Annotated in this window: 60 protein-coding genes and 1 tRNA gene (1 of these 61 only partly in view); 19 read left to right on the top strand and 42 right to left on the bottom strand. The window is 63.3% G+C overall.

What is annotated here, in order from left to right:
• On the bottom strand, positions 1–530 hold the 5' portion of the coding sequence (locus ACE3TQ_RS14065; protein WP_374582888.1) for a PilZ domain-containing protein. 235 nt of this gene lie to the left of the window's left edge; the window shows 530 of its 765 coding nt (coding positions 1–530); its start codon is at positions 528–530; its stop codon lies off the left edge, out of view.
• A 270-nt stretch (positions 531–800) separates the two neighbouring features.
• Here ACE3TQ_RS14065 and ACE3TQ_RS14060 point away from each other — a divergent pair, with 270 nt between their 5' ends.
• From ACE3TQ_RS14060 to ACE3TQ_RS14045, 4 genes are all read left to right on the top strand, one after another.
• Positions 801–1,382: a hypothetical protein gene (locus ACE3TQ_RS14060; RefSeq protein ID WP_374582887.1), complete on the top strand. Its 582-nt coding sequence runs from the start codon at positions 801–803 to the stop codon at positions 1,380–1,382.
• Positions 1,383–1,459: 77 nt separating this feature from the next.
• Positions 1,460–2,071, top strand: coding sequence for a glutathione S-transferase family protein (locus ACE3TQ_RS14055; protein WP_374582886.1), 612 nt, complete (start codon positions 1,460–1,462; stop codon positions 2,069–2,071).
• Positions 2,068–2,946, top strand: a complete 879-nt coding sequence (locus ACE3TQ_RS14050) for a pyridoxamine 5'-phosphate oxidase family protein (protein WP_374582885.1) — start codon at positions 2,068–2,070, stop codon at positions 2,944–2,946. Before ACE3TQ_RS14055 ends, ACE3TQ_RS14050 begins: the two co-directional genes overlap by 4 nt.
• A gap of 19 nt (positions 2,947–2,965) precedes the next feature.
• On the top strand, positions 2,966–6,211 hold the full coding sequence (locus ACE3TQ_RS14045) for an EAL domain-containing protein (RefSeq protein ID WP_374582883.1): 3,246 nt from the start codon (positions 2,966–2,968) through the stop codon (positions 6,209–6,211).
• Here the strand turns inward: ACE3TQ_RS14045 and ACE3TQ_RS14040 are convergent.
• On the bottom strand, positions 6,189–6,572 hold the full coding sequence (locus tag ACE3TQ_RS14040; protein ID WP_374582881.1) for a response regulator: 384 nt from the start codon (positions 6,570–6,572) through the stop codon (positions 6,189–6,191). The genes ACE3TQ_RS14045 and ACE3TQ_RS14040 overlap by 23 nt on opposite strands.
• Positions 6,565–7,059 carry a GAF domain-containing protein gene (locus tag ACE3TQ_RS14035; protein WP_374582880.1) on the bottom strand — a complete coding sequence of 165 codons (495 nt, stop codon included), beginning with the start codon at positions 7,057–7,059 and terminating at the stop codon, positions 6,565–6,567. Before ACE3TQ_RS14035 ends, ACE3TQ_RS14040 begins: the two co-directional genes overlap by 8 nt.
• 95 nt (positions 7,060–7,154) lie before the next feature.
• Between ACE3TQ_RS14035 and ACE3TQ_RS14030 the strand changes: the two genes are divergently transcribed.
• Positions 7,155–9,542, top strand: a complete 2,388-nt coding sequence (locus ACE3TQ_RS14030) for a penicillin acylase family protein (RefSeq protein ID WP_374582879.1) — start codon at positions 7,155–7,157, stop codon at positions 9,540–9,542.
• A gap of 6 nt (positions 9,543–9,548) precedes the next feature.
• On the opposite strand, the gene ACE3TQ_RS14025 is transcribed toward ACE3TQ_RS14030, so the two are convergent.
• On the bottom strand, positions 9,549–10,409 hold the full coding sequence (locus tag ACE3TQ_RS14025) for a dienelactone hydrolase family protein (protein WP_374582878.1): 861 nt from the start codon (positions 10,407–10,409) through the stop codon (positions 9,549–9,551).
• A 120-nt stretch (positions 10,410–10,529) separates the two neighbouring features.
• Here ACE3TQ_RS14025 and ACE3TQ_RS14020 point away from each other — a divergent pair, with 120 nt between their 5' ends.
• Entirely contained in the window at positions 10,530–11,459 is a 930-nt protein-coding gene (locus tag ACE3TQ_RS14020; protein WP_374582877.1) for a sensor domain-containing diguanylate cyclase, read from the top strand.
• Here ACE3TQ_RS14020 and ACE3TQ_RS14015 read toward each other — a convergent pair.
• Entirely contained in the window at positions 11,439–12,611 is a 1,173-nt protein-coding gene (locus ACE3TQ_RS14015; RefSeq protein WP_374582876.1) for an acyltransferase family protein, read from the bottom strand. The two genes, ACE3TQ_RS14020 and ACE3TQ_RS14015, sit on opposite strands and share 21 nt — an antisense overlap.
• 195 nt (positions 12,612–12,806) lie before the next feature.
• On the opposite strand from ACE3TQ_RS14015, the gene ACE3TQ_RS14010 reads away from it, so the two are divergent.
• Positions 12,807–14,342: an RNA polymerase sigma factor gene (locus ACE3TQ_RS14010; RefSeq protein WP_374582874.1), complete on the top strand. Its 1,536-nt coding sequence runs from the start codon at positions 12,807–12,809 to the stop codon at positions 14,340–14,342.
• On the opposite strand, the gene ACE3TQ_RS14005 is transcribed toward ACE3TQ_RS14010, so the two are convergent.
• From ACE3TQ_RS14005 to ACE3TQ_RS13990, 4 genes are read right to left on the bottom strand one after another with little or no spacing between them, the layout of a single operon-like run.
• On the bottom strand, positions 14,337–15,359 hold the full coding sequence (locus ACE3TQ_RS14005; RefSeq protein WP_374582873.1) for a metallophosphoesterase: 1,023 nt from the start codon (positions 15,357–15,359) through the stop codon (positions 14,337–14,339). The genes ACE3TQ_RS14010 and ACE3TQ_RS14005 overlap by 6 nt on opposite strands.
• Positions 15,360–15,408: 49 nt before the next feature.
• A complete protein-coding gene (locus ACE3TQ_RS14000; RefSeq protein WP_374582871.1) occupies positions 15,409–16,134 on the bottom strand; it encodes a LytR/AlgR family response regulator transcription factor in 726 nt (241 codons plus the stop codon).
• A complete protein-coding gene (locus ACE3TQ_RS13995) occupies positions 16,122–17,180 on the bottom strand; it encodes a sensor histidine kinase (RefSeq protein ID WP_374582870.1) in 1,059 nt (352 codons plus the stop codon). Before ACE3TQ_RS13995 ends, ACE3TQ_RS14000 begins: the two co-directional genes overlap by 13 nt.
• Positions 17,177–18,829 (bottom strand): Na+/H+ antiporter, encoded by a 1,653-nt coding sequence (locus ACE3TQ_RS13990; protein ID WP_374582869.1) that lies wholly within the window; start codon positions 18,827–18,829, stop codon positions 17,177–17,179. Before ACE3TQ_RS13990 ends, ACE3TQ_RS13995 begins: the two co-directional genes overlap by 4 nt.
• A 78-nt stretch (positions 18,830–18,907) precedes the next feature.
• Here ACE3TQ_RS13990 and ACE3TQ_RS13985 point away from each other — a divergent pair.
• A tRNA-Gly gene (locus ACE3TQ_RS13985) sits at positions 18,908–18,983 on the top strand.
• Positions 18,984–19,126: 143 nt separating this feature from the next.
• Positions 19,127–20,080 (top strand): chemotaxis protein, encoded by a 954-nt coding sequence (locus tag ACE3TQ_RS13980; RefSeq protein ID WP_374582868.1) that lies wholly within the window; start codon positions 19,127–19,129, stop codon positions 20,078–20,080.
• Here ACE3TQ_RS13980 and fghA read toward each other — a convergent pair.
• Positions 20,073–20,921 (bottom strand): S-formylglutathione hydrolase, encoded by an 849-nt coding sequence (gene fghA, locus ACE3TQ_RS13975; protein ID WP_374582867.1) that lies wholly within the window; start codon positions 20,919–20,921, stop codon positions 20,073–20,075. The genes ACE3TQ_RS13980 and fghA overlap by 8 nt on opposite strands.
• A 73-nt stretch (positions 20,922–20,994) precedes the next feature.
• Here fghA and ACE3TQ_RS13970 point away from each other — a divergent pair, with 73 nt between their 5' ends.
• Positions 20,995–22,179, top strand: a complete 1,185-nt coding sequence (locus tag ACE3TQ_RS13970; RefSeq protein WP_374582865.1) for a cation:proton antiporter — start codon at positions 20,995–20,997, stop codon at positions 22,177–22,179.
• A gap of 1 nt (position 22,180) precedes the next feature.
• On the top strand, positions 22,181–23,299 hold the full coding sequence (locus ACE3TQ_RS13965) for a YbdK family carboxylate-amine ligase (RefSeq protein WP_374582863.1): 1,119 nt from the start codon (positions 22,181–22,183) through the stop codon (positions 23,297–23,299).
• Here ACE3TQ_RS13965 and ACE3TQ_RS13960 read toward each other — a convergent pair.
• The 24 genes from ACE3TQ_RS13960 to ACE3TQ_RS13845 all read right to left on the bottom strand — a co-directional run bounded on the left by ACE3TQ_RS13960 (position 23,296) and on the right by ACE3TQ_RS13845 (position 38,652).
• Positions 23,296–23,763 carry a nuclear transport factor 2 family protein gene (locus tag ACE3TQ_RS13960; protein WP_374582862.1) on the bottom strand — a complete coding sequence of 156 codons (468 nt, stop codon included), beginning with the start codon at positions 23,761–23,763 and terminating at the stop codon, positions 23,296–23,298. The two genes, ACE3TQ_RS13965 and ACE3TQ_RS13960, sit on opposite strands and share 4 nt — an antisense overlap.
• A 55-nt stretch (positions 23,764–23,818) precedes the next feature.
• A complete protein-coding gene (locus ACE3TQ_RS13955) occupies positions 23,819–24,007 on the bottom strand; it encodes a hypothetical protein (RefSeq protein WP_374582860.1) in 189 nt (62 codons plus the stop codon).
• A 134-nt stretch (positions 24,008–24,141) separates the two neighbouring features.
• The gene (locus tag ACE3TQ_RS13950) at positions 24,142–24,696 is read right to left on the bottom strand and encodes a GNAT family N-acetyltransferase (RefSeq protein ID WP_374582859.1); all 555 of its coding nucleotides are present in this window, start codon (positions 24,694–24,696) and stop codon (positions 24,142–24,144) included.
• Positions 24,697–24,800: 104 nt separating this feature from the next.
• Positions 24,801–25,376 carry an SMI1/KNR4 family protein gene (locus tag ACE3TQ_RS13945; RefSeq protein ID WP_374582858.1) on the bottom strand — a complete coding sequence of 192 codons (576 nt, stop codon included), beginning with the start codon at positions 25,374–25,376 and terminating at the stop codon, positions 24,801–24,803.
• Positions 25,377–25,390: 14 nt separating this feature from the next.
• Positions 25,391–26,107, bottom strand: a complete 717-nt coding sequence (locus tag ACE3TQ_RS13940) for a hypothetical protein (protein WP_374582857.1) — start codon at positions 26,105–26,107, stop codon at positions 25,391–25,393.
• Positions 26,108–26,398: 291 nt separating this feature from the next.
• Entirely contained in the window at positions 26,399–26,875 is a 477-nt protein-coding gene (locus ACE3TQ_RS13935; RefSeq protein ID WP_374582856.1) for a DUF4019 domain-containing protein, read from the bottom strand.
• Between the two features lie 240 nt (positions 26,876–27,115).
• The gene (locus tag ACE3TQ_RS13930; RefSeq protein WP_374582855.1) at positions 27,116–27,631 is read right to left on the bottom strand and encodes a hypothetical protein; all 516 of its coding nucleotides are present in this window, start codon (positions 27,629–27,631) and stop codon (positions 27,116–27,118) included.
• 8 nt (positions 27,632–27,639) lie between these two features.
• A complete protein-coding gene (locus tag ACE3TQ_RS13925) occupies positions 27,640–28,140 on the bottom strand; it encodes a GNAT family N-acetyltransferase (RefSeq protein ID WP_374582853.1) in 501 nt (166 codons plus the stop codon).
• Positions 28,137–28,469 carry a hypothetical protein gene (locus ACE3TQ_RS13920; protein ID WP_374582852.1) on the bottom strand — a complete coding sequence of 111 codons (333 nt, stop codon included), beginning with the start codon at positions 28,467–28,469 and terminating at the stop codon, positions 28,137–28,139. Before ACE3TQ_RS13920 ends, ACE3TQ_RS13925 begins: the two co-directional genes overlap by 4 nt.
• Positions 28,470–29,213: 744 nt before the next feature.
• A complete protein-coding gene (locus ACE3TQ_RS13915; RefSeq protein WP_374582851.1) occupies positions 29,214–29,687 on the bottom strand; it encodes a hypothetical protein in 474 nt (157 codons plus the stop codon).
• Positions 29,688–30,611: 924 nt separating this feature from the next.
• Positions 30,612–30,905, bottom strand: a complete 294-nt coding sequence (locus tag ACE3TQ_RS13910; protein ID WP_374582850.1) for a hypothetical protein — start codon at positions 30,903–30,905, stop codon at positions 30,612–30,614.
• Positions 30,906–30,987: 82 nt separating this feature from the next.
• Entirely contained in the window at positions 30,988–31,242 is a 255-nt protein-coding gene (locus ACE3TQ_RS13905) for a hypothetical protein (protein WP_374582849.1), read from the bottom strand.
• A gap of 91 nt (positions 31,243–31,333) precedes the next feature.
• On the bottom strand, positions 31,334–31,690 hold the full coding sequence (locus ACE3TQ_RS13900; RefSeq protein WP_374582848.1) for a hypothetical protein: 357 nt from the start codon (positions 31,688–31,690) through the stop codon (positions 31,334–31,336).
• Positions 31,691–32,826: 1,136 nt separating this feature from the next.
• Positions 32,827–33,339, bottom strand: a complete 513-nt coding sequence (locus tag ACE3TQ_RS13895; protein WP_374582847.1) for a hypothetical protein — start codon at positions 33,337–33,339, stop codon at positions 32,827–32,829.
• A gap of 258 nt (positions 33,340–33,597) precedes the next feature.
• On the bottom strand, positions 33,598–33,894 hold the full coding sequence (locus ACE3TQ_RS13890; protein ID WP_374582846.1) for a hypothetical protein: 297 nt from the start codon (positions 33,892–33,894) through the stop codon (positions 33,598–33,600).
• Positions 33,895–34,758: 864 nt separating this feature from the next.
• Positions 34,759–35,058 carry a hypothetical protein gene (locus ACE3TQ_RS13885; protein WP_374582845.1) on the bottom strand — a complete coding sequence of 100 codons (300 nt, stop codon included), beginning with the start codon at positions 35,056–35,058 and terminating at the stop codon, positions 34,759–34,761.
• 6 nt (positions 35,059–35,064) lie between these two features.
• On the bottom strand, positions 35,065–35,562 hold the full coding sequence (locus ACE3TQ_RS13880; RefSeq protein ID WP_374582844.1) for a hypothetical protein: 498 nt from the start codon (positions 35,560–35,562) through the stop codon (positions 35,065–35,067).
• Between the two features lie 89 nt (positions 35,563–35,651).
• Positions 35,652–35,891: a hypothetical protein gene (locus ACE3TQ_RS13875; RefSeq protein ID WP_374582843.1), complete on the bottom strand. Its 240-nt coding sequence runs from the start codon at positions 35,889–35,891 to the stop codon at positions 35,652–35,654.
• Positions 35,892–35,975: 84 nt separating this feature from the next.
• Positions 35,976–36,515, bottom strand: coding sequence for a hypothetical protein (locus tag ACE3TQ_RS13870; protein WP_374582841.1), 540 nt, complete (start codon positions 36,513–36,515; stop codon positions 35,976–35,978).
• Between the two features lie 92 nt (positions 36,516–36,607).
• Positions 36,608–36,889, bottom strand: a complete 282-nt coding sequence (locus tag ACE3TQ_RS13865; RefSeq protein WP_374582839.1) for a hypothetical protein — start codon at positions 36,887–36,889, stop codon at positions 36,608–36,610.
• A gap of 106 nt (positions 36,890–36,995) precedes the next feature.
• Positions 36,996–37,310: a hypothetical protein gene (locus tag ACE3TQ_RS13860; protein ID WP_374582838.1), complete on the bottom strand. Its 315-nt coding sequence runs from the start codon at positions 37,308–37,310 to the stop codon at positions 36,996–36,998.
• Positions 37,311–37,369: 59 nt separating this feature from the next.
• Positions 37,370–37,747, bottom strand: a complete 378-nt coding sequence (locus tag ACE3TQ_RS13855) for a DUF4304 domain-containing protein (RefSeq protein ID WP_374582907.1) — start codon at positions 37,745–37,747, stop codon at positions 37,370–37,372.
• A gap of 20 nt (positions 37,748–37,767) precedes the next feature.
• Complete coding sequence (locus ACE3TQ_RS13850) at positions 37,768–38,229, bottom strand: hypothetical protein (protein ID WP_374582837.1); 462 nt, start codon at positions 38,227–38,229, stop codon at positions 37,768–37,770.
• 84 nt (positions 38,230–38,313) lie between these two features.
• Complete coding sequence (locus ACE3TQ_RS13845) at positions 38,314–38,652, bottom strand: hypothetical protein (RefSeq protein WP_374582836.1); 339 nt, start codon at positions 38,650–38,652, stop codon at positions 38,314–38,316.
• Between the two features lie 301 nt (positions 38,653–38,953).
• On the opposite strand from ACE3TQ_RS13845, the gene ACE3TQ_RS13840 reads away from it, so the two are divergent.
• From ACE3TQ_RS13840 to ACE3TQ_RS13830, 3 genes are all read left to right on the top strand, one after another.
• Complete coding sequence (locus ACE3TQ_RS13840) at positions 38,954–40,033, top strand: MBL fold metallo-hydrolase (protein ID WP_374582835.1); 1,080 nt, start codon at positions 38,954–38,956, stop codon at positions 40,031–40,033.
• A gap of 55 nt (positions 40,034–40,088) precedes the next feature.
• Positions 40,089–40,403 carry a hypothetical protein gene (locus ACE3TQ_RS13835; RefSeq protein ID WP_374582834.1) on the top strand — a complete coding sequence of 105 codons (315 nt, stop codon included), beginning with the start codon at positions 40,089–40,091 and terminating at the stop codon, positions 40,401–40,403.
• A gap of 126 nt (positions 40,404–40,529) precedes the next feature.
• Positions 40,530–41,069: a phytanoyl-CoA dioxygenase family protein gene (locus tag ACE3TQ_RS13830; protein WP_374582833.1), complete on the top strand. Its 540-nt coding sequence runs from the start codon at positions 40,530–40,532 to the stop codon at positions 41,067–41,069.
• Positions 41,070–41,077: 8 nt separating this feature from the next.
• Here ACE3TQ_RS13830 and ACE3TQ_RS13825 read toward each other — a convergent pair whose 3' ends face one another.
• The 3 genes from ACE3TQ_RS13825 to ACE3TQ_RS13815 all read right to left on the bottom strand — a co-directional run bounded on the left by ACE3TQ_RS13825 (position 41,078) and on the right by ACE3TQ_RS13815 (position 43,140).
• Entirely contained in the window at positions 41,078–42,031 is a 954-nt protein-coding gene (locus tag ACE3TQ_RS13825) for a gamma-glutamyl-gamma-aminobutyrate hydrolase family protein (protein ID WP_374582832.1), read from the bottom strand.
• Between the two features lie 77 nt (positions 42,032–42,108).
• Positions 42,109–42,750 (bottom strand): phosphoribosyltransferase, encoded by a 642-nt coding sequence (locus tag ACE3TQ_RS13820; RefSeq protein WP_374582831.1) that lies wholly within the window; start codon positions 42,748–42,750, stop codon positions 42,109–42,111.
• Between the two features lie 54 nt (positions 42,751–42,804).
• Positions 42,805–43,140: a flagellar basal body protein gene (locus tag ACE3TQ_RS13815; RefSeq protein ID WP_374582830.1), complete on the bottom strand. Its 336-nt coding sequence runs from the start codon at positions 43,138–43,140 to the stop codon at positions 42,805–42,807.
• A gap of 136 nt (positions 43,141–43,276) precedes the next feature.
• Between ACE3TQ_RS13815 and ACE3TQ_RS13810 the strand changes: the two genes are divergently transcribed.
• Both ACE3TQ_RS13810 and ACE3TQ_RS13805 read left to right on the top strand, forming a co-directional pair.
• Entirely contained in the window at positions 43,277–43,828 is a 552-nt protein-coding gene (locus tag ACE3TQ_RS13810; RefSeq protein ID WP_374582829.1) for a TetR/AcrR family transcriptional regulator, read from the top strand.
• A 121-nt stretch (positions 43,829–43,949) separates the two neighbouring features.
• Positions 43,950–45,068 carry a dienelactone hydrolase family protein gene (locus ACE3TQ_RS13805; RefSeq protein WP_374582828.1) on the top strand — a complete coding sequence of 373 codons (1,119 nt, stop codon included), beginning with the start codon at positions 43,950–43,952 and terminating at the stop codon, positions 45,066–45,068.
• On the opposite strand, the gene ACE3TQ_RS13800 is transcribed toward ACE3TQ_RS13805, so the two are convergent.
• Both ACE3TQ_RS13800 and ACE3TQ_RS13795 read right to left on the bottom strand, forming a co-directional pair.
• Positions 45,069–45,479: a hypothetical protein gene (locus ACE3TQ_RS13800; RefSeq protein WP_374582827.1), complete on the bottom strand. Its 411-nt coding sequence runs from the start codon at positions 45,477–45,479 to the stop codon at positions 45,069–45,071.
• A gap of 49 nt (positions 45,480–45,528) precedes the next feature.
• On the bottom strand, positions 45,529–46,455 hold the full coding sequence (locus ACE3TQ_RS13795; RefSeq protein WP_374582826.1) for an alpha/beta fold hydrolase: 927 nt from the start codon (positions 46,453–46,455) through the stop codon (positions 45,529–45,531).
• A gap of 26 nt (positions 46,456–46,481) precedes the next feature.
• Here ACE3TQ_RS13795 and trxC point away from each other — a divergent pair, with 26 nt between their 5' ends.
• Genes trxC through ACE3TQ_RS13780 form a run of 3 tightly spaced genes read left to right on the top strand, consistent with a single transcriptional unit; the run spans position 46,482 to position 48,821 of the window.
• Entirely contained in the window at positions 46,482–46,916 is a 435-nt protein-coding gene (gene trxC, locus ACE3TQ_RS13790) for a thioredoxin TrxC (protein WP_374582825.1), read from the top strand.
• A gap of 52 nt (positions 46,917–46,968) precedes the next feature.
• Positions 46,969–48,204, top strand: coding sequence for an MFS transporter (locus ACE3TQ_RS13785; RefSeq protein WP_374582824.1), 1,236 nt, complete (start codon positions 46,969–46,971; stop codon positions 48,202–48,204).
• Complete coding sequence (locus tag ACE3TQ_RS13780; protein WP_374582823.1) at positions 48,201–48,821, top strand: helix-turn-helix transcriptional regulator; 621 nt, start codon at positions 48,201–48,203, stop codon at positions 48,819–48,821. The genes ACE3TQ_RS13785 and ACE3TQ_RS13780 overlap by 4 nt, the downstream gene beginning before the upstream one ends.
• On the opposite strand, the gene ACE3TQ_RS13775 is transcribed toward ACE3TQ_RS13780, so the two are convergent.
• The 3 genes from ACE3TQ_RS13775 to ACE3TQ_RS13765 all read right to left on the bottom strand — a co-directional run.
• Positions 48,808–50,331, bottom strand: a complete 1,524-nt coding sequence (locus ACE3TQ_RS13775; protein ID WP_374582822.1) for an MFS transporter — start codon at positions 50,329–50,331, stop codon at positions 48,808–48,810. The two genes, ACE3TQ_RS13780 and ACE3TQ_RS13775, sit on opposite strands and share 14 nt — an antisense overlap.
• A gap of 26 nt (positions 50,332–50,357) precedes the next feature.
• Positions 50,358–51,494, bottom strand: coding sequence for an HlyD family efflux transporter periplasmic adaptor subunit (locus ACE3TQ_RS13770; RefSeq protein ID WP_374582821.1), 1,137 nt, complete (start codon positions 51,492–51,494; stop codon positions 50,358–50,360).
• A 12-nt stretch (positions 51,495–51,506) separates the two neighbouring features.
• A partial coding sequence (locus ACE3TQ_RS13765; protein WP_374582820.1) for an efflux transporter outer membrane subunit occupies positions 51,507–53,124 on the bottom strand: 1,618 nt, incomplete at its 5' end.

The raw sequence follows: 53,124 nt of genomic DNA, 5'->3' as shown, positions 1-53,124 counted from the left end.
CGCAGGCCGATGCCGCCGACGGCGAAGTCGTAGACCGGCAGCTCGTAAGGCGTGCCGTTCATGACGAAGGCTGCGGTGAAGTTGGCGCCCAGCGGCGATTCAACGCGCTCGGAGGAGCGGCGGTTCAGCACCGCGCAGGCCTCCGGGAAGACCATCGGCACCAGGTGCGGCTGGCCCGGCGTCGTTTTCCACTTCGCGCTGGAGAGGCGGAATTGCAGCTTGGCCGTGCGCAGCCAGGCGACAAAGGTGATGTCGCCCGGCGGCAGCACCACGCCATCGTTCAATTCCAGCACGAAGTGCGGCAGTTCGGGATCGACCGAGAGGATACGCCCCATCAAGGCATCGCGGCTGCCGGCGGGGTACATGGAAATCGCATCGCCGCTGGCGGCCAGCAGCGTCAACGCGTCGCCGATATCATCCTCGGTCGTCATGTCGTACGCGTTGGCGGTCGCCGGGAAGGGGAGCGTGGCGTCTTGGGCTCGTGGCGGACCCTTGCGGATCGGCACGATGTTCGGTTCATTCAGCAGCATTTTTCAGACGTTGTTTGGGTCTTCAGACAGACATGATAGTTACTTGATTGTCGGTCGGCAAAGTAATTTGTAGTTTAGAAATGTAGCAACGGCCTGCCGCCGCGACCGGCGCGCAGCGGCTAAAACCGACCGCGCCAGAGTGGGGGCGGCCTTTTACTGGTGGAATTTTCGATGCTATGCTGGCAATGCTGTCCGTGTGGCGAAAAGGCCGCAGTTTCGCTGCGCTGGGCAGACAATATTTACTAAAGAACCAGGAGACAGGTAGCGCCGATGAACGAATTGAATGAAGAAGAGCTGTATATCGCCGGACAGGTGAAAATGTGGGTCTGGTCGGGGTTCTACGATGAGAACGACGTGGCGGAGGGCATGGACGAAATCGTCGAAGGCGAGGTCGATGTGGCCAGGCTGCGCGCCCTGGCCGCCGAGGAATTCCGGCGCAAGGCGCGGCAGGAGCTGGCGTGGCCGGTGCGCACCGACTGCGACCGGCTCGACAGCGCCTTCCATGACCTGAACAATGCGCGCATCATCGCGCTGCAGAACTCCGGCTACACCATGAGCGATGGCCATTCGGATGTGGGCGAAGTCCATGCCAGCCAGCCGCCCGGCACCTTCAAGGGCTACTGCTTCTACCATGCGCAGGACATGGAACGCGCCATCGACGGCCATGGGCTGATGCTGGCTTACGGCGACATGAAGGACACCGATGCCGGCAAAGCCGAAGTGGCGGCCGCCATTGTCGATGCGCTGGCGCGGCATGGCTTGCGCGCCGAGTGGAATGGCGATGTCGGCAGCCACATCAACGTGCCCGCCATCCAATGGCAGCGCCGGCTATTATTCCGCCGGCCGGAATAGTCTATTGCCGCCGCCGGTGATTCCCATTGCCGGCGGCATGGATCACACTGTCATCACCATTTGACAAGGAGATCCCCATGAAGCTGTACTACCACCCGATTTCTGGCCACGCCCACCGCGCCCACCTGTTCCTGTCCCTGCTGGGCCTGGACTTCGAGCTGGTGGAGGTGGATTTGATGAAGGCCGAGCAAAAGTCGGCAGCCTTCCTGCAACTGAACCCGTTCGGCCAGGTGCCGGTGCTGGACGACAACGGCACCGTCATCGCCGACTCCAACGCCATCCTGGTCTACCTGGCGGCGCGCTATGGCGATGCGACCTGGCTGCCGCAGGACCCGGCCGGCGCCGCCAATGTGCAGCGCTGGCTGTCGGTGGCGGCGGGCGAGATCGCCAGCGGCCCGGCGACCGCGCGCATCATCAACCTGTTCAAGAAAGCGACCGACCCGGCCGACGCCATCGGCCGCGCGCACCGCATCCTGGGCCTGATCGACGGCACGCTGGCCGGCAAGGAGTGGATCGCCGCCGGCTGGCCGACCATCGCCGACGTCGCCCTGTACAGCTATATCGCGCGCGCGCCGGAGGGCAACGTCGACCTGGCGCCGTACGCCAACGTGCAGGCCTGGCTGGCGCGCGTGGAAGCACTGCCGCGCTTCCAGCCGTTCGTCAAAACGCCGGTGGGGCTGGCAGCATGAACGGGCCCTGGCACGCCGGCGAGATCGCGCTGCAGGACACGCTGGGCGTCGCGGCGCGCATGGACGAAATCGGCCGCAAGGTGATCCGCAACTACATGCCGGACCAGCACCGCGAGTTTTTCGCCCAGCTGCCGTTCGCGGTGTTCGGCACGGTCGATGGCGCGGGGCGGCCATGGGCCACGCTGCGTGCCGGGGAAGAGGGATTCATGCAGTCGCCGGACCCGCAGCGCCTCTTGCTGGAGCTGCCGGCGCAGCCCGACGACCCTGCGCAGGAAGGCCTGCGCGATGGCGCGGCCGTCGGCATGCTCGGCATCGAGCTGCATACGCGGCGCCGCAACCGGCTGAACGGGCGCCTGCGCGCGCTCGATGGCGGGCGCTTTGAGCTGGGCGTGGGCGAATCGTTTGGCAACTGCCCGCAGTACATCCATGTGCGCGACTACCGCTTCGAGCGCCAGCCGGACGAGGCCTCGGGTCTGCCGGCGCGCCGCCTGCCGCAGGTCGATGCGCTGGCGCGCGACCTGGTCGGCCGTGCCGCGACCTTCTTCGTCGCCACCTATTCGGGCGAAGGGGAGGCGATGCGGGTCGATGTGTCGCACCGCGGCGGGCCGCCGGGCGTCGTCCAGCTCAAGCGCGATGGCACGCTGGTGGTGCCCGATTATGAGGGCAACCGCTTCTTCTCCACGCTGGGCAATATCCTGTTGAACGGCAAGGCCGGGCTGGTGTTCCCGGACTTCGACAGCGGCGGCCTGCTGCAAATGAGCGGCGCGGCGCGCGTCGTACTGGACGGGGCGGGAAGGCACTGGGAATTCGAACCGCGCGAGATAGTGTGGCGCGAAGATGCATTGCCTTTGAGGTGGGCGCTGCAAGCGGCCTGACTCTGCTACCATGCCCTGCATGGACAGGGCTTCTCCCGCTGCGCCGGGCAGGACCAGGCTGGATGCTTTTACCGCCGTGTACGAGCACAGCCCCTACCTGGCTTTCATGATGGATGCCAAGGGCACGCTGCTTGCCGCGAATGCCCATGCGCGCCGCCTGGATAGTGAACTGCAGGCCGGCGGCCAGGCCTTCGCCCTGTTCCGCAGCTGGGCCGCCGTGGAACTGCGCGACGACGCGATACCCGAAGCGATGCGGCGCGGCGTCTGGCGCGGCGAGCTGGCGCTGCGCCAGACGCAGGGCGAGGGCGCGCCGGTGTCGCTGGCGATGGAGTACTACGCCGGCCACGATGGCCAGCCCGAATGCTTCCGCTGCATCGTCACGCCCTTGCCGGAAGCCGACTCCTACGGTTCGCGCCTGCGTTTCAAACGCCTGTTCGACCTGCACCCGCACCCGATGTGGGTGTACGACCTGGAGACGCTGCGCTTCCTGGTGGTGAACCGCGCCGCCACCGAGGTCTATGGCTACAGCGAGGAAGAGTTCCTGGACATGACCATCGAGGACATCCGTCCCGCGCAGGAACTGGCGCGCCTGCGCTGCGACCTGGCCGCGTCGGCGCCCGAGCGCGCGCAGCAGTCGGGCGGCTGGACCCACCGCCGCCGCGACGGCCGTCTGGTGCAGGTGGAAATCTCCTCCCACCCGCTGCTGCTGGCCGGGCATAAGGCGCGCTTCGTGGTGGCGCACGATGTGACCGAGCGCGTGCGCATCGAGAAGGCGCTGCATGAATCGCAGGAGATGACGCGCCTGGTGGTCGACCATATCCCGCACCAGATCTTCTGGAAGGACCTGGACCTGCGCTACCGCGGCTGCAACGATGTGTTCATGCGCGCCGCCGGGCTGGCCAGCCAGGACGAGGTGGTGGGCAAGAGCGACTTCGATTTCCCCTGGGCGCATAACGCCGAGCGCATCCGCGCCGACGACGCCGAGATTATCCGCAACGGGGTGCCGCTGCTGAACCGCGAAGACCACCTGCTGTTCGCCGACGGCAGCGTGCACTGGTTCCTGATCAACAAGCTGCCGCTGCATGACCTGGCGGGCAAGACCATCGGCCTGCTTGGCACCATCGAGGATGTCTCGGAGCGCAAGCAGGTCGAGCTGATGCTGCAGCTGCAGAACCGCGCGCTGGAATCGAGCGTCAACGCCATGGCCATTATCGCCATCCACGACGGCAGCGACGCCATCGAATACGCCAACCCGGCCCTGTCCGAGCTGACCGGCCACCCGCTGGCCGGGCTGGCGGGACGCAGCCTGGAAGCCGTGCTGGCCGACCCCGGCGATGAGGCCGCGCGCGCCGCGCTGCACGCGGCGGTGCACGCGCAAAGCGAGGTGCAACTGATGCTGAAGGGGCGCCGCCACGACGGCAGCTACTGGTGGGCGCAGCTGCATGTGGCGCCGGTGGGCGGCAGCGACGGCTGGCACAGCCACCGGGTGTGCGTGCTGACCGATATGACGTCCACCATGAATTACCAGGCCCAGCTCGAACACCAGGCCAGCCACGACGCCCTGACCGGCCTGCCCAACCGCAACCTGTGCGGCGACCGCCTGGCGCAGGCCATCAGCTATGCCCAGCGTTACGGCCACACGGTGTGGGTGGTATTCCTCGACCTGGACAACTTCAAGCTGGTGAACGACAACATGGGCCATGCGGCGGGCGACGAACTGCTGCGCAGCGTGGCGCGTCGCCTGCGCGACTGCGTGCGCGAGACCGACACCGTGGCGCGCATGGGCGGCGACGAATTCGTGCTGGTGCTGCTGGATGGGCAGGAAGCGACGCCGTCGCAGGCGGTGCTGCGCAAGATCCTGGACAGCGTGACGGCGCCGGTGCTGCTGGGCGGGCAGGAGCAGCTGGTCACCTGCAGCATGGGCGTGGCGCTGTACCCGGCCGACGGCGCCGACCCGCAGCTGCTGATGCGCTACGCCGATATCGCCATGTACCGCGCCAAGGAGGGCGGCCGCAACCAGGTGCAGTTCTACGAGCCGGCCATGCATGCGCGCATCGTGGAGCGGGCCGCCATCGAGAACGAGCTGCGCGGCGCGCTGGCGCGCAACGAGATGTTCCTGGTGTACCAGCCCAAGATGCATGTGGCGACCGGCGAGATATCGGGCGTGGAGGCGCTGCTGCGCTGGCGCCATCCCACCATGGGGCTGGTGGCGCCGGGGCGCTTTATCGGCGTGGCGGAGGAGACCGGCCTGATCGTGGCGCTGGGGCGCTGGGTGATCCATACCGCCTGCGCGCAGAACAAGGCCTGGCAGGACGCCGGCCTGCCGCCGCTGCGGGTGGCGGTGAATGTGTCGGCGCGCCAGTTCCGCGACAAGGGCCTGGCGGACGAGGTGGTGGCGGCCCTGCACAGCACCGGCCTGCAGGCGCAATACCTGGAGTTGGAACTGACCGAGAGCATGATGATGCAGGACGCCGACGAGGCGGTGGCCACCGTGCAGCGCCTGAAAAAGGTCGGCGTCGGCCTGTCGATCGACGATTTCGGCACCGGCTATTCGAGCCTGGCCTACCTCAAGCTGTTCCCGATCGACTACCTGAAGATCGACCAGTCCTTCGTGCGCGACATGCTGGGCGAGCCGACGGTGGCGGCCATTGTGCGGTCGGTGATCTCGCTCGGCCACAGCCTGGATTTCCGCATCATCGCCGAAGGGGTGGAAACGGAAGGGCAGCTGGCCTACCTGCAGCGCTACCAGTGCGATGAGGCGCAGGGCTACCACCTGGGCAAGCCGATCCTGCCGGACGAATTTGCCGCCCTGCTGGCGCAGGCGCAGCCGCGCCAGCCGGTCCGCCCGGCGGGCGAACAGCGCACTGGCACCTTGCTGCTGCTGGATGACGAGCCGAACGTGCTGTCGTCGCTGGTGCGCCTGCTGCGGCGCGACGGCTACCAGATCCTGCTGGCGCATAACGCGCAGGAAGCCTTTGCCCACCTGGCCACGCACGACGTGCAGGTGGTGGTGAGCGACCAGCGCATGCCGGAGATGAACGGCACCGAATTCCTGAGCCGGGTGCGCAAGCTGTACCCCGATACGGTGCGCATCATCCTGTCCGGCTATGCCGAGCTGGAGTCGGTGCTGGGCGCCATCAACCGCGGCGAGATTTACCGCTTCTATACCAAGCCATGGGACGACCAGGCCCTGCGCGAGAGCATCCGCGAGGCCTTCCGCTACCACGCGTTAATGCACGCGCCTAGCCCTGCGACAGCGCGTTGAAGGCATCCAGCAGGGTGCGCGCGCGGAAGGGCTTCAAGACCACCCGGTTCACGCCGCGCTCGCGCAAGGCCGCCAGCAGGGCATCGTCGCAGCGGCCTGCCAGCACGGCCAGCGGGATCTTGGCATGGCTGGCGCTGCGGCCCAGGCGCACCTGGTCCAGCAGCGACAGGTCGTAGGCATCGCCGGCATCGATGGCGATCAGGGCGCCGTGGTAGGCGCGCTCGTTGAGCATCTGGCGCGCCAGCGCGGTGCTGGCCGCTTCCTGCACCTCGGCCACGCCCAGCGAGCGTGCGGTCAGGGCGACGGTGCGGCGCAGCATGCTTTCCGGTTCCACCAGCAGCATCTGCTTGAGCTCAGGCATGGCGCGCCTCCAGCTCCTGCATGACCAGGCTGCGCAGGGTCGACAGGATGGCCAGTTCGACCGAATCGACCGTGCGCGGGCGGGTATCGATGATGCACAGCGTGCCGAGGGCGTAGCCATTGGCCAGGATCAGCGGGGCGCCGGCATAGAAGCGGATATGCGGCGGGCCGGTGACCAGCGGGTTGTCGGCGAAGCGCGGATCGAGCAGGGCGTCTTCGATCACGAAGATCTCGGCGCGCAGGATGGCGTGGCCGCAGAACGAGATATCGCGCCCGGTCTCGCAGGTGCTGCCCAGGCCGACCGCCGCCTTGAACCACTGGCGGTCGGTGTCGAGCAGGGAAATCAGGGCGATGGGGACGTCAAATTCCTGTGCTGCGAATTCAACAATTTTGTCGAAGCGTTCCTCTGGCGGCGTGTCGAGCACCAGCATGGCGTACAGGGCCGCCAGGCGTTCCGCTTCATTCGGGGGAGTGGGCGCGGGCATCATGGTGGGGATACTGTAGCACGCTTACACTTTTTAGATGCCGTTCCTTTTGGATTTCTGGCAAGATTTAGCGCGACATAATACACATGAGGGTGCTGATGGTGAAACTGTGGTTGAAACGCATAGTCCTGGGCCTGCTGGCGCTGCTGTTGCTGACCGTGCTGGGCCTGTGGTTCTTCCTGCGCGGAAGCCTGCCCCAGCTGGACGGCAAGATCAGCGCGGCCAGCCTGGCCGCCCCGGTCACGGTGCTGCGCGACCAGCAGGGCGTTCCCTCCATCAGCGGCAGCGACCGCAACGACGTGGCCTACGCCACCGGTTTCGTGCATGCGCAGGACCGCTTCTTCCAGATGGACCTGCTGCGCCGCATGCCGGCCGGCGAGTTGTCCGAACTGTTCGGCGAAAAGGCGCTGGAGACCGACCGCATCCACCGCCTGCACCGCTTCCGCGCGCGCGCCGCGCAGGCCATCCAGGCCATGCCGGCCGACGACCGCAAGCTGCTGGAGCGCTATACCGCCGGCGTGAACGACGGCCTGAACGCGCTCGGCACGCGGCCCTTCGAATACGGGCTGGTGGGCGTGGGGCCGCGGCCCTGGGTGCTGGAGGACTCCTATCTGGTGGCCTGGGCCATGTACATCGACCTGCAGGTGACGGGCATCGGGCGCGAACTGGCGCGCGGCTGGCTGCGCGAAAATGCGAGCGCCGAGCAACGCGCCTTCCTGCTGCCGGAGTCGACCCAGTGGGATGCGCCGCTGGACGCGGCCGGCATGGCGGCGCCCGATGCGCCGATCCCGGCCCGGGCCCCGGACTGGTGGGGCAAGGCCATCGCCAAAGAACCGGCCACGCTGGCGGCGGCGGCCTTCGTGGACGGCGTGGGCAGCAACAACTGGGCGGTGTCGGGCCAGCGCAGCAAGCATGGCGGCGCCATCGTGTCGGACGACATGCACCTGGGCATCCGGCTGCCGAGCACCTGGTACCGCCTGCTGCTGCAGGTGCCGGGCGCCAACGGCAGCACGCGCCGTATCGTCGGCGTCAGCATTCCCGGCGCGCCGGCCGTGGTGGCGGGCAGCAATGGCCATGTGGCGTGGGGTTTTACCAACAGCTACGGCGACTACATCGACCTGGTGGAAGTGGCGGCCGGCGCCGACCGTCCGGGCCAGGTCAAGCTGCCGGGCGGCTGGGAAAGCCCGGTCGAGCATGTGGAAACCATCCTGGTCAAAGGCCGGCCGGCAGTCAGCCTGAAGGTGCGCGAAACCTCGCTGGGGCCGATCATGCAGGCGGGCGGGCGCGAGTATGCGGTGCACTGGGTGGCGCACGATGTGAACGCGGTCAACCTGGCGCTGCGCCATATGGAGGAAGTGAATACCGTGGCGGAAGCGCTGGCGCTGGCGCCCAGGGTCGGCATGCCGGCGCAGAACCTGGTGGTGGGCGACAGCGGCGGCGCCATCGGCTGGACCATTTCCGGTCCGCTGCCGCAGCGCCCGGCCACGCCGGTCGACGCCAGCTACCCGCTGGCGGCCAATGGCAGCACGCGCGGCTGGCAGGGCCTGCTGCCGGCGGCGGCCTACCCGTCGGTGCGCGACCCGGCGGGCGGCCAGCTGGTGACGGCCAACAGCCGCCAGCTGGCCGGCGCCGACGCGGCCAAGCTGGGCGACGGCGGCTTCGACCTGGGCGCCCGCGCGCGCCAGGCGCGCGACAGCCTGACGGCGCTGGGCGGGAAAACGGACGAGCAGGGCGTCTACAGCGTGATGCTGGACGACCGCGCGCTGTTCATCGGCCAGTGGCGCGAGCGCGCGCTGGCGGTGCTGGACGCCGAAGCGCTGCAGGGCAAGCCGCAGCGCGCCGAGCTGGCGCGCCTGCTGAAGGACAACTGGAGCGGCCGCGCCAGTACAGATTCGGTGGCCTACCGTGCCAGCCGCGCCTTCATGTGGTCGCTGTATGAGCTGCTGTACGGCGGCGCCAATGTGGAGCTGGCCAAGCTGAACAAGGACGCCAATATGCGCGCCGCCTCCAGCCGCTGGCCGGTGGTGCTGGCGCGCCTGCTGGACGAGCAGCCGGCCGGCTGGCTGCCGCCGGGCCACGCCAGCTGGAAGGCGCTGCAGCTGGCCGCGCTCGACCGCACCATCGAGCACCTGGCCAAGGATGGCAAGCCGCTGGCGTCCGCCACCTGGGGCGCGCGCAACACGGCCACCATCGCGCACCCGATTGCCGGCGCGCTGCCGCTGCTGAAGAAATGGCTGAGCGTGCCGCCCGACCAGCTGCCGGGCGACAGCAATATGCCGCGCGTGGCGGGGCCGGCCTTCGGCCAGTCCGAGCGCATGACGGTGACCCCGGGGCGCGAGGAACAGGGCCTGTTCAATATGCCGGGCGGCCAGAGCGGCCACCCGCTGTCGCCGTATTTCCTGGCCGGCCATGCCGACTGGGTGGCCGGCAGGCCGACGCCGCTGTTGCCGGGGCCGGCCGCCCACTCGCTGAAATTCCTGAAGTAGGCCGCCCTAGGCCGCCAGCTCCTGGCGCAGGAAAGCGACGGTGCGCCGCCAGGCCAGGCGCGCGGCCGCCTCGTCGTAACGCGGCGTGGTGTCGTTGTTGAAGCCATGCTCGACGCCGGGATACAGGTGGTATTCGTAGCGCACCCCGGCCGCCCGCAGCGCCGCCTCGTAGGCCGGCCAGCCGGCGCGGATGCGGGCGTCGTTTTCGGCGTCATGGATGAGCAGGGGCGCTTTGATCTTCGGCACCTCGCTGGCCGGCGGCTGGGCGCCGTAGAAGGGCACGGCGGCGGCCAGGTCGGGCTGCACGGTGGCCAGGTAGTTGGCCATGCCGCCGCCGTAGCAGAAACCGACCACGCCGACCTTGCCGTTGGCGGCTGGGTGCGCCTTCAGCGCCTGGCTTGCGGCGACGAAGTCGGCGCGCGTCCTGGCCTGGTCCAGCCTGGCGAACAGTTCGCGCGCCTTGTCCTCGTTGCCGGGATAGCCGCCCAGCGGGAACAGGGCGTCCGGCGCGAAGGCCAGGAAGCCCTCCAGCGCCAGGCGGCGCGCAAAGTCTTCGATATGCGGGTTCAGGCCGCGGTTTTCATGCACCACCAGCACCGCCGGCAGCTTGCCAGCCGCGCCGGCCGGCTGCACCAGGTAGCCGCGCACGGTGCCGTAGCCCTGGGGCGAGGGGTATTCCACGTAGGCGGCGCGCAGGCGCGGGTCGTCCGCCGCCACCAGCGGCGCGGCGAAGCTGGGCGCCATGCTGGCCAGCACACCGGCGCCGGCGGCGGCAATGAAGTCGCGGCGGCTGAGCTGGCCGTGCACGTAGCGGTCGAACAGGTCCAGCACGCGGGGATCGAAATCCCTGGCAGTCAATCGTGTCATCGTATTGTCTCCGGAATAACAAAATGTGCGTTGCCAAGTGTACCCCGGGTGGTTTACGCGCGGAGTTTAGGTGCATAATTGGACTTCCCGAAGCCAGAAACCCTATTGACGAGGCAAGCAATGATGAACGATTTTGCGGCCGCTTCCAGGGCCACCATGCAATTCCTGCGGCAGCGCCTGGGCTTCAAGCTCTGGATGGTGACCCGCACCGACGGGAATGACTGGATCGTGCTGTTCGCCGAGGACAACGGCTATGGCGTGAAGGCCGGCCAGGTGTACAGCTGGGCCGAATCGCTCTGTTCGCGCATGGTCGAGGGCCAGGGGCCGAACATCGCGCCCGACGTGGCGCAGGAGCCCGGCTATGCCAGTGCGCCGATCCACGACAAGATGGCCGTGGGCGCCTATGTCGGCGTGCCGCTGCGGCGCGCCGATGGCACCCTGTTCGGCACCCTGTGCGCGATCGACCCGGAACCGCAGCCGGAACGCATCCGCGACGAGCAGGATATGGTCGTGCTGATGGGCGAGCTGCTGGGCGGCTTGCTGGAGGCGGAACTGGCCGGCACCGAGGCGGTGCGCAAGGCCGAGCGCAGCGATATCGACAGCACGCGCGACGAGCTGACCGGGCTGTACAACCGGCGCGGCTGGGACATGCTGGTGGCGCGCGAGGAAGAGCGCTGCCGCCGCTACGGCCATCCGGCCTGCGTGGTATCGATCGACCTGGACGACCTCAAGTTTTACAACGATACGCAAGGCTATGCCTCGGGCGACGCCCTGCTGATCCGCTGCAGCAAGGCGCTGAAGGATGTGACGCGCGGCTCGGACGTGGTGGCGCGCATGGGCGGCGACGAATTCGCCATGCTGATGGTGGAATGCGACTACTTCGACGCCCAGGCCATGCTGCTGCGGGTGCAGGAGACGCTGGCCGGCTACGATGTGCGGGCCTCGATCGGCATGGCGATGCGCAAGCCCGGCATCGACCTGGAGGAATCGCTCGCCATTGCCGATGCCGAGATGTACCGCGCCAAGCGCTCACGCAAGGTGCTGAACTAAGCCATCCCTGGCGCCGGCCTGCGGGCCGGCCGCCTTGCCCAGGCCGAACAGGGGCCGCAGCAGCGGCACCCGGCGCACCACCTCGAACACCGCGAAGCTGATGGCCAGCGTCAGCAGCACGATCAGCACGCCTTCCACGGCCGGCTGCAGGCCGGCGGCGCGCAGGGCCATGGCCAGGCAGATGATCAGGCTCTGGTGCAGGATGTAGACCGGGAACACGGCCTGCGTCAGGTAGCGCCGTTTGGCGTTGTCGACATTCAGGTGGCGGTAGCCGAAGCCGCAGACGGCGAGGATGCCGCTCCATTGGCAGGTGGCGTAGACCACGCGCGCCAGCGGCAGCCAGGCGGACTGGAACACATCCCCCATCGAGTAGAAGGCGAGCAGGCCGGCCCAGCTGGCCAGGAACAGGCCGACGGCGACGAAGCGCAGCTGCGCCAGGCGCTGCCAGAAGCCGTCCTGGCGCGCCATGGCGGCGCCCAGCAGGAACATCGGCAGGCTGAGGGCATGGTTGTGCCAGTCGGCGGTCAGGTTGTGGGTGTGCGGCCAGTATGGCAGCAGCAGGATGCGGCCGGCGGCGAGGAAGGCGATCGGCAGCACGAACAGCTTCCAGCCCTGCAGGTGGCGCAGCAGCCAGGCGCCGGCGCCTTGCACGCGGCGGCTGCCGGCGGCGGCCAGCAGCAGGGTGTAGATCCACAGGTAGGGCAGGAACCACAGGTGGTTCCAGGTCGGCATGTCGAGGCAGCCGTTGTGGTCGCAGAAGCCCTTGTAGCCGGTGACGTACAGCTTCATGAACTCCAGGTAGCTGCCCTGGTAGGCGACGTCGGACACCACCTCGAAGTAGGACTGGGGCGGCACGATGAAGAACATGCCGAACACCAGCGGCAGCAGCAGGCGCTTGCTGCGTTCCTTCGCCAGGCCCTTGCCGCCCAGCTTGTCGAGCAGGAAAGCGGCCGCCGCACCGCCGATCAGGAACAGCAGCGACATGCGCCAGGGCGAGGACAGCAGCATGAGCGGTTCGATGGCGCCGCTGGCGGCCGGCGACTTCACATGCCAGTCCCAGGTCACGTAATACATGCCGGTGTGGTACAGCACGAGCAGGAAGAAGGCGAGGATGCGCAGCCAGTCGAGGAAGTAGAGGCGTTTGTTGTCCATGGCAGTTGCCCGGTTGGTTAGCGATGGAGCAAGCTTATGGCCGCAAAGCTTGCCTGGCGAGCAATAGGTGGCGAACGGCAGCCGGCTGGGGTGAACGGCGCCCATGCGCTATATTTCAACCACGGCGGGGGCGGGATGCAATACAGGTGACAGGGCATTTACCAGGGAATGGCGATGGGTGTTGCGGTGCAGACAGTGGGTTTCCTCGAGTACGAGCCGTTGCTGTGGCGCGTGCTGGGCAGCCTGACGCGCGATGGTTTCCTGGTGCAGCCGCAGGATGCGCGCGACATCATCCACGACTTCTACCTGGAATGGCCCAGCCTGGCGGAGCGCTTCGACGCGGGCAAGGGCGAGTTCACCACCTATGTTGCGAGCGCGTTTTACCGCTTTGGCCGGCGCCGGCAGCTGCAGTTGCATCGGCTGAGGTCACGCGCGGTGGAGCTGGAAGCGTGCCTGGACCTGGCGGCGCAGGAGCCATCGCCGCCGGAAGTGGCGGAGTGGCGCCAGCGCCTGGCGCAGCTGCAGGCTGCGGTGGCCACGCTGCCGGCGGCGGAGCAGGCTTTGCTGGCGGACTTCCTGTCGGACCATGCGCCGGCGGAACGGGAATTGGCGCAAAAACACCGGCTGACACGCTACCGTCTGCGCGAGCAGCTGGCGGCCACGGTCAGCCGTGTCGCGCTGCACATCATGCACGAAACGCCCCAGTCGGACGATGCGCGCATCGCCTACCAGGTCTGGGTGGCGGACCAGTCGCCGCGCTGCGTGGCGGCCGAACTGGGGCTTTCAACGGAACAGGTGAACGCGGCCAAGTCGCGCTTTGCGCGGGCCCTGCTGGATGCGGTACGCAGCGCGGATGGGCCGCAAGCACAGGGGAGGAAGACCATGCCCGATCTCGACATACTGAGGAATGCATTGACTGCATTCAATGACTACGGTGCGCTGGAACAGGTGCGCACCCACGCGCCGCACATCCGGGCCGCCCTGGAGGGGCAGGACCTGGTGCTGGGGGAGGACGACAGCGCAGCGGTGGAGCGGCATCCCGAATGGCTGGCCGAGGTTTATGCGTCGCTGGGCGAGGGCGCGCCGGAAGGGGCCCTGGATGAGGCGCAGCAACAGCTGGCGCATCTGTTGTCCGACGAGCAGCTTGCCATGGCGGACGCCTGGGCGGCCTTGCTGGAGAAACTGGATGCCATGCGCGCACCCGCCGCCCCTGGCACATGGGAAAGCGCCTTGCAGGGCGGACCCAGGCCCGATCCGGCCTTGCTGCGCTACCTGCGCGAGCAGCCGTCATGCCGCCAGGGCGACGCTGCGGCGCAGCGCTTGCTTCAGTATGGATTGACGCCTGCCATGCTGTTCGAGGCGCTGCATCGCATGGAACTGCTGTTCAACCGGGCGCTGCGGCGTGGCGGCAGCCATCCGGCGCAGCGCGCTGCAGGCCTACTGGTGCGGGATGGCAAGCAGGGCGCGGCGATTGCGCCGTCGCTGCTTGAAGCCCAGCTGGCGGGCACGCAGGACCTGCCCAGCGGCATGGCCGGGCCGCTGGCGCGCAGCGTGTCGTGCATGCTGCAGGTATCGCCCCTGCTGGTGAACGGCTACCGCTGCCAGGGCGCCAATACCTTTGTCAAACTGCCGGCGGAAGCACGGCTTTCCGGCTTCCTGGGCAGTGGTGAGCTGGTGCAGCGCTGGGCCGCCACCGGCCGCGAGGTGGAGCAACTGCTCCCGGCGCTATAGCACGGCGAACTGGCGCGGCGGCGACAGCGCGTTGAATCCGGTTGCGGAGCGCACGTAAGTCGTTGCCTCCCACTCAAGGCGGCCGGCGATATCGTAGATCCGGTGCAGCATCAATGTGTTTGTCTGGGGTTTGGGCAGCCTCGGCCGGCGCAGCCGGAGGCGCCATTTGAAGGGCACGGTCTCGAACTGCGTCGTGGTGCCCGCCCCGCATTCCCAGCAGACGCGGCTGCCCGGATAGTGGCGGCGCGCGCTGGCCAGGTGGGTGTGGCCGCACAGTATGACGGCAATCTGGTGCTGTTCCAGGAAACGGTCCAGTTCGCGTTTGGCGCTGTCGCTCATCCCGAGTGTGAAACCGAGCCAGGTGCGGGCGTGGTGGATGGCCAGTACGCGCAGTTCCTGGGCCGGGCGCGGTGCGAGCAGGGCGTCGAGCTTGTGCAGCTGCGAAGTGAAGCTGCCCCTGGCGAAGGTGCGCTGGCTGGAATTGGCGGCTACGTCCGCGTCGGAGTCGACTTCGACCAGCAGCAGCATGTGGCCGTGCCGGCCCAGTGGAAAACTGTGGGTGGCGGGCAGGGCGCGGCTGAGGGCGGCGTAGAAATTGCTCGCGCCGTTGCCGACCGGGGTGGGGTGGCCGGCCCAGTGGTCGTGGTTGCCGGGAATGGCCAGCAGCCGGCTGCCGGCATGCAGGCCGGAGAAGTTGCCGGCGGGCGGGTTGAGGTCGATTTCCTGTTCCAGGTAGTTGCGGGCCAGCGCCAGGTCTTGCACGTCGCCGTCGCGGCTCAGGTCGCCCGTGGCGATCAGGTGGAATTTTTCGTCGGCCGCGCGCAGGTCTTCGACGAACTGTTCCAGGTCCTGCAGGGCGATGGCGTGGTGGCCAAGCAGGCCGTCGAACAGGGGGAAGTTGTCCAGCCCGACCTGGACCGGGGTGCTGATGGCCGCGTCGCCGCTGGCGGGGTCGATGCGGCCGATATGCAGGTCTGAAATGTGAACGAGGGTGGCGAGCAGTTTAGGCTGTGGCATGGTGTCCTCCCGGCTTGATCCCCTGTAGACCGCCGGACCGGGAGGAAGTTCACTTTTTCAGCGCTTCGAGCAAGGCGGGTTTGAAGTTGCGGCCGAGGGGGACCTGGGCGCCGTTGCGCAGCACCAGCTGGCCTTGCTGGTCGATGCGGTCGACCAGCGACAGGCGGACGGCGGCGCGCCGGTGGCAGCGCAGGAAGTCGCTGCCCAGGCTGGGCAGGAGGTCGGTCAGGGTCTGGCGCAGCAGCGGGGCGCCCTGGTGCGTGTGCAGGACGACGTAGTTGTCGGCCGTTTCGATCCATTGGATGTCGGCGATCGGTACGACGCGCGTGGCGCCGCGCTCGGTCACCAGCAGCTGCTGCAGCGGGGCGCCGGGTGGCAGGATTGCGGCAGCTTGCCGCTCCGGAGTTGCGGCCTGCCGGCTGGCGATGCGTTCGCGCAGGCGCTGCAGGGCGCGCTGCAGGCGGGCGGCGTCGAAGGGTTTCAGCAGGTAGTCGATGGCGTTGGCGTCGAAGGCCGGCACCGCGTAGGCGTCGAAGGCGGTGGCGAACACGACCAGCGGGGCGGGCACGGGCAGCGAGGCGGCGACTTCCAGGCCGCTGACTTCGGGCATCTGCACGTCGAGGAAGAGGGCGTCGGGAGCGAAGGTGGCGATTTTTTCCAGCGCTTCGATGCCGTCGCGCGCCTCGTCGATGGCGCTGATGCCGGGCTCTTGTTCCAGCAGGCGGCGCAGCTTGTCGCGCGCGGGGCGTTCGTCGTCGACGATCAGGAGACGCATGGGAGCCTCATTTCCGCCCGCACGCCGGCGGGTTCCAGTTGCGTGAGCGTGAGGCTGGCGCGGTCGCCGTGCAGGGCCTGCAAACGCTCGCGCAGGTTGCGCGTGCCTACGCCGTGGGAAACCGGTAAACCAGTGTCCGGCCCGCCGGCTCGGACCGTGAGCGTGCCGGCGTTGTCGGTGATGGCGAGGAGCAGGGCGTCATCCACCCGGCGCGCGCTGATGGTAACCTCGGTGGCCGCGCGGCGGCGTTCCACGGTGTGCTTGAAGACGTTTTCCAGCAGCGGCTGCATGCTCATGACGGGTACCTGGCAATCGCCGCAGCTGGGGTCGATGTCCCACTCGATCCGGACGCGGTCGATGAAGCGCTCCTCCATCAGCCGGGCGTAGCCGCGCAGCAGGCGCAGCTCTGTGCTGAGCGGCGCCTGCTGCTGGCCGCTGACGTCCAGCGTGGCGCGCAGCACGTCGGCCAGCTGCACCAGGGTGGCGTCGGCGCGTTCGACATCGGTGTGCATCAGGGAGGAGATGGTGTTCAGGGCATTGAACAGGAAGTGCGGCTGCATCTGCTGCGTGAGCTGGTGCAGCTGGGCGGTGCGCAGCTGGGCGTTGGCCTTTTCCGCCGCGCGGAACGACAGGATGCCGAAGGTGATCAGGGTGAAGATGGCAAAGAAGATCGAGATCTTGATGTTCTCGTAGACAAAGGTTTCGCCCCAGGGCTCGTGCTCGTAGCGCGCACCCAGCGCCGCATACACGGCATGGCGGATGCCGAAGGCCAGGGGCGTGAACAGCAGCCACCAGACTGGCAGCCACAGCGCCTGGCGCGCGAACCAGCGCGCGGGCGTGGCCAGCAGGCCGTCGTGGCGGCGCGTGCCCAGGCGCTGCAAGGCCAGCAGCAGCGTGGCCACGGCCATGGAAGAGGTCTCCCACAGGATGGGCTGCCACAGCGGCCCGTCGTCGTTGCGCAGGAAATCCTGCACGGCCGTCGCCACCATCATGGCCCAGAACAGCAGCCAGGCGACCAGCAGCGAGAGCGTGGCGCGCCGGTTCATTTGGCCTGTTTCTGGTGGCGCGCTTCGACCAGGTCGATCTCGCGCACCAGCTTGCGCGCCGTCTCGTCGGAGATGTGGTGGTGGCGCGCCAGGTCGAAGATGGTGGCGCGCTCGGCTTCCATGGCGGCCAGGCGCAGGTCGCGTTCGGCCTTGTCCATCATGCGGAAATGCTCCTTGCTCTGGTCCTCGGCCGACCAGGCCAGGTTGAGGCGGTACTCATACAGGGCGATGACGCGCGCGGCGGCCTGCGGCAGCACGTCCGGATGGTGGGCATCGGCCAGGGCCAGCTCGGCGCGCTCGATGGCGGCAATTGCCGCCGACGCGGCCTGGCGGCGCGCCATGTCTTCCTGCTGGCGCTCGGCCGGCTCTTCCGGGAAGTGCATGCCGCCCAGCAGGCGCGGCAAGCCGATGCTGGCCGCCAGCAGCGAAATCAGGATGACCGAGCTGGCCAGCAGGATGGTGAGGTCGCGCGCCGGGAAGGGATCGCCATCGGGCATCACCAGCGGCAGGGTCAGCACGCCGGCCAGGGTGATGGCGCCGCGCGCGCCGGCCAGTGCCGTGGCGAGCAGCAGGCGCCAGTGCGGCTTGGCGCCGTGCGCGCCGCGCGCGCGGCGGGTGCGGCGGAACAGGGTGACGCTGAGCGTCGCCCAGACCCAGACGAAGCGCAGCGCGATCAGGCCGAAGCTGATGGCGATGGCGTACAGCACCAGCCACCATGGATTGATATGGCCGCTCTGCTCCAGCGATTCGCTGGCGCCGCGCAGGATGTCGGGCAGCTGTTCGCCGAGCAGCACGAACATGACGCCGTTCAGGGTGAACTGCACCGTGTCCCACACGGCGGTGCGCTGGATGCGGGTGGCCGCCAGGGCCTGGCCGCCCAGCTCCACATAGCTCATGGTGATGCCGGCCGCCACGGCGGCCAGGATGCCGGAAGCATGCAGGCGCTCCGCCACCAGGTAGGCGCCGAAGGGAATCAGCAGTGAGACCAGGATGGGCGAGCCGGCCGGTTCGCCATAGCGCGCCGTCAGGCGGCCCTGCAGCCAGGCCACGCCGGCCGTGACCGCGACGCCGGCACCGATGCCGGCCACCACAAGCCAGACAAAGGTGAGCGAAGCATTGGCCAGCGAGAAGCTGCCGGTCAGCGCCGCCGCCACCGCAAAGCGGAAGCACACCAGGCCGCTGGCGTCGTTCAGCAGGGCTTCGCCCTCCAGGATATGCATCAGGCGTTTGGGGATGGGCGCGCGCGAAGCAATGGAGCCGACCGCGACCGGGTCGGTCGGCGACAGGATGGCCGCCAGCGCGAACGCCACCGGCAGCGGCATGGCAGGGATCATCCAGTGGATGAAATAGCCGGCGCCCAGCACGGTGAAGATCACCAGGCCCAGGGCCAGTTCCAGGATCACCACGCGGTCGCGCAGCAGGCCGGTATTCGGGATGCGCCAGCCGTCCAGGAACAGCAGGGGCGGGATGAACAGCAGGAAGAACAGCTCGGGGTCGAGCTGGATGCCGTGGCCGGACCAGGCGGCGATGATGGCGCCCAGGGCGATCTGCACCAGGGGGAGCGGCAGGCCGGCCGGCAGCATGCGTTTGAGGTAAGCGCTGGCGATCACGGCCAGCAGCATGGCCAAGACAATCTCGATAGAATCCATGCGAAGATTATAGAGGCAATGTTAATCAAAAAAGAACTTGTCATTGCCAGCTGGTACTGTCATAATAGCGCCTCCTCTGCGGGAATAGCTCAGTTGGTAGAGCGCAACCTTGCCAAGGTTGAGGTCGAGAGTTCGAGACTCTTTTCCCGCTCCAGAATTGCAAAAAGGACACCTGCGGGTGTCCTTTTTTTTGTTGTTTCCTGACCTAATCCCTCCCGGAACTTAAAAAAAGGCCGCTATACTGCCGAAACATTCCATACCAAAGGGAATGCTTATTTAAGAAGATTGGAGCGATTGATGAATTCCGTTCAACAAGAAGTTGACGAGCGCAGTAACCTGACAAACTCCAACAAGTTCGAGTTGCTGCTTTTCCGCCTCGGCGTCGACGACACCAGCGGTAACTCCGAACTGTACGGCATTAACGTCTTCAAGATCCGCGAGATCGTGGCGATGCCGACAGTGACGGCCGTCGCGGGCTCGGAGCCGCACATGCTGGGCGTGGTGAACCTGCGCGGACAAATCATTCCTGTGATGGACTTGCCGGGCATCGTCGGCGTCAAGCCGAAGACCGGCCTGAACATCATGCTGGTGACCGAATTTGCGCGCACGACCCAGGCCTTTGCCGTGGAGTCGGTGGACGAGATCGTACGCCTGGACTGGAGCCAGGTGCTGAGCGCCGAGGGCAGCCACGGCGGCGGCATGGTGACCTCCATCGCGCGCGTCGACGGCGACGTGCAGAACACCCGCCTGGCGCAGGTGCTGGACGTGGAAACCATCCTGCGCAACCTGACCCCGAGCGACGGCAAGGATATCGACGAGACCACCATCGGCAAGCTGCCGCTGAAGCCAGGCACCTTCATCCTGGCGGCGGACGATTCCGTGGTTGCGCGCAACCTGATCGAGCGCGGCCTGGAAGCGATGAACGCCCCGTTCGTGATGATGAAGACCGGCAAGGAAGCCTGGGACAAGCTGAACCACATCGCCGACGGCTGCAAGGCCGAAGGCATTGCGGTGGAAGACCGCGTGGCCCTGGTTCTGACCGACCTGGAAATGCCGGAGATGGACGGCTTCACGCTGACCCGCCTGGTGAAGCAGGATGCGCGCTTCTCCAAGATCCCGGTGGTGATCCACTCTTCGCTGTCCGGCAAGACCAACGAAGACCACGTGAAAGGCGTTGGCGCCGATGCTTACGTGGCCAAATTCGTGGCGGAAGAACTGGCGGAAACCATCCGCAAGGTGCTGACTAAGTAAGCTCCTTCAGCTGCCGGCCATGGAAGCGCACATGGTCGGCGATGAAGCTGGAGATGAAGTAGTAGCCATGATCGTAGCCCGCATGCCGGCGCAGCTCCAAAGGCTGGCCGGCGGCGCGGCACGCATCCTCAAACACTCCCGGATATAACTGCTCCTCAAGGAACTTGTCGGCCAGGCCCTGGTCGATCAGGATGCCATTGGGGAAGGGCGCCTCCTCCTGCGCCGCCATGAGCGCGCTCGCGTCATGTGCCAGCCAGCTGGCCTGGTCCGGTCCCAGGTAGCCATTGAATGCCTTGTGGCCCCATGGGCAGCGGGAAGGCGCGGCAATCGGCGCAAAGGCCGAAACGCTGCGGAACAAGTCCGGCCGGCGCAGCGCCAACGTCAGCGCGCCGTGGCCGCCCATCGAATGGCCGAAGATGCCGATGCGTTTGGCATCGACCGGCAATTCATCAATCACCAGCTGGCGCAGTTCGTGGATGTAGCTCTCCATGCGGTAGTGCTGCGACCATGGCTGTTGCGTAGCGTCCAGGTAGAAACCGGCGCCTTCGCCGAAATCCCAGCTGGCGGTCTCACCTTCAAAGCCGGCGCCGCGCGGGCTGGTGTCGGGCGCGACCAGGATCAAACCTTCCTGTGCGGCGAACTGCTGCGCGCCGGCCTTGATGGCGAACGTCTCTTCGGTGCAGGTCAAGCCCGCGAGATAGAACAGGGCGGGCAGGGGACCCTGCGATGCCTGCGCCGGAATAAAGATGGAGAAGCGCATTGGCAAGCCAATCGCTTTCGAGTCGTGGCGGTAGAAACGCTGTACCCCGCCATGGCATACGTGTTCGCTGATCATGTCCATGCCGGCATTGTACCGAACTTGGGTGCGACGCGTTTTTCACAAATGCAATATAGTTGAGGTCGGAGGTAAGTCTATGACCGATTTGTTAGTCGTCTCTGACGAACTCGCCTGGACCTGCGCCATGCTGCTGGCATGGCTTGCTGGTGAGTTTGTCCATCGCTGGACCAGGCTGCCGCGCATCAGCGTGTATGGCCTGGTGGGTTTCCTGCTGGCGCAGGCTACGCCCGATCTTCTCGTGCCGGATGGCAGCAGCCAGGTAACGCTGCTGGCCAATATCGCATTCGGCCTGATCCTGTTTGAATTTGGTTACCGCATCAACCTGCGCTGGCTGCGCGTCAATCCCTGGATAGCTATCAGCGGCCTGGCCGAGTCGGCACTGACCTTTGGCGCGGTGTATGCCATCGCCATCTGGCAGGGCATGCCGCCGTTGACGGCGCTGCTGCTGGCATCGCTCGCCATGTCCACCTCGCCGGCCGGCGTGCTGCGCGTGATCAACGAGGAACGCAGCTCGGGGCAGGTGACCGAGCGCGTGCTGCACCTGGTGGCGCTCAACACCGTACTGGCGCTGTTCGTGTTCAAGGTGGTGGTTGGCTTCTGGGTTTTCCAGACATCCGGCAGCCTGACGCAGGCCGTGTCGCACAGCCTGATCGAGCTGCTGGCGTCCGCCGTGCTGGGCGCTGTGGCCGGCATGCTGACGCCGGCGCTGCTGCGCGGCCTGGGCACGCTGGCACGCGACGGCACCGTGGCGTTTGCCATGGTGGTGATCCTGCTGGTGTCGATCACGCAGGCCGCCGACCTGTCGCCAATGCTGGCGACGCTGACCTTTGGCCTGATGGCGCGCCACCGCCGGGTGACGTTCACGCGCACCCAGCGCAACTTCGGCGCGATTGGCGAACTGTTGACGGTGCTGCTGTTCGTGTTCGCAGTCTGCACGCTGGACTGGCAGCGCGTGGTGGCCGGCGCCTCGCTCGGCTTGCTGCTGCTGATGGTGCGCTTCGCCACCAAGACGATTGCCGTGGCGGCGTTCTCGCATGTCTCCGGCATTTCGTGGCGCAAGGGCGCGCTGATCGGCGTGGCCTTGTCGCCAATGTCGGTGTTCGCGATCCTGCTGCTGGAGCAGACGCGGTATATGGGTATTGTGCTGGTGGATGAACTGGCGGCGCTGGCAGCCATGACCTTGTTCATGGAAGTGCTGGGACCAATCATCACGCAGCGCTCGCTGGTGCTGGCGCGCGAAACGGCGAAAGAGGAGGGCTGATATGCCGTTGGAAGAATTCAAATCGTCGCAGCCCCTGACCATGGGCGTGGAGCTGGAGCTGCAGCTGGTCAGCCTGTCCGACTTCGACCTGACGGCGTCCAGCCCGGACCTGCTGCACCTGCTGCAGCGCAAGCCGTTCCCCGGCAATGTGACGCCGGAGATCACCGAGAGCATGATCGAGATTAACACCGACGTACACACCAAACACGGCGAGCTGCTGGCGCAGTTGCATGAAACGCGCGATACGCTGGTGAAGGCGGCCGACACGCTGAATATCGGGATCTGCGGCGGGGGCACACACCCGTTCCAGCGCTGGTCGGAGCGCAAGATCTTCTCCAAGCCGCGCTTCAAGGAAGTGTCGGCGCTGTACGGCTACCTGGCCAAGCAGTTCACCATCTTCGGCCAGCACGTGCACATCGGCTGCAGCAGCGGTGACGATGCGCTGTACCTGCTGCATTCGCTAAGCCGCTATGTGCCGCACTTTATCGCGCTGTCGGCTTCCTCGCCGTATGTGCAGGGCAATGACACCCTGTTCAACTCCGCGCGCCTGAACAGCGTGTTCGCCTTCCCCATGAGCGGACGCGCGCCCTTCATCCTGAAGTGGGACCAGTTCGAGCACGAGTTCTTCTCCAAGATGGAACACACGGGCGTGATCAAGTCGATGAAGGACTTCTACTGGGATATCCGCCCCAAACCGGAGTATGGCACCATCGAACTGCGCGTGTGCGACACGCCGCTGACGGTGGAGCGCGCCGCGGCGCTGGCCTGCTACCTGCAGGCGCTGTGCTCCTACCTGCTGGAGCGCAAGGAAGCGCCGCCGGCGGAGGACGATTACCTGGTCTACAACTACAACCGCTTCCAGGCTTGCCGCTTCGGGCTGGATGGAACGGTGGTGCATCCCAAGACCTACGAGAGCCTGTCGCTGCGCGAAGACATCCTCACCACGCTGCGGCGCATGGACCTGCATGCCGAAGCACTGGGCGGCAGCGCGGCGCTCAACCACCTGATGCAGGTGACGCATATGGGCAGCGATGCGCATTACCTGCGCGCGCAGTACGACGCGTCGGGCAGCGTGGAAGGTGTGGTCGACGCCGCGATCGCGCGGTTCCGGGGCAATTAGGGCTGGGGCTTGTGGTCGTAGCTCAGGACCCGCGCCAGCTTCCAGGTGCTGCCTTCGCGCTTCCAAAGGTGTACGAACTGCGCCACCTCGGCGCCCGGTTCACCAGCTTTGGTGAACGTGTGGCGGCCTGTCTGGATGGCCCCGTATCCTTGCATCGGGTAGACCTGCAGGCTGCCGGGGACCAGGGTCCGCTTGACGCCATTGTCGCGCGGGCAGGACTTTAAAGTCCGGACCGCATCGCCAAAGCTGGCCCCCGTGCGGTCGTGATAGAACTCGGCGTCCTGGGTGAAGATCGCTTTGAATTTTCCCGCGTCACAGGTGACGAAGGCTGCTTCAAACAGCATGCTGTCCATGCGCGCCAACTCATCGTAAAGCTGCCCGCTGCGGGAGGAGTCCTGCGCCAGGCAAGCGGGGGCCTGTGTGGCGGCGAAGGTCACTGCGAGGAGTGCGATGGTGGTACGCATGGCGGCGGGCGCCCGCCCGGTTCGTGCTAGCAGGCGCTTTTTTGCGCGTCAGTGGTTATGGGCACTGGCGCATGCAGATGATGGACTCTTTCCAGCACTGGTATTCATACTCCGGAACCATTTCTGCGCAGGCGTAGTACTGCGCGTTGCACTCAGCACGGCAGGTTTCCCGGTCAGTAGCGACTGCGAATTGCGACGACAGGCCTGCACCCAGGGCAAACAAAAAGATCGCGATTTTCTTCAATTTCTTCTCCATTTATTGTGGTTGATCAAAATACGCGGAACCATATGCGCCAAACGACTATGGGAGAAGGTCGAAATAGTGTCAATAAAATAACGTTACTTCGAAATTAATAGTGATGCGAATTCACATCACTTTCAAATCGGAAATGGATGTGGCCCTAGCCGATAGAGACAGTGCGTTTTGAGGGGATGGCCGTCCGGCAGGGCAGGATGCTCAAAGCTGCCGGAAGCCTGCATGCCCAACCGCTCCATCACCGCGCGCGAGCGTGAGTTGCAAAGTGCCGTGAACGAAACGATCTCCGTCAGCCCCAGGGATTGGAAGCCGAAGCCGATCGCCGCCTTTGCCGCCTCCGATGCATAGCCCTTTCCCCAATGGTCGAACGCCAGGCGCCAAAGCACCTCCACGCACGGCGAGAAGGGAAGATCCACGCGCGGGCGCTGAAGGCCGACTAGGCCGATGAACTGGCGGCTGTCCTTAAGTTCCGCCACCCATGGTCCCCAGCCGTTTTCGCGGATAAGCGCCGAGCAGCGATCGGCCATGGCATCGCTTTGCTGGCGCGTCAGGACCGAAGGGAAAAACTCCATCACCCTTGGGTCGGCGTTGATGGCAGCGAACGGCCCGTAGTCGCCCGGCGTCCATTGCCGCAAGCGGAGCCGCTCGGTCGTAATTTCGGAAGGTGTAACTTGCATATTTTACCTGTTGTGGCGGATGCTGGTCGCAGACCGTGATAGTGGCAGGAGGGCGCAGGTACAGCGCATCTTTTGCGAGGCTATTGGCATGGATATCACTTTCGCTAAAAGCCGAATCCTGACGGAGTTCTTCCGGACAAGACCGCAAGTTGCCAGCTCTCGTACAAGTCCAGGAAGTTAGAGGGAGTGCAGAATTGATGCGGGGTGTAGCCGTAATCCGTGATGCACACTTTGCCGCGCATGGGACCGTTCAGCACCAGTACACCCTCCGAGCCGCAGCCCACCTCAAACAGCACCATATTGCCGTGGAGGTGAGGGTCATCTTCCTCATCATCGCCGGCGCCTGCTTCCGCTACCTGCTGCCCTGACGTGTAGATGCTTGGGCGGCAGTACGTTCGGGCCTCCTCGGCCCTGAGCGTTGCGCCGAGGGGAGTGAAGCGCTGCTTCAGGCCGTAGAAAGGGCCGGCGCCGCCATCTCCGACTTCCAGGATGAAGCGCTTGTATCCCTCAGGGAGGACGAAGGAGTATTTCTGCTCCAGCTCTTCCACTTCCTTCAGCGATGCCACGGGATTGAGGACGAACTTGTGTTTGCCCGCACCGAAGACGCGTGAAAGCCTGTCGGAAGGCAGATCCACGATCCTGTCGTGGTTGGCCTTAATTCTCTTGAGTTGTTGATCCATCTGTTACGCCTTGGTCAATCGCGTCCCGGCAAGGACACTGAGGTCCCCTGGGCTGCCATCGGAGCTGGCGGTGGCTCAATGGACACCCATGATGCGCCCTGCACCCCGTATTCAACAAGCAGAAACTCCCTCGCAGATTCAAGTGTGTAGTACATGTCTCCCACCACCGTTTGGCCCTGATCATCCAACCCTCGGAGCCAGTACACTGGCTCGCCATCGATACCTGAACCTTTTGCGATGATGAAGAATCCGACGGGCGACATCTGGCATTCGGCGTGGGGGCGCGGCTGATATCCCTTGGGCAGCAGTTTTTGCTGGAGCACTGCGTATTCCACTACAGGGGCGCCATCGTCAATGAAGAGAGGAATGGGCGTTTGCTGGTCGATCTGGTGGAGATGGCTGGCCAGATACCTACCCAACCCGGCTTCCACGACCTGGAACGCTGTTGGCCGGTACTTTCCCGCGTGGCTTTGCTTCAGATAGTGCTCATCCTCGAAAGCCACTTGGCATTCGGGGCAACATGGACTCTCGCCGGACCCGGAGGGCAGGGCGCTTGCGATCTTGCGAAGATCGTTCAAGTCAATGTACCAGGTGCTGCACTCGTAGCATTCCACCCAGATGTGGCTACATTTTGGACAGCGCAGGAACGCCAGGTCTTCGTCCCCACAACAACTGAAGTGGGAGTACTCCACATCTTGATCAGTGAGGGGCAGTTGGTCTTTGGGTTGCATACTTTCTGTTTTCTGGATGCCAGGCGGGGTCGATACTCATTAGTAGATCCTGCGCGACGATACCAACGAATGCATGTTGCTTCAAGCAGGAGGGAAGCAACGAGGGCGCTCAGGACGAACCACGGAATGAAAATGGTGTGCGTCCAGCGCAAGCTCAATGCGTCGCGCAATTGCCCGGCCGCCAAAACTCCAAAGGCATACAAGCCACAGCAACAAAGCTACCAGCGGCCTAAACGCCAGTGCGGCCTTCTGCTCTGGCATGGCGGAAGGACCGGTTTTGCGGCAAGTCGCTTATTTGGTGGCCTTACCAGGCAGGGAAACACGTTTCTTCAAAAAATAGCCAGCGAGGCGCCACTGACCGTTTTGGTTGAAGAGGACGACTCTCTCTTCTAATGCGCTGGCGTTTGCGAAAGTGGTTTCGAAGAAGACACCAGCGTAGTGGCCTGCCGGGGCATCTTGCAACTCTTTAGTGAAGCCAATGCCGCGAACTGACCTTGTCTTGACTGCACCAACCAAGCCGCGCATCGACTTGATGCCCGCAATGAAGACTGGCTTTGATGTGGAATCCTGGAAGGGTTTAGCAGCGTGATCCCAAGCTTTCCCATGTTCTCCAGCATCGAGGAGATTGATCGCCTTTTGAGCTTGCGCTGCAACTGCAGCTTCCTCCTCCGCTGAACCCAGCACAAACTCATTGGGCGCTGCCTTAGCGAACGTGCTGGTGCCCAGTAAAAGGGCGAATGCGATAAAAAGATTTCGTATGGAATTCATGGCTTTCAGTGTCGTCTGACATACGGATGATAGGTCCGCAGGCCTAACCGTTACGGCAGCTATCAGCGATTCGGTTGAGGGGCGCCGGAGCTGGTGCGGGACTTAAAATGCATCTAAAGTACGGGAAGGTCTTGATTGCGCCACTGATGCTGTTACTCAATCTCACCGGAAGAATCTCCAAAAATCTATCGTTCTGCCGTTAGCTGCAACGCACGCAATCGACGCGCTCCACGGATGGGGTCAGCCATCGCAGCGTATGCGTGGATTCGTGGAATCGCCAGCCGGCCAATCCGTGCGCCGCCAGACAAAAGTTTGCGCATCGAGAAGAACGAGGGACCAAACAACAGGGTCACCTCCTTCGGTGGTTCTTGTCTCGCCATTGATGAACATCGTTATTACGTTTCCCTGGGCATGCAAGACCTTGTAAGTGACCGTGTCGCTCTTGCTGCCATCGCCCATGATGTATGGTTCAGTCGATTTGAAAGTGGCAACCGAAAGATCCCTGGAAAAGGAGATGGTTTCGTTCGATTTGCAATCGACCTTGCCACCTTCATTCAGGTATGCCCAAGTACCGGCAACACGAGTGAAGATGTTCGCGGATGAAGCGAACTGGCTTTCAACGTTTGTAGTCGGAGCGGTGGCGCATCCGGTTAAAGCAATTGCGGTGGCGATGAATAAGGTGCGCATAGGAAGACAATGGTCGTAAGTGTAAAAGGGTGGTTGGCTACAGCGAAGCGCAGCATTGGGGGAAGTCATACGGCATCTCAGGCGACGGGCTGGCGAAGGGTGCGTGCATAGAACTTGGTATCGACGGCCATGACTGGGAACGTATCCGGGAGCTCGCCCTTAGAAACCTCTGTAAAGCCGTTCTTCACGTAGAAGCGATGCGCGGCAAGGAATGCGTTAGTTGTGCCAAGATAAATCTCGTCAATGCCTCGGGACCGGCACCACTCGATCAGGGTTGCTATCAATTGCCGGGCAACGCCAAGCTCCGGGCCCCGGTGGGACTTCGCGACGAACATCTTGCGCAGGGCACCCTGGCCGTTGCCGATGTCCAGTAAGGCGATGGTCCCGACGACAACGCCTTCACATTCAGCGACCCAGAAACCGCCATTGCCGCGTTGGTAGAAGCCTGGAATATCCTGCAGATCCGGCTGCGCCTCGAGCGTAATGGGAATGGAAAACTCGGACTGCTGGATTGGCAGGATCACGTCGACGACTGCTTGAGTGTCAGCAGGCGAGAATTGGCGTATGAGTGTCATCATGGAGGTGTTGAACGGGGATCGGGGCCGCCGAAGTTCTGCCGCCATTGTTGTACAGCAGCTGTGACGCGTGTCGAATACTCGCTTGTAAGATCGCGACCTTTGTAGGCGGAACTGCTGTTCGTGAGAATAGGTGCGGAATTCTGAATATCCGAGGCTAACCAGGAAATATACCCGCGCCCTTCAATCTGAAATCTGGCGGCCTCGCTAGCGTCGAGCCGGAGCAGGAAATCGTAACCAATGAAGCTGTGATTGCAGTTCACGTCGAGGTAGAGAAATCCTTCATCCTCCAAGAGAAACCACCACTGCGGTTCGTGATCCAGAACTTTCAATTTTCTATTACCGTTTCAAGTGGCCCGAAGACTGATGCTTGGGGCATCCAGTTGGAATTGGCAGCTTGCGCCTCGATCGAATTGTTTGGTGTGAACCGGTCCGCAATAGGCGAGAAGAACTGCGCCACCAAGCAACAAAGTCAGCAATGTTAGTATTTTAGCATTAAATTGGGCCGGCGAAAGCTCTCCTTAGCCCGAAGCGTGATGCAAGGCCCCACGCGCTTGGGGGGGGGGCGGCCGGCCTGCGAGGGGAACGCCACGTAAAGGTGGTCTGCTTTGAAAGATCTGGACGCTTCTGTGCAGGAGCTTATCGCTCAGTAATCCCTAGCAGCTGGGGCTTAGGGTATGGCCAGTGCCACTTTCGAGCTGGGATACCGCCAACTGCAGCCGACGAATCAATTCCTTTGTTTGCGGGATGCTTAATTCGAGCTCGGTTGTAGCAATAACATCGTCATCGGTCAGAGAATTTTCATCCACGATCGTTGAAGCGCGTTGGGGCGCAACGTTCCAGACTTCTAAATTAACGTGGTCGTCGTGAATTCCAGGAATTACCTCAACGAAGCCAGATCGGTACGAAATGTCTTGGCAAAGAATCTTAGGGGGGCTCATGGAGCAGTGCCTACTGTGCTTGAATTGCCCGGCGCGCATCAGCGCGGCCGGGGTGAACGAAGTATTAGCGCTTGGAACTGGGGAGGGACACCGCATGGCCTGCTTCAACTGCAAATCAAGCCAGTTGCGATACTTTCAAGTGCACAATTCACGCCGTTCCATGACCGCGATCAGCTGATACAAGCGCCTCTTGTTGTATTGCTGTAGCAGGCACGGATAGAGGTTGCCCACGGTATTAAAGAAGACGAAACTGAGACCTATCTTCGGTCCGTAGGAGTTCCAAGCGTAGATCGTCAACACCATCATCACGGCAAATCCCACCCAATGCGAAACCTCGGCAGTGGCGATGTGTTGTCGAATGTCCTTCAGCAGTTGAAGGTCGCGATTCTTCGGCAGTTTGATGTTGGTGTTAAACATGCGCAGCGGCGTGGCCAGGAGAATTTTCCGATACCGCTCGACCCCAAGACGCTCATACGTCTTTGAGTCGGCAAACAGGTAGCGTGCGCTCAACCATCCATAAAATGGCATCCTGCGCAACACGAGATCGGCGAAGACTCCGACGATGAACGACAGGAACAGGACGGCGATGGGATTGTTTAGAAGTTGCATTCTTGGTTCCAGGAGACAGGACTGCCTAAGGTGTACGACAAGTCGCGGCTGAAGCATGCAGATGGCCGCCGCATCTGTGCGCTGACGGGGTAAACCCTAGTGCTGTATGGATGCTGCGACAATCGATGCCCATTCAAGAAAGGACTCAGCTTCCCAATTGTTGCCTACTTTAAGCCCCTTCACATCGTAGGGCCGTGGCTTGCCACCGAACCAGTTTATCCATTCATATCTATCCTCTCGCGGGATCTGCACGAGGGGGACGTCAAACTCTTTGATGACGAACCGGGTGCCAGGCGGGAACTCCGATTCATCAGGAACTCTAGCGCCTCTCGACGAACTCTCGCCGGACAACAGCTTTCTCAATGAGGAAATCATGGTCTCTTAACGTGATGGTTCAGTGGTGCCGACAGGCGTCCGCTGGAGTACGGGTTAGTCCGCACATGTCGATGGGAAGGCGGTTGCCCACTGCTCGTATAACGCAGGGTTTGTGGCCCCGACTTCCGCGAGAAGACGTTCAACGTGCTTGAAGCCAAGTGCATTCGCAACTAACGTAAGGTCTTCATCCTCCAGTTCATCCTCGTAAAGTTCTATGAAGAGGTCAGCGAGAACAGCCTGCGCCGAGCTGTAACGACACCATACGTCGTCAATGTCCTCGAGAGAACACTTCTCGAAGAACTTGGATTCGTTATCGTAATAGGTCAGAGTTGCTCCACACTCCCACAATGGAATTATGGGCCTGGCGCTTATAGGGGATGATATCCAGCGCAATGGAGGCTGACATCGGAAACCGAGCAGCGAGGATTCGTCGTAATCAAGCAGATGATCGGCCAAGCCTGGGCCGAACCCCAGATCACATAAAGTATCGGAAATCATAGGCAAACGTTGACGATTAACGGCGCCGCCAGGCGTCGATGGATTGGATGGTTAGCCTTCATCTGGATTCTGATGTATGGTCCAGGACGCGATGAAATGGACCCCAGAAACCGACTCTCCCGTGGATCGAAGCGTATAAATCGAATCCGGGTCGGCGACATCCAGCTCGCCGTCAAATGGGATCGAGAACTCACCGCCGCCATCGGATCGCTCAAAATAAAGAGAGTGCTCCGCCAGCCGGGAAATGATTCCGTGAAGTTGGATCTGTTTCGTAACCGCGCCGGCGCGATCGAGGTAGGTAAGCCCGACAAGGATTCGCTTGCCAAAGATTGTGTCGTCGTTCATTTTCTTTCGTTTCTGAGAACCAGCGCCTGGAGCGCGCAGCGCGTAAGCTGTCCGGTTGATTAAGGGGTTACGCGTTGTCGATCTAAACACTGCGCCAAGGTGGGTTAAATGGCTTGGCTCGGTAAAGCGCGACACCGAATGCAGCGATAATCAACGGTAGCATGAATGCGGTCCAACGAAAAACCAGATCGTCGGAAGGAACTCCATCAATATCAATTGTGCCGCCTGGAAGAATGTACGGGAAGCTTGCAACGGCCATGATAAGGCCGCCGACGGCAAAAGCTACGGACATGATCCGTCGGACAATGAAGTTAAAGAGTCGCCAGTACAAAGTCATCGTTAGCCTAACGTTTCAAGCTAAGCGGCGCTGCCAAGCGCGGGGCGACTGGCGTGTCCAGCGAACTAAGTGAGCGAGGTTGAGCATGTGTTTAGCCCGCTTTGAATTGTTCGTCATATGCCTGCACATGATTAGGGAAAAGGCGCTCATAGGTAGGGTAACTAACACCCACAACTTCAACCTCCAAGCCTTCGGCCTCACCAAGTTCTGAGGAAAGATCCGAAATTCGGACGCCACCAATAGGATCCAATTGCTCACCGTCGCTGGTATGAACCGTAAGCCGCAACTTGTCTTGAACTGTGTCCAATGTACTCACCACGTAAGCCTTTATTTCAGAATACGCAGGCTCAGGGTAGAAGCGACCGGAGGCACAACCCATTGGAGGGTCGCCCCGCTCAAGCTCGCTCCAGCCCACTAAGGCGGTGCCATTGAGAATGTTGAATCGCATAAAGAGGAGGCTAACGTGCGAATTCACCGGACTGCGCGGTTCATTGCGTAGGTCCGGTGGAATGTAAGGTTGGGCAAATAGCGACTTGCCCGGAAAAGAAGCGACCGTTCAAGGATTCGCTCCGCCGGGGAACTTGACCAGTAGCGGCATAAGTTCAACATAGGTTTTTACATGAAGGTCTGAGCCTGCGTGACGCGCGGCCCGGGCCTTGAATAGTAATTCGGCGCGAGCTTCTTCTAGTCATGAGCGCGGCGCACGCCGCGCGACATCAGCCGCGGCTTCAAGAGAGCCATAAGACTTATACGCATCGAACGACATCGCAAACGCGAAGATTCCTGCGTCGTCACTGGTAACAGGTAGATTCATGTGCTTGCGGCCCCAAGGTTCACGCGAACCAGCACGATAAAGTGCAGCTTTGACGTGTCCAGCGAACGAAGTGAGCGTGGTTAAGCCTATGGTTGGGCATTTACTTTTCTCCTTGGAGAACTGCGGCTTTGGGACACATTTTAGCGTTCTCAGATTTTGAGTGAACAAGTTCCCCGCCTTCGTATATACATTTGAAAGGCGGATCATCAGGCTGCTTCCCAACAAGCCATTGAACTTTATGGTCTTTGAAAAACGAAACGCTAAACTTCTCCATAGTGCTCAAGTCGTCGGCATCTCCCATCCAAATGTACTGGCAACCTGTGAATGGGCGTGGAAGTGCGCGGCTAGGAAATACTGCGAAGTCGACACCGTGGGTCCGAACAATCTCCGCACTCGGCGGAACTTGTTCTATATTTCTGCAACCCTTGGGGGGCGCAATCCCTGGCAAGAAAGTCACAGTGAAGATTAGCGATGAGAGCATAAATGTTAGAAGGTCAAACGTGTTGTTTCAGCGGCGCCGTCAGGCATCCGCTGGAATGTTCTGCTGGGCGGAGTGGGGCGGCCGCTTTCCTTCGCTTCCCCCGGAATCCGAGGGGCAGGGGGAATGAGGCCAAAACCACGCCGATGGCGCGACTCCACGGTTGGCGCGCGTAAATGAGGGTCTCACTCGGCAAAGTGTTCAGTTGATCTATTGCTCCAGCCCGTTTCATCGGAAAGCCCAACGCCTGACTCGAGCCGAGTTGCGAAGCGGCTCCGGTTTGAGTGAATTGTTAGGCCTCTGCTAGCGCTGTTTGAAGCCGCGAAAGATTGCCGATGTACTCATCAGCGTGCGCCCAATCAGGTTGAAGTCTGGCCCAAACCTGTTGGCGCTTGAGCGCGCGTGCAGCATAGGGCTTGGCGGATGGATCAATCTTTCCCTCATCTGCAAGCTGACCAAAAGCTGTAGCTATAACCGACACGTCCGTTGTGTAGATCAATTGCTGGTCATCGAAATCAGGATCTTCGATCTGCTCACGAACGGTTGACTCATGGAAGATTGCGTCCGAGTATTCAGATGCATCAATCTCTCCGACTGACTCGATTGTCCAGATGATGCATTCCACAAGTAGTTCAACTGGATTTTCCTTTCGCCAATCGCGATACTCGGAAAGAGCCATGTCTCCCTCATCTGAGCCAAATGGAGCGAGCTCATCGGTGCAGTCCCAGAAGAACTCGTCAGGGATGATTTGAATCGCACGGGGATGGCCCCGGTCTTTATCGATACCGCCAGGGTCTTCTTCCATGTCTCTTCCTTATGTTTGTGTGAGGCCTGAAAAAGGCGCAACTTCAGAGATTTTAGACGAAAGTAATGGACTAATGATCTGACGGAGCCTCGCCAACTGCGTTTGCTTAGCTGATGAATCTAGAGGCACCCCGAGATTTGGCAGGTCGTTGCTCATAAGAGGAAGTCCCTTGATGTGGCCCAACGTTGGACGTAACCGGCCACTGCAGCGCGCAGTGATGCGGTGGTCCGGTTGACGGAATTGTTCGGCCGCATTAATTCACTTTTTACTGTAGCAGACGCCGGTAAGAACGACCCGCTGTTTGTCGGAATCACATCCCGTTACTTCATCAAGCCAATATTCTATTTCGGTGGCACCGTCCCAGGTCAATCTTTCAAGGAAGTCCGTTTGCAGATAGCCCAGGACCAGCTGTAAAAGATCAGGATTCCCGACGAGGCAGGGAAATGGCGGATATCCAGCTATTGCAAGAGCATCCTGTGGCCCACCGCAGATCGCGTCATCTCGCTTGGATTCTTCGACCCAAGCTTCGTATGCCGGGGTTAAGATTTCGATCATTCCAACCGTATCGACTGCGAGCACGAAAGAGTGGCGCCTCATCCCATTACGTGCGGAGCTTAAACTCATGCCTGGGACCGCGAACTGCGCAGGTGCAATTGGGCTGTCATCTATGCGTAATGAAAGAATCGGATTCATGAAGCCGAACGTTGGACGCAACCGGCCGCAGCAGCGCGCAGCGATGCTAAGGTCCGGTTGACGGAATTGTTGGGCGTTTTGATCATGTTATTACGACTAGAAGAACTGAAAGTAAGCTCAAACTACCCCAGAAGATCACTTCGAACCAGAATGCGACTGGGCTGGTGCTACGGTGATAGATGTTCCCAAAGCGCGAAGTCGCAACGCCAGACCTATAGGTAAGGAATGACATCCACCCGCAAAGGACACCGAGGAGGAGCCATAGCTCCGATCCTAGCGCATTGTTCGGACGAGGGAATTTGTACCAAAATGCCCCCAGTGCGAGAAAGCACGCAAAGAATCCGAGGTACGCCAACTTCCAAGGAAACTTTCCCGGCTTGATCTTCATGGAGTGGCCCAACGTGCGGATTCAGCGCGAGCCGAAGGCGATCCGCTGGAATTGGAGGTTAGGCGAAACGTCACACTATTCCCCTTTCGATGAAGCCTTAAACTCATAAATCAAGCCCACAATAAATGAAAGTGCAAACACTGCGCCGGCGATCTCACCACGAGGAAAATGCACGGGCAAGCACGCATAAACAATCCCCGCGAGTATGAATCCTACTATCGAGCCAACAATAGCCGGGGTGTCCCATATGTCGAAGATAAAGTCCAAGCTCGTCCTAACGTTCAAGGTAACCGGCTGCCGGAACGCGCAGCGTGGAGGCGGTCTGGTTGACCGCTAGGTTAGGTATATCTTTCATCCAGAACCTTCTTCCATTCCAGGAGTGCCGATGCTGCCCGCAAAGCATGCGAAAAGTCTGCGTGTAACCCCATACTGTCAAGCGAGATCTGTTGAAGATAGTTTGCCATGTCCTCCGAAGAAGACCCTGACTTGAGCATGGCACAGACCGTAGACAAGTACGGATCGTATTCATCGCGGGCCAAAGGCGCGCCAGCCACTCCAATAGGATCCCAAATGTAGTGAAGCACTTCACCCGCACGTTGATACAGCTCTTCTTCGAGTTGGCCTTGGAAGGAATTCATAACAGCCTAACGTTGGACGTAACCGGTCGGAGCAGCGCGCAGCGATGCGGAGGTCCGGTTGAAGGAATTGTTGGGCAATATCGTCAATTTTTTTCCAGTCCGATGCAGTGAGAACTTACCAAGCGCTTTACTGTACCCTATGCTCACTGAGTTAAATCCGCCCTTAATCTTCTCTTCCGTGAACTTGCCATCTAGGAATAGATACCCGTCGCAAACACTGACGCGACCAAGCGTAAGCCGCCCTTTATCAAGTTGGTACGCTAGCGGCTCAGACAGCGGGAAGAATTTGTCGTCACCATCCTTCGCCTCGACAATCACACGCTTCCAATTCCCACTCATGCAAGACTCAGTCGCGGCCTGGTTCGTAAAACGAATTGTCGCTTTAGCCTTCACAATGTGATTTAAATCCTCAACGGTTAATTGCCAAGTCGATCCTGCCACCTGAGCATGCGCTCCCGTAACTAGGCATAACAAAAACAAATATGCATTCAGGTGACTTTTCATTGCGACATTAGTTAGCCCAATGTTCATGGTAACTGGCTGCCGGAACGCGCAGCGTGGAGGCAACCCAGTTGACCGCAATGTTAGCCCAATTACACACGCTCAATCTCCTCTTCGAAAAAATCAGCTAACCAAACTAAGATGCCGTTTTTACCGGAACATTCGACGACATATTTATTCGCGCGGCCAGGTGCAGTCAAGATATCGAGCAACATTCCAACGTCACCTGGTGTTGGCGCTCGCTGATTCAAGCGCCACCCATCGAGATTGTCAGCGGACTGAATCAACTGGCGCACGCGAACGAGTTCGTATTCTTTGAACGGAGCGGACATTGGGCTAACGTTCACGCTAACCGGCACGGCAAAGCGCAGCTTTGACGTGCCCAGCGACCGAAGGGAGCGAGGTTGAGCATGTTGTTAGCGCGCCTTTTCGACTTTGACTGGAATTACTTTGCCCTGCGAGGACTCGAAGGAAAGCACACCGTTCCTCCGATGAACACGAGTGATTTCCGGTGAGGCGGGTGCAACAAAATCAGCAATGACATGTAGTACCCCACCACTTGTAAGTTCGACTGCGAAATACCGATTTAGTTTACCGCCGGGGATTTCGACATAAACCAATTCCAAGGAAGGATCTAACTTCGCGCCGAGTTGGTTTGCGTAGAAAGTGCCGTAGCCAGGGAACTGGATTCGCTCAAGCTCACGAGATAGTGCTTCCGTATTCGGAAAGTCCCGACCGAATGGAGTCGAACGCATGATCGATTCGACACGGCGGATTGATTGCGCAGGAAGGTTTTTCGGATCGTCTTTGTACTCGTCAAAGTCGGCATACGGACGAGAAAGCGGAATGCGGTTCCCAAGGTAATCAACCACAGCGAACCGCTCCGCCCCATTTGCCACAAGACTTTGCATGAGGATTGCTGTAGCAACGAGGAAGTGCCGGAGGTCTAGTTTCATGTGTTCTAGGCGCTAACGTCAAAGGTAACTGGCTGACGGAACGCGCAGCGTGGAGGCCGTCCAGTTGACCGCAAGGTTGGGCTAAACGATCACTACACCCGCCCCTTGTAACCTGGAAGGTTCGTGAGCGGGAATGGAAAGACCGGTTCAATTCCAGCCTCCTTCATTGCGACGACCAATGCTCTGTACTTTTCGAGCAAGGCGCCTCGTGCGCCCCAATCCTCGGACTCGTCATCCAGTCCCGGTTCGATAAACGTAGCCCCGTCAGTTTCGTCACGAATCATGACGCGAGTGTAATCCCAGTCGTAGCGAAAGACGACTTCAAAGGCCCCCACAAATTCGGCTAGCGCCGCTTCAACTTTCGACTTATCCATTCTTTTGCGCCCAACGATTCAAGCTAACCGGCACGCCAAGCGCGCAGCGATTGGCGTGTCCAGCGAACGGAGTGAGCGTGGTTGAGCACATGGTTGGGCATTAACCTCACAGTTCAGGAAATTGGTTCTTCCAGGCGGCACGCAATGCGGCACATTGCCCAAGCAAGGTCGGGAAGCGTGCTTCGACTGAGCGAAGGATGGTATCCATCTCATCACGCGTATTCCATAGCCAGACTTCCCGAAATGCCAATGCAATTTCAACTTTCGCGAGGTCGTCTTCGGCGAGCCAACGCCGTAACGAATCTGAGATTTCATGTCCATTGTCGTCGGTCAGCCAAACCAAGCGTGCCAATAATTCGGCGATCCATTCAGGTTCGGCCGAAGGCAGCCTCTTCAAAAAAATGTGATCAGCGAGATCCATGCACTTACGCCCAACGTGCTTGCTCAGCGGCGCCGTTAGGCGTCCGCTGGAGCTGATGGTTATGCTTGGAGTGCACTACGAACCTCCTTAAACACCAAGCCCTTTTTCGAGTCTGACTCCGCTAGTCGTGCGGCATCCTGAAGCCGCGACCTCTCAGCGAACCAACTAGCTGCCTTCTCAGCCACCACGAGTGGATCTTCGACATCAAGGCGAAACTGTACATGACACTTGTTCTCAGTCGGTGAGGGATCGGTGCCGATCTCCGAAAAATACACACCAAGGTTCACATAAAAATCACCACCACCCCAAGAGGACCTTTGAACGTTCAGAACGGCGACACTTCCAGGTTGCTGCAAACGCCAAGTAGCCCCGGACCTCTTAAACCCGCGCTCCTTCAAAGGTGGGTGAATCAGCTTCTTAAAAGTTTCAGCGTCCATGATCAGTGGCATAACGTACTTTATTCAGCGGCGCCGTCAGGCGTCCGCTGGAATTTATTGTTGGGCAGAGACCAGCGATCTACGATTGATTCGTATAATTGGTCCAGCCGGCCATTCTTGTCGTCACAGGCGAAGTAACAGATAGCTAGCGCGTTAAACTGAAACGGATAGCGAGCCACTCGGCGCATTGCAGCGGCCGCAGTAGAAACACTGACCAATTCGCCGCGCATCGCAACCTCGATCAACGAACGAAGTGAGGACATAAGCGGATGACGAAAGCGCCAATTAAGATGCTCAAGGATCTTTCGACGCGCCAGTACCGAAGTACGATCGCCGCGAGGAGGACGGCAAAGTTCGTGCACCACCATGAACGAAGCGTTCGGAGAAATGCGCGCGGCGCGCGCATTCAGTCGCTTCCATTGCAGCGGCGCCGCATAAGGAAAGCGGCAATCGATCGCTTCAATAAATTCAGCTTCAGTCATCCGGTGGCCCAACGTTGGACGTAACCGGCCGCAGCAGCGCGCAGCGATGCGAAGGTCCGGTTGACGGAATGGTTGGGCAAATAGTTACTCATTCGCAGTGCTTTCATCAAACCAAACATCTTCATGGCCTGGAGCCAGTTGCACGCGCCAACCGGGCGCGAGCCCGAGGTAAGGCACAATCAACCCACAGTGATCTTGGAGATGTGAGATGTGGAGCGGCTCAAAGAAATCGTTAGCTGTGGAATACTCGCCACCCCAGATGTACCACCCCGAAACTCCATCCACGGGCTTAACCCGAAGGGCATTCAACGGAAGCTCGGACAAGGTCGCAAGCGCGATTCCGACCTTCTCCATTTGATGGTAGGGCAGGAACGTAGCGCCAAAACGATGGCAAATCTCTTTTTGTACGGCGAAGTCGCTCATGTGGCCCAACGATAAATGGACGTCATATTGACGTTTTAGTAAAAAATATTATGACGCCTAAACACTGATTGGGCAATGGAGGCGCCCGTCGGAATAACTCCGTGGGGCAAGTTCACATCCTAATGATGTGTGAAATTCGGTAATATCCCTCCAGTATGCAAATCCTGGCATATTGTCTTTTGCTAGTTAGGCCCGCGTGGAGTCGATTGGAATACCGCCATGGTGGGCAATGGCCCGGCTCCAGCAGGGGCTGCGGCAAGCGGTTACAATTGCTTTGATTTCAATTTGGCCCTGCTGTTTAATGTCCGTCATCCCCCCAAAGTACCGACCCATTCTGCTCGCGTTCATCGCCACTATCGTCCTGCTGCTTGCCTTTTTATTGACCGCGTCGTGGCTGGCGAAGGCGCCTTATGCCAGCGACCGGGTGTTCGGGAAGGTGCGCACCGGCGAGTTGTGGAGCCCTAACGCGCGTTTTATCGACGACTGGTATGCGGTGGAGGCCTTGGATGACGGCACGTTCATCATCGGCGAGCCCAAATCTTCTCAGTACAACTCGTCCTACTTGCTCGCTGGCCAGGAGCGCGCGCTGTTGATCGATGCGGGTTCGGGTGAGCGTCCGGCGAGTGCGCGCAGCATGCGTGCGGTGGCCGAGAGTCTGACGACCAAGCCAGTCATGCTGATGCTGTCGCACTTCCATTTCGATCACACTGGCGACCTGGATGCGTTTGACGGTGCGCTGGTGTTGGCCACGCCGGAGCTGAAGGCGCGGGCCGAAGGCGGAAAGGTCGCTATCGATGCGTCGGAGACGTTGACCGGTGGGCGTGACCTGCGCATCCTGCGTTGGGTGGCTCCGGGTTCGAGGATCGAGCTGGGCGGCCGTGCTATCGAGGTGCGCGCTACGCCTGGGCACGCGCATGAATCGGCGAGTTTTGTTGATCACGAGCGTCGCTATGTGTTTGCTGGCGATTTCCTGTACCAGCATCTGGGCGGACTGGTGGCGTTCCTGCCTGGTAGCGACGTTGGCGTGTATGCCGATGAAATCGGGAAGCTGTTGCAGGCGACGGGGAAGGGCTATCGTTACTTCGGTGCGCATGGCGTGCCGGAGTTTGATGTGGCTTGGGCGGCCAAGGTGCATAAGGCGATGCGTCACCTGGCGGTCGGCACGGCGGAGCCGGTGCTGGGGGAGACTTACCTGGCGCCTGGTGTGCCGTTGCGCATGCATCAGCAGGACCAGCTGTTGATTTACCAGCCTCCTTTGGCCAGTGCGCCGATGCTGTTTTCGTGGCGTGGGCTGGGGTTGCTGGTGGGGGCGCTGGTGCTGATAACGGCTATTTTCTGGCGTCTGTTCCGGGCATTGGGGCGTTCCAAGTCCGGCGTATAATCAGGCTCGCCCCCCGCTTTGCCGGCGGGATTCAACCAGTAAAAGAATACAGCTCATGAGCGATAACAGTGTCCTGGGGATTTATACCTTCGAAGGCGTTTTCGAGGGTAAGCCGGTTTATGAATATGCCTATCCGCAGGAGCATGCGCTGCATAAGTGCATGATGTTCCTGCTGCAGGAGGGGGCGGATGCGCTGTGGGATTCGGCGATTATCGAGTGCGCCAAATTCGGTTTCGAGAACGTGGCGATGGATACGTTCAGCGTGCTGCAGGCCGACATGCTTGAGAAGCAGCCGTTCAAGGATCTGCATGCCCATATTGAGGAAGCATTGACGTTGGGTAGTTCGCTGGTCTTTTACGATAAGCCTTGAGCTGTGACGCTTGCCGGCCAGTTCGCGCGGGATGGGGTGGTTGCGCTGCCCGGTCTACTTAATGCGGGCGAGTGTTCCGGGCTGCTTGGGCATCAGCCGGGTGTTGGCGGTCCGGGGACGCGGGCCATGCTGGAGCAGGGCTGGTGTGCGGATCTGGCGGGGCGGCTGCTGCGTTCCGACGCGCTGGGCGCGATCATGCCTGCTGGGCATGTGGCTGTGCAGTGCACTTTCTTTGAGAAATCCGATTCTGTTAATTGGCTGGTGCCGGTGCACCAGGATTTGAGCATTCCTGTGCGCGGGCGTTGCGAGGTCGCTGGCGCGAGCGGGTGGTCGCGCAAGCAGGATGGCTGGTATGTGCAACCGCCCTTGGCTGTGCTGGAGCAGCTGGTGGCGGTGCGGGTGCATCTGGATTCCTGTGGGGCGGATGATGGGCCTTTGTATGTGGTGCCGGGGTCGCATCGGCTTGGCGTAATCCCGGCTGCGGCGGCGGCGGAGATGCGCGGCGGGGAGCGCGCTTGCCTGGCTGCTGCGGGCGATGCGCTGCTAATGCGTCCGTTGCTGTTGCACCGGTCTTCGAAATCGTGCGGCGTGAGCCGGCGGCGGGTGCTGCATTTTCTGTTTGGGCCGGCGTCTTTGCCGGGGGGATTGGAGTGGCGCGCGCTGTAAGCTCGCAGCTAGAAGCGGGTCTCGCGCGCGGCGCGGAGGAAGCTGTCGAGGATGCCTGTGCAGTCGAGCAGTTCGACGCCGCCGGCGCGGTGGAATTCGGGGTGCCATTGCAGGCCCATGACGAATGGGGCGCGCTGGTAGCGGATCGCTTCGATCACATTGTCCGGGTAGGACAGGGCTTCCACCTGCATGTCTTTTCCCAGCGTCTTTACCGCCTGGTGGTGGATGGAGTTGACCAGGGCGCGCGGCGGGCCTTGCACCATGGAGTGCAATGAGGAGCCTGGCGGGAAGCTGATTTCGTGGCGGTGCTGGTCGTAGTCGTCGGAGACGTGGGGGTGGGCTTGCGGTACGTCGGTGGCGATGTCCTGGTACAGCGTGCCGCCGAAGGCGACGTTCAACAGCTGGCAGCCGCGGCAGATGCCGAGCACGGGTTTGCCGGCCTCCACAAATTCATGCAGCAGTTCCAGTTCGTACATGTCGCGTGCGCGGTCGCCGCTCCATTCGGGGCGGGTGGGCGTTTCGGCGTAGCTGTGCGGTGAGACGTCGGCGCCGCCTTGCAGTACCAGGCCGTCCAGGTGTTTGGCGTAGTCGCGCAGGCGGATGTTAGAGGGGTGCAGCAGGCCGCTGGTGTTCACGGTGGGGATCATGAAGACTAGCACGTCGCGCGACATGACCCATTGGGCGATGGACTCTTCCAGGTATTGCAGGTTCTTGCTGCGCAGGCCGGTGGCGCCGGGTTCGGGGTGGTAGATGCGGGCTGAGACGCCGATGTGCAGCGGGCGCTGGATGATGTGGCGGGTGGCGGCGGCGGCCAGGCGCCGGTAGCGTGCCAGCAGTATGCGGCCCCACAGGCTGAAAATCGTTTCGCCCGGGTCCAGGTAGCGCGGGGCGTCGTCCTTGCGGCGGCTGTGGCTGCGGTCGCCTTCGCGGCGGTCGTGCTGGCGCGGGTCCTTTGCTGTCATGCCTGCTTATCTCCTCGGCGCAAGTCTGGCATACGCGGCGCTTGCAAGTCGCACGGATGGGGGCGCCCGGCCGGCGGCTAACCGGGGCTGAGCAGGCGCAGTACTTCGTCTTCTTCCACCTGCGGGAAGGCGCGGTAGTGGCGGCTGACGGAGGTGAAGTTCATCGGTGCTGCCAGGGCCACAATTTCGTCGGCCAGCGGGGCGATCATTTCCAGCGAGTCGGGTGCGGCGACCGGCACGGCGGCGATCAGGCGGGCGGGCTGGCGGGCGCGGACCGAGCGCAGGGCGGCGGCCATGGTGGAGCCGGTGGCAAGGCCGTCGTCGACGATGACGACGATGCGGCCGGCCGGGTCGGCCGGTGGGCGCGTGTTGCCATAGCTGGCGCGGCGGCGGCGCATCAGGGCCAGCTGCTCCTGGGTCTGCATCTCGACCCATTCCATGCTGGTGCGGGTGCGGTCGAAGTAGGGCGCGAGCTGGCGGTTGCCCAGCTCATCGACGGCGCCGACCGCCAGTTCGGGGTCGATGGCGGAGGGGATTTTGCGGACCAGTACCACATCGAGTTCGCCTTGCAGGCGGTCGGCGATGATGCGGCCAATGGGGACGGCGCCGCGCGGGATGGCGAGGATCAGCGGGTGCTGGCCGCGCAGGGGCGCCAGCCGGCTTGCCAGCAGCTCGGCTGCTTGCTTGCGGTCGTCCAGGGGCAGTTCGAAGTCATCCATGCGAGCCTCCACCACGCTGCCTATACGACAGCATAGCGCGGGAAGCCGCGCGCGTTAAGCTTTGATGTCCAGCAGTGTGCCGATCCGTTCGTCGGCGGCTTGCACGACTTTGGCGGACAGGTCGAAGCCGGCCTTGTAGACCAGGGAGTTGGTGATGGAGCTGGCGGGGTCGGTGCCGGATGGGGCGTCGCCGGCTTTGGCGGCGGCCGACAGGTCGCGTGCGGCGCTGGAAATGGTGACGCTGGTGCCGCCCGGGGTTTGCTGGAACTGCGCTTGCTGCGGCTGGAAATTCTGCGTCGACATATTGGCGACGTTGTGTGCTTCCACGCCCAGCGCTTGCTGGTTGGACTGGAGGCCGGACAGGCCTGCCTGGAGTGCGGAGATAGCCATGGTGGTGAATTTCCTTAGGGCAAGTGGCGCCAGTTTACCTGATTCCGTGCGGCAATGTCTGTCCCTGCCCAAAAAATAAGCACACGCTGCAACATATGCTATGATGATGGTCGCAATGATTGTGTGGGAGGCCTGCATGAAGATCACCAAAGAGAAAGCGGCGGAGAACCGGCAGACGCTGGTGGAGACGGCAGCGCGCCTGTTCCGCGAGAAGGGAATGGACGGGGTCGGCGTGGCGGAAATCAGCAAGGCGGCGGGGCTGACGCATGGCGCCTTGTATGCGCATTTCCCGTCCAAGGATGCGCTGGCGGCGGAGGCCATGCAGTTCAGCACGCGGGCCGCGTATGGCAAGGTGACCGAGCGTCCCGTCACGCTGCCGGAGCTGATCGCCTTCTATCTGGCGCCGCAGCAGCGCGACAACCTGGCGGACGGTTGCCCGTTGGCAGCGGCGGCGAGCGAGGTGGCGCGGCAGGATGCTGCCGTGGGGGCGGGCTATACGGCGGGCTTGCGGCAGATGGCCGATTACATCGCCCAGCAGTTGCCACCCGAGCAACGGGGGCGGGCGCTGGGCATCATGGCGGCGTTGATCGGCGCCGTCGGGGTGTCGCGCAATGTCTACAAATCCGACCCCGAACTTGCCAACGAGGTATTGGAATCCGTGCATTCCATGCTGCTTAGCCTGAACTAATTGCTAGGATTAATCTTTTGGGATTGCTTTCCAGAACTGTGCGCATAAGAATCGTGTTTGTCTATCGCATGTTTTCGTTCTGGAGAGCACCATCAACGCCTTCCGCGCCCGACTTGCCGCCGTGTTGCTGGCTTTTGCCAGCCTGCCGCTCGCGCAGGCGGGGGAGCTTGCGCTCGATGCGCGGCTGAACGAGCAAGTCATCATGGTGCCGGCGGGCCGGGCCCAGGACCAGCAGCTGGAAACCACGGTGTTCCGGCCGCCGGGGCCGGGGCCGTTCCCGCTGTTGATCGTCAACCACGGCAAGGCTCCCGGCAATCCCAAGCTGCAGGCGCGCGACCGTTTCATTTACCTGGCCACGGCCTTTGTGCGGCGCGGCTATGCGGTGATGGTGCCGATGCGCACCGGTTTTTCCAATTCCACCGGCAAGTTCGTCGAATACGGCTGCAATATGACGGCCAACGGCTATGAGCAGGCGGGCGATATTGCCGATGTGGTGCGCTTTGCGCGTACCCAGGCCTGGGTGGACGGCGAGCGCATCGTCTTGGCGGGGCAGTCGTTCGGCGGCCTGGCCAGCGTGGCGGCGGCGACGCAGGAGCTGCCGGGCGTGCGCGGCATCATGAATTTTGCGGGCGGGTTGAAGGTGCACGGCGACCTGTGCGACTGGCGCGGTGCGCTGGTGAAGGCGTTCACCGAGTATGGCCGGCGCAACAAGCTGCCCAGCATGTGGATGTATGGCGCGAACGATAGCTACTTCGGGCCGGAGCTGGCGGCGCGCATGCATGCGGCCTTCACGGCGGCGGGCGGGCGCGCGCAGCTGGTGGCGTTCGGCGCTTTCAAGAAGGATGCGCATGGCTTGCTGGGCAACCGCGATGGCTCGGCGGTGTGGCTGCCGGAGGTGGAGCGTTTCCTGGCCAGCGTGGGGATGCCGACGCGCGAGGTGTATGCTGTGGCCGATCCGCCGGTGCAGCGCGCTACCCAGTACGCCGCACTGGAGGACGTGGAGGCGGTGCCTTACCTGCCGCAGCGCGGGCGCGAGCAGTACCGCGAGTTCCTGAAGAAGGCGACGCCGCGCGCCTTCGCCATTTCCAGCACCGGTTCCTGGGGCTGGGCGGAGGAGGGCGAGAACACCAACGAGAAGGCGCTGGCGGCCTGCCAGGCGGCGAGCAGGGAGCCGTGCCGGCTGTATTCGGTGGATAACCAGATCGTGTGGCCGGAGCGCGCTTCGGCCGGGCGCAACTGATCACGCCAGCGTGAAGCCGGCGAGCACGGTCAGGGTCGCGCTCAGGTAGCCAAGCGGGCGCTGGGCCCACGCCATGCGGCGCGCCAGCAAGGCGCTGGGGCGGTGCAGGTGCACGAAGGCGTAACTGGCGAACAGGTTCTGCACGGCGACCCAGCCGTGCATCACGATGGCGGCCCCGAGCAGGGCAATGCCGCCGCCGCGCGCGATGGCGCTCACTTCCACCGCGGCGACAATCACCGCGCCTTGCCCGATGCCGAGCATCATGCCCAGCATGGCCACGCGCAGGAAGCGCGGGTTGAAATAGTGGCGCTGCCATTGTGGCGCCAGGCTCAGCGCATGCAGCACCAGGATGATCGTCAGGCTGAACTGGTACAAATCCAACATGGACGCCAGGGCATGTATATCTTCCACGGTTTGCCTCCGTGTTGTGGCCTCCTTGTCCCGAAGTTAACACAATCCGCTAGCGGGCATCGCATGATTGCAGCCACGCCAGCAAGGCGGCGGCCACAGCGGCGGGCTGCTCGCGTTGCGGGAAGTGGCCTGCGCCGGCCAGCACGGTGCGCTGGTAGGGGCCGCTGAACAGGTGTTCGCGCTGTTCCGAGGTTTGCGGGCTGTTGGCGCCGTCTTCGCTGCCGTGCAGGGTGAGGGTGGGCACGCTGATGACGGTTTCGCGCCGCAAGCGGTCTTCCTGCTGCGCGTAGTGCGGGTCGGGGAAGGCCAGGCCCCAGCGGTGGCGGTAGGAGTGCACGGTCACCTCGATCCAGTCGGGGTTGTCCCAGGCGTGCATGGCGTCGTGGAACTCGCCCTCGGTGAAGTGCCACGAGGGCGACCAGGTGCGCCAGAGCAGCAGGGCCATTTCGCGCCTTTCCTTGCGCAGGGCTTCGGCGCCGCGTTCGGTGGCCATATACCACTGGTACCAGTAATTGCGGGCCTGGTGCAGGCTGAGCGTCTGCTGCGGGTCGTTGGTGCCCCAGCCGACGGAAAGGGCCATGCAGCGCAGCACGCGCTCGGGCGCCAGCAGGGCGGCGTCGTAGGCGGCGCGCGCGCCCCAGTCGTGGCCGATGACGTTGAAATGTTCGATGCCAAGGGCGCTGGCGAAGTCCAGCAGGTCCTGCGCGAGTGCGCTCAACTGGCCGCTGCGCGGCGTGGCGGGATCGAGGAAGCGCGTGTCGCCGAACCCGCGCAGGCTGGGCGCCAGCAGGCGGTAGCCGGCGTGCGCCAGGTCGGGCACGATGCCGTCCCAGGTGTGCATGTCGTCGGGCCAGCCGTGCAGCAGGACGATCGGCTCGCCCGCTGGGTCGCCGTGCTGGCGGTAGGCGATGCGCAGGCGGTCGGTGTTCACGTATTCCATGACTTCCTCCAGGCTGGCGTGGCGTGCCCTCGGCATTATATGCCTGCGCTATACTGGCACCCATGGAAAACCTGCATATCGTCTGCCCCCATTGCGACGCGGTCAACCGCGTGCCTTCGGTGCGCCTGGAAGAAAGCCCGACCTGCGGCAAGTGCCAGCGCGAGTTGTTCACCGGCCATCCGTCCGACTTGTCGACGGCGCGCTTCCTCAAGCATATCGAGCGCAGCGACATCCCGGTGCTGGTGGATTTCTGGGCGCCGTGGTGCGGGCCGTGCCGCCAGATGGCGCCGTTCTATGAGCAGGCCGCCAAAAAACTGGAGCCTTACTTCCGCGTGGTGAAGGTGAACACCGAGGACGAGCAGCAGCTGGCGGGGCGCTTTGCCATCCGCAGCATCCCGACCCTGGCGCTGTTCAAGGGCGGGCGCGAAATGGCGCGCCAGCCGGGGGCGATGGATGCGAACAGCATCATCGCCTGGGTGCAGCAGCATCTCCGGTAATTAATAAACATTTTCGTTTACTTATTGTCGTGCCCGGCCTATAGTGGAGGGCATGAACCAATTCCTCCTGATCGCGGCAACCTGCCTGCTGGGGCTTCTGTCCACCACGGGCGCGTCTTTGCCTTATCCCATCCTGCCGCCGCTCTTTGCGGCGGAGGCCCATAACGCCTTCAACAATTTCCTGGGCTTGCCGCCCAAGCTTTTGTTCGGCATTGCGCTGACGGTGAACCCGATCGGCCTGGTGATCGGCTCGGCCCTGCTGGGGCCTTTGTCGGACCGTTACGGGCGGCGCCCGATCCTGCTGGCGACTGCGCTGGGCGCGGCGGCCGGCCATGCGCTGACCGCGCTGGCGCTGGTGATGCAGTCCTATCCCTTGTTTATCGTGGCGCGCTTCGGCACCGGCCTGCTGGAAGGGAACGGCGCGGTGGCGCGCGCCCTGGTGGCGGAAAAACTGGAAGGGCCGCAGCGCCTGCGCGCGCTGTCGCTGGTGAACGGTTCGCTGCACCTGGGCTGGCTGGTGGGGCCGGTGCTGGCGGGCTTCACGCTGGGCTTCGGCATCACGGTGCCGTTCTGGGTGGCGGTGGCGGCGCTGGTGCTGGCGGCGGGGCTGGTGGCGCTGACCGTGCCGCGCGCCGCGGCGGCGCCCAGCGACGGCGCCTCGTGGTGGCAGGTGGCGCGCAAGCACCATGCCATGAACCTGCTGCGCTTCCCGGAGCTGCGCACGCTGTTCATCGTGCAGCTGACGCTCACCTGCGGCATCACCGGCTTCTACGAGTACTACCCTTTGTGGCTGGTGGAGCAAGGCGGCTATGATGCGCGCGGCATCGCCACCATCAATATGGCGATGTGCGCGATCATGACGCTGGCAGCGATCATCGCCGGGCGCCAGAGCCGGATGGAGCCGCTGCACCGCGCGAGCTGGCTGGCCTTTGGGCTGGCGGCGGCGGTGGCCGGGGTGGCGCTGGGCAACCTGTGGGTCGGCATGATTGCGATCTGCCTGTTCGGCCTGCCCAATGCCTTCTACAACGCCACGGTGCAGGCGTGGGCGGCGGACCGCTTTGCGGCCCACGGCCAGGGCTCGGTCATGGGGCTGCTGTCGATGACCTTCTGTTTTGCGAATATCGCGATGGCGGCGATCGGTTCGGTGCTGACGCTGGTCGATACGCGCCTGATCCTGTTGCTGGGGGCGCTGCTGGCGGCGTGGGCCGGCTGGCGCTTGCGCGGCTGGCGCAAGGAGCTGGCCGCGCAGCCTGCGGCGCGCGCGCTGCCGGAAGGAGCGGGCGCATGAACACCGCCGACCAGATCCTGTTCCTGCTAAAGACGCGCGGGCCGCGCACGGCGCAGCAGCTGGCCGACTTGCTGGAGCTGACTTCCATGGGCGCGCGGCGCCACCTGGAGGCGGCCGAGGCGGCCGGCCTGGTGCGCTTTGAGGACGTGGCGGAAAAAGTGGGGCGGCCCTCGCGCCGCTGGCTGCTGACGGAGGCGGGCCACGCGCGCTTCCCGGACCGGCACGCGGATTTGACGCTGCAGCTGATCACCCAGGTGCGCAGCCTGTTCGGCGAGGAGGGCATGGACAAGCTGATCGCCGCGCGCGAGAAATCGACGGAGGCTGCCTATCGCGATGCCATCGGCAATGAGCCTGGCCTGGCGCAGCGGGTCGAGGCGCTGGCGCTGGCGCGTGATGCGGAGGGCTATATGGCGCAGGTGGAGCAGGCCGAAGACGGCTCGCTGCTGCTGGTGGAAAACCATTGCCCGATCTGCGCCGCGGCGCGCGAATGCCAGAACTTCTGCCGCTCGGAGCTGGAAGTGTTCCAGCGCGTGCTGGGCCCGGGCGCCAGCGTGGAGCGCGCCGAACACCTGCTGTCCGGCGCGCGCCGCTGCGCCTACCGTATCAAGCCGGTTTAGGCACCGACAGGGTGCGCTGCCAGGCCATCAGCGCGGCCAGGCCAAGGCCGACGAAGACCAGCAGGCGGAAGTACTCCAGCTGCGCCAGCAGCGCGGCCTGCTGGTTCAGCGTTTGCGCCAGCTGGCTGAGGGCGAGCTGGGCGGCGGCCTGCGGGCCCTGCGCGCTGCCGAACCAGGCGGTCAGCTGTTCCAGCTGGCGGCCCATCTCCACATCGCCGTTGACGAAGCGCCGGTTCAGCACCGCATAGTGTTCTGCCGTGCGCCATTGCAGCAGCAGGTTGGCGCCGGCCACGCCGAGCGCGCTGCCGAATTGCGCCAGCATGTTCTTCACCTGCTGCGCGTGGAAGAAGGCGACCGGGTCGTCCTGGAATTCGGTGAAGCCGTGGATGGCGGTGGTGGCCAGGATCAGCACGATGAACATGCCATACAGGCTGATGGCGGGCAGCACGTGGCGCCACAGGTTGGCGTCCATGGTCAGGTTGGACAGCAGCCAGCCGAACAGGGCCAGTGCGCCAAAGCCGGCCACGTAAAACTTCTGCGGGCTGGGCGCGGTGCGGATGATGCGCAGCTTGAGGAAGAAGGCGGCAATGCTGGCCGTCATGCCGATGGCCTGGATGGTGCCGGCGATATGCCAGGGGAAGCCAAGGGCGCGCTGCACCAGGGCAGGCAGCATGGTGTTGTTCGCGCCCAGCACCATGTAGCCGACGGTGAACACGGCCAGCGCGGCGATGTAGCGGCGGCGCGCCAGCTGGCGCAGGCGCAGCAGCGGGCGCTCGTGGGCGTGCTGGTGCCAGGCGAACCAGGCTAGCGCGGCCACGCCGGCTGCCGCCAGCGCGGCCAGGTAGGGCAAGGCGCTGTAGAAGTCGTACAGGGCGCGCTGCACCGCGAACAGGGCGAGGAAGCTGCCGCCGGCCATTACCAGCAGGGGACCGAAATGGGCGTGGGTGTGGCTGTCTTCCGGCAGCGGTTCGTCGGGCAGGGCGATGGCGGCCAGCACGGCCGCCAGCAGGGCCAGGGCGCCCAGCAGCAGGAAGATGCCGTTCCACCAGTCGGCGCTGACGAACTGCGCCACCACCCAGGGCGCGGCCGAGACGCCGCACGACAGGCCAAGGGCGAAGGCGACGATGCCTTTGATGCGCGCGGGGCTCGGTGGGATCAGGTTGACCAGCATGCGCGCGCTGGTCATGAAGGCGGCGCCGCCCATGCCCATCACCACCCGCCCGAGCAGGAACTGCGGGAAGCTGGTGGCCAGCGCGCTGATGCTGGCGCCGGTGATGAAAAAGGCGATCGAGAGCAGGATGAAGCGGCGCCAGCCCAGGCGTTCGATGAACCAGCGCATCTTGGCGATCGCGGTGATGGCCACCGTGGCATAGGCGGCGGTGACGATGCTGTACTCCTCCGGCGAGGCGTTGATCTGGCCGGAGACCGGCGTGGCGCCGAAGGCCAGCATGCCGGATTGCAGGAACTCGATGACGGTCAGGGTGAAGATGGTCGCCAGCAGGAGCTTCATGCGCGGGAAAGGCGCCGGGCTCTCCATCACTGCACCCGCGGCGTATTGGCGTGGCCTACGTTGGCGGCGATGATGCGGGCCACGGCTTTGTCGGCGTCTTCCAGTTCGTGCGCGAAGACGTCGGTCTGGTAGCTCTTGCGGCCATCCTGCGCCGCCGGCGCGGCCGGGCTGGCGGTGTCGACCTGCACCCGCATCGACAGGCCGAGCTTGAGCGGGTGCGCCGCCAGTTCCTTCTGGTCGAGCGCGATGCGCACCGGCACGCGCTGCACCACCTTGATCCAGTTGCCGCTGGCGTTCTGCGCCGGCAGCAGGGCGAAGGCGCTGCCGGTGCCCGCCTCCTGCCCGATTACCCGACCCTTGTAGCGCACGCTGCGTCCGTACACGTCGGCCACCAGCTCCACGGCCTGGCCGGCGCGGATATTGCGCAGCTGCGATTCCTTGAAATTGGCGCTGACCCACATCTGCTCCGGCGGCACGATGGACATGACGGCGCTGCCTGCGTTGACGCGCTGGCCGATCTGCACATTGCGCTTGCTGACATGGCCGCTGACCGGGGCGCGCACGGTGGTGCGGCTGGCGGCCACGTAGGCGTCGCGCAGGGCGGCGACGGCGGCCTGCACATCGGGATGGCTGGCGATGCTGGTCTGGTCGACCAGCGCCTGCGAGCTGGCCAGCTGCTGTTCGGCCACGCTCATGGCGGCTTGCGCCGCTTTCACGGCATCTTTGGCGTGGCGCAGGTCTTCGCCGGAGACGGCGCCGCTGCTGGCCAGCTGCTGGCGGCGCGCCAGGTCGGACTGCACTTTGGCGAGGTCGGTGGCGCGCAGCGTGACGTTGGCTTTTTGCTGGGTGGCGTTGGCGAACTGCACGCGCACCTGGCGCACGGCGCGCGAGAGCTGGGCTTCGGCACGCGCCACGGCCAGCTGGGCGTCCACTTCGTTCAGCTTGAGCAGGGGCTGGCCGGCTTGCACGAAATCGGTATTGTCGGCGGCGATCAGGGTGACGCTGCCGCCAACCTGCGGCGTGACCTGCACGATATTGCCTTCCACGTAGGCGTCTTCGGTCGATTCGCTGTGCGCGGCGCTGCCCATCAGCCAGGCGGCGCCGGCCACCCCGGCCAGCAGGACGGCGGCGGCGGCGGCGAAGATTTTCTTTTGTGTGTTCATGGTGGTCATCCGTTAAAAGCCGCCGCCCAGGGCGCGGACAAGGTTCATATCGAGGTCAAAGGCGCGTGCGTCGAAATCGATGCGGGCGCGCTGCTGCGTCAGGACCTGGCTTTCGGCTGCCAGCACCTGCAGGTAGTTGCCCAGGCCGGTCTGGTAGCGCTGCACGGCCAGTTGGTAGGCTTGCTGCGCGGTGTCCAGCGCCTGCTCCTGGTAGGCGGAGCGTTCCTGCAGCCAGTGGATGGAAGTGATCTGGCTTGCCACGTCGCGCAGGGCATCGACCAGGGTCTGGTTGTACTGCTCGACGGCGATGTCGTATTCGGCATTGCGCAGGGCCAGGTTGCTACGCAGGCGGCCGCCGTCGAAGATCGGCAGGCTCAAACCGCCGCCCAGGTTGGCGACCTGGCTGCCGCCCTGCAGGAACTTGCTGAAGCCCAGGCTTTGCAGGCCGACCAGGCTGGCCAGGTTGAAGCTGGGGTAGAACTGGGCCTGGGCGGCTTTGATGTCCTGCAGCTGCGCTTCCACGCGCCAGCGCTGCGCCACCACGTCGGGCCGGCGCGCCAGCAGTTCGCTGGGCAGGCGGCTGGGCAGGCCGGCCGGGCGCACGGCTTGCAGCTGCGGGCGCGCGATGCTGGCGCCGCGATCGGGGCCGGCGCCGAGCAGGGCGGCCAGCTGGGCATGCAGCAGGGCGATTGATTCCTGGGCGGCGGCGATTTGTTCGCGTGCGACTGGCAGGGCGAGTTCGGCCTGTTTCAGGTCGACGCTGGAGTCGAGTTGGGCGGCGACGCGCTGGCGCGTCAGCTGCAGCACGTGTTCGCGCTGCTTCAGCACCGATTGCGCCAGTTCGAGCTGGGCGTGCGCCTGCGACAGGCGCAGGTAGGCTTGCGTGACGGCGACTTCCAGCATCAGGCGGCTGGCCTGGGCATCGACTTCGGCGGCGTTGCGGCGGCCGACGGCGGCGGCCAAGGTAGCCTGGTTCTTGCCCCAGAAATCCAGTTCGTAGGAGAAGTTCAGCGTCGCTTCGTTGGCCCAACGCGAGCTGCCGGCCAGCGGCTTGGGCACGGTGCTGTTTTCGCTGTACAGCTGGCGTGTGCTGCGGGCGGCGGCGCCCAGTTGCGGCGCGCCGGCGGCATCTGCCAGGCCTTCGGCTGCCTGCGCCAGGCGCACGCGGGCCTGGGCGATGCGCAAGGTGGGGCTGCCGGCCAGGGCTTCCGCTACCAGCTGGTCGAGCTGGGCGTCGCCGTAGCGCTTCCACCAGTCGGCGGCGGGCCAGGCGGCGGGGCTGACATGGGCGTCGGCCAGGGTGGCAGTGGCGGCGAACCGGTCGGCGTGGGCCAGCGTAGCTTGCGGGCGCTGGCCGCCATCGCGGGCGCAGCCGGCCAGCAGGGCGGCGGCGGCGACAGCCGCCCGGACGCCCCGCGCGGCGGTTTCAGGGCGGGTGCGGCTCGCTGCGGGCGGGGCGTCCTTGGCGGCTGGCGCAGGGCGGGTGCGGCCGGCAGCGGCCTGTGCGCCCGCTCCGCCCGATGTAGCCGGTGCCGCGCGCCAGGCGCTTTCGGCGCCTGCGGTGCGTGTGGCGGATGTGGCGTGTGTGGCGTGTGTGGCGTGTGTGGCGTGTGTGGCGTGTGTGGCGTGT

The sequence above is a fragment of the Pseudoduganella sp. genome, from assembly GCF_041914865.1.
Classification (GTDB): domain Bacteria; phylum Pseudomonadota; class Gammaproteobacteria; order Burkholderiales; family Burkholderiaceae_D; genus Rugamonas.
Note: the sequence above shows the minus strand (reverse complement) of the source record. Positions and strands in the feature narration are given on the sequence as shown.

Bases quoted from the DNA above. Each gene is read 5' to 3' on its own strand.
- ACE3TQ_RS14040 (WP_374582881.1), bottom strand. From the start codon at position 6,572: ATGCCTGAGCTCAAGCAGATGCTGCTGGTGGAACCGGAAAGCATGCTG.
- ACE3TQ_RS13780 (WP_374582823.1), top strand. From the start codon at position 48,201: ATGAACACCGCCGACCAGATCCTGTTCCTGCTAAAGACGCGCGGGCCG.
- ACE3TQ_RS13945 (WP_374582858.1), bottom strand. From the start codon at position 25,376: ATGGATCAACAACTCAAGAGAATTAAGGCCAACCACGACAGGATCGTG.
- ACE3TQ_RS14030 (WP_374582879.1), top strand. From the start codon at position 7,155: ATGGTGAAACTGTGGTTGAAACGCATAGTCCTGGGCCTGCTGGCGCTG.
- ACE3TQ_RS13960 (WP_374582862.1), bottom strand. From the start codon at position 23,763: ATGCGTACCACCATCGCACTCCTCGCAGTGACCTTCGCCGCCACACAG.
- ACE3TQ_RS14060 (WP_374582887.1), top strand. From the start codon at position 801: ATGAACGAATTGAATGAAGAAGAGCTGTATATCGCCGGACAGGTGAAA.
- ACE3TQ_RS13915 (WP_374582851.1), bottom strand. From the start codon at position 29,687: ATGCAACTTCTAAACAATCCCATCGCCGTCCTGTTCCTGTCGTTCATC.
- ACE3TQ_RS13990 (WP_374582869.1), bottom strand. From the start codon at position 18,829: ATGGATTCTATCGAGATTGTCTTGGCCATGCTGCTGGCCGTGATCGCC.
- ACE3TQ_RS13935 (WP_374582856.1), bottom strand. From the start codon at position 26,875: ATGAATTCCATACGAAATCTTTTTATCGCATTCGCCCTTTTACTGGGC.
- ACE3TQ_RS13905 (WP_374582849.1), bottom strand. From the start codon at position 31,242: ATGACTTTGTACTGGCGACTCTTTAACTTCATTGTCCGACGGATCATG.
- ACE3TQ_RS13900 (WP_374582848.1), bottom strand. From the start codon at position 31,690: ATGCGATTCAACATTCTCAATGGCACCGCCTTAGTGGGCTGGAGCGAG.
- ACE3TQ_RS14045 (WP_374582883.1), top strand. From the start codon at position 2,966: ATGGACAGGGCTTCTCCCGCTGCGCCGGGCAGGACCAGGCTGGATGCT.
- ACE3TQ_RS13875 (WP_374582843.1), bottom strand. From the start codon at position 35,891: ATGTCCGCTCCGTTCAAAGAATACGAACTCGTTCGCGTGCGCCAGTTG.
- ACE3TQ_RS13850 (WP_374582837.1), bottom strand. From the start codon at position 38,229: ATGACTGAAGCTGAATTTATTGAAGCGATCGATTGCCGCTTTCCTTAT.
- ACE3TQ_RS13870 (WP_374582841.1), bottom strand. From the start codon at position 36,515: ATGAAACTAGACCTCCGGCACTTCCTCGTTGCTACAGCAATCCTCATG.
- ACE3TQ_RS13885 (WP_374582845.1), bottom strand. From the start codon at position 35,058: ATGAATTCCTTCCAAGGCCAACTCGAAGAAGAGCTGTATCAACGTGCG.
- ACE3TQ_RS13880 (WP_374582844.1), bottom strand. From the start codon at position 35,562: ATGAAAAGTCACCTGAATGCATATTTGTTTTTGTTATGCCTAGTTACG.
- ACE3TQ_RS13860 (WP_374582838.1), bottom strand. From the start codon at position 37,310: ATGGATCTCGCTGATCACATTTTTTTGAAGAGGCTGCCTTCGGCCGAA.
- ACE3TQ_RS13930 (WP_374582855.1), bottom strand. From the start codon at position 27,631: ATGACTTCCCCCAATGCTGCGCTTCGCTGTAGCCAACCACCCTTTTAC.
- ACE3TQ_RS13970 (WP_374582865.1), top strand. From the start codon at position 20,995: ATGACCGATTTGTTAGTCGTCTCTGACGAACTCGCCTGGACCTGCGCC.
- ACE3TQ_RS14020 (WP_374582877.1), top strand. From the start codon at position 10,530: ATGATGAACGATTTTGCGGCCGCTTCCAGGGCCACCATGCAATTCCTG.
- ACE3TQ_RS14000 (WP_374582871.1), bottom strand. From the start codon at position 16,134: ATGCGTCTCCTGATCGTCGACGACGAACGCCCCGCGCGCGACAAGCTG.
- ACE3TQ_RS13950 (WP_374582859.1), bottom strand. From the start codon at position 24,696: ATGCAAGTTACACCTTCCGAAATTACGACCGAGCGGCTCCGCTTGCGG.
- trxC (WP_374582825.1), top strand. From the start codon at position 46,482: ATGGAAAACCTGCATATCGTCTGCCCCCATTGCGACGCGGTCAACCGC.
- ACE3TQ_RS13775 (WP_374582822.1), bottom strand. From the start codon at position 50,331: ATGAAGCTCCTGCTGGCGACCATCTTCACCCTGACCGTCATCGAGTTC.
- ACE3TQ_RS13940 (WP_374582857.1), bottom strand. From the start codon at position 26,107: ATGCAACCCAAAGACCAACTGCCCCTCACTGATCAAGATGTGGAGTAC.
- fghA (WP_374582867.1), bottom strand. From the start codon at position 20,921: ATGGACATGATCAGCGAACACGTATGCCATGGCGGGGTACAGCGTTTC.
- ACE3TQ_RS14015 (WP_374582876.1), bottom strand. From the start codon at position 12,611: ATGGACAACAAACGCCTCTACTTCCTCGACTGGCTGCGCATCCTCGCC.
- ACE3TQ_RS13925 (WP_374582853.1), bottom strand. From the start codon at position 28,140: ATGATGACACTCATACGCCAATTCTCGCCTGCTGACACTCAAGCAGTC.
- ACE3TQ_RS14050 (WP_374582885.1), top strand. From the start codon at position 2,068: ATGAACGGGCCCTGGCACGCCGGCGAGATCGCGCTGCAGGACACGCTG.
- ACE3TQ_RS13865 (WP_374582839.1), bottom strand. From the start codon at position 36,889: ATGGATAAGTCGAAAGTTGAAGCGGCGCTAGCCGAATTTGTGGGGGCC.
- ACE3TQ_RS13835 (WP_374582834.1), top strand. From the start codon at position 40,089: ATGAGCGATAACAGTGTCCTGGGGATTTATACCTTCGAAGGCGTTTTC.
- ACE3TQ_RS13815 (WP_374582830.1), bottom strand. From the start codon at position 43,140: ATGGCTATCTCCGCACTCCAGGCAGGCCTGTCCGGCCTCCAGTCCAAC.
- ACE3TQ_RS13785 (WP_374582824.1), top strand. From the start codon at position 46,969: ATGAACCAATTCCTCCTGATCGCGGCAACCTGCCTGCTGGGGCTTCTG.
- ACE3TQ_RS13890 (WP_374582846.1), bottom strand. From the start codon at position 33,894: ATGATCGAAATCTTAACCCCGGCATACGAAGCTTGGGTCGAAGAATCC.
- ACE3TQ_RS13995 (WP_374582870.1), bottom strand. From the start codon at position 17,180: ATGAACCGGCGCGCCACGCTCTCGCTGCTGGTCGCCTGGCTGCTGTTC.
- ACE3TQ_RS13810 (WP_374582829.1), top strand. From the start codon at position 43,277: ATGAAGATCACCAAAGAGAAAGCGGCGGAGAACCGGCAGACGCTGGTG.
- ACE3TQ_RS13840 (WP_374582835.1), top strand. From the start codon at position 38,954: ATGTCCGTCATCCCCCCAAAGTACCGACCCATTCTGCTCGCGTTCATC.
- ACE3TQ_RS13820 (WP_374582831.1), bottom strand. From the start codon at position 42,750: ATGGATGACTTCGAACTGCCCCTGGACGACCGCAAGCAAGCAGCCGAG.
- ACE3TQ_RS14005 (WP_374582873.1), bottom strand. From the start codon at position 15,359: ATGCCACAGCCTAAACTGCTCGCCACCCTCGTTCACATTTCAGACCTG.
- ACE3TQ_RS13845 (WP_374582836.1), bottom strand. From the start codon at position 38,652: ATGAGCGACTTCGCCGTACAAAAAGAGATTTGCCATCGTTTTGGCGCT.
- ACE3TQ_RS14025 (WP_374582878.1), bottom strand. From the start codon at position 10,409: ATGACACGATTGACTGCCAGGGATTTCGATCCCCGCGTGCTGGACCTG.
- ACE3TQ_RS13980 (WP_374582868.1), top strand. From the start codon at position 19,127: ATGAATTCCGTTCAACAAGAAGTTGACGAGCGCAGTAACCTGACAAAC.
- ACE3TQ_RS13770 (WP_374582821.1), bottom strand. From the start codon at position 51,494: ATGAACACACAAAAGAAAATCTTCGCCGCCGCCGCCGCCGTCCTGCTG.
- ACE3TQ_RS13910 (WP_374582850.1), bottom strand. From the start codon at position 30,905: ATGAACGACGACACAATCTTTGGCAAGCGAATCCTTGTCGGGCTTACC.
- ACE3TQ_RS13830 (WP_374582833.1), top strand. From the start codon at position 40,530: ATGCTGGAGCAGGGCTGGTGTGCGGATCTGGCGGGGCGGCTGCTGCGT.
- ACE3TQ_RS13795 (WP_374582826.1), bottom strand. From the start codon at position 46,455: ATGCCGAGGGCACGCCACGCCAGCCTGGAGGAAGTCATGGAATACGTG.
- ACE3TQ_RS13965 (WP_374582863.1), top strand. From the start codon at position 22,181: ATGCCGTTGGAAGAATTCAAATCGTCGCAGCCCCTGACCATGGGCGTG.
- ACE3TQ_RS13825 (WP_374582832.1), bottom strand. From the start codon at position 42,031: ATGACAGCAAAGGACCCGCGCCAGCACGACCGCCGCGAAGGCGACCGC.
- ACE3TQ_RS14055 (WP_374582886.1), top strand. From the start codon at position 1,460: ATGAAGCTGTACTACCACCCGATTTCTGGCCACGCCCACCGCGCCCAC.
- ACE3TQ_RS13855 (WP_374582907.1), bottom strand. From the start codon at position 37,747: ATGGACGCTGAAACTTTTAAGAAGCTGATTCACCCACCTTTGAAGGAG.
- ACE3TQ_RS14035 (WP_374582880.1), bottom strand. From the start codon at position 7,059: ATGATGCCCGCGCCCACTCCCCCGAATGAAGCGGAACGCCTGGCGGCC.
- ACE3TQ_RS13895 (WP_374582847.1), bottom strand. From the start codon at position 33,339: ATGGAAGAAGACCCTGGCGGTATCGATAAAGACCGGGGCCATCCCCGT.